Below are 55737 nucleotides of genomic sequence, written 5' to 3'. Positions count from 1 at the left end.
CGGCCGTGGTGCGAATGCCTTGTGCCTTGAGTTTGGTCTGGGCATGCGCGCCCAATCCGTCGATTTTGGAGAGGGGATACGCTGCAAGCGGATTGGACATGGGACTCGAACTTGAAAAATGAATTTTAAGCGAATTTGGAAAGGCCCGGGGTCTCGGCAATGATCGTGCTCATCCCGTCCGCGCCTATTTTGTCGCGGCCAAATCTGAATAGTTCACGTCCGAGGCCTTGAATCTCGTTCATGCCAAGACCGAAACCCATCAGCTTGGCGCCGAGGGCCATCACACCACCGCCCAGCATGCTCGCAAGACCGCCGGTGGAACCGGCGGCCTCGATCGCAGATTCAGCGCCCGGGATATTTTCGATCAACGCACGCACCTGATCGGCTGGCCCCTCCTTGCGAAGGAACCCGAGGATCGCGCCGATGGCTTTTTCGGCCACAGCTTTATCGATGCCGGCTTTTGCGGCCAGTGCGTCAATCAACTCGTCCATTAAATGCCCCGTGCCGTCCGGTTGCTTGCCGGATATTTTGTTGTGATTTTATCTTGAGCGCGTGCGTTGTGAATTACAAGCGATGCCGCTTTTGGAAACCGCTGTTTGGCCGCAATCGATCGTGAAGTGTTGCAGCCATGCAAGACTATCACCCATTTTACGAACATTTGCCGCGCTGAAAGTACCAATCCGGCTTATCGCGGCTTCAAATCGCGCAGTGAGTCTGACGTGATTTTAATGCGCTGTGCGATTTTGGTGCGGCCCGCATTGTCAGGATGGCGCGACACGCAAGCTGCGAATTGACTGAGTGTGGTAAGTATTCACTCATTCGTAGCGGCTGGACGCCATATATATTATGCGGCGCGGCATCGGCTTGTGCGATGAAGCGGGTTCTGCGGGTTGACCGGGAGGTTCCGTCCTGCAAGATCACGCACGACGCGCCGCGTTGAGCAGGCGCACGGAATTGGAAGCCTGCGAGAGGCGAAACATGGCCAAAAAGACGTCCAAGACTGTTTCCAGCAAGACTGTTTCCAGCAAGACTGTTTCCAGCAAGGGCGCTCCCGCTCCAAAAGCTGCTCCGGCGAGTACCGCAGGCATTGCGTCAGCCGATACTGACAAGGCCATCTTCATTGGAAAGGGTGACCAGACGGCGTTTCTGACGCTCGGGCTGGCGAACCGCCATGGTCTTGCCACCGGCGCGACCGGCACCGGTAAGACGGTGTCGTTGCAGGTCATGGCCGAAGGGTTTGCGCGCGCGGGTGTTCCAGTCTTTGCCGCGGACATCAAAGGCGACCTGTCGGGCATCTCCGAGACGGGTGAGGCCAAAGACTTCATTCTCAGTCGCGCCAAGGCGATGGGACTGGATTTCAAGCCGGACCAGTTCTCGACGATATTCTGGGACGTATTCGGCGAGCAGGGGCATCCCGTGCGCGCAACGGTCTCCGAAATGGGGCCGCTGCTGCTGTCGCGGATGATGGATCTCAACGAGGTACAGGAAGGCGTCCTTAATATCGCTTTTCGCGTGGCGGACGAGCAGGGATTGCTGCTGCTCGACATGAAGGACCTGCGGTCGATCCTGTCGTTCATCGCCGAACACGCCGACGAACTGACGACCCAGTACGGCAATGTCTCCAAGCAGACCGTGGGCACCATCCAGCGCCAGCTTCTGGTGCTGGAGAACCAGGGCGCGGACAAGTTTTTCGGCGAGCCGGCGCTTCAGTTGAAGGACTTCATGCGCACCGATGCCAACGGCCGGGGCATGGTCAATATTCTGGTCGCCGACAAGCTGATGCAGAGCCCGAAGCTCTACGCGACCTTCCTGTTGTGGATGCTGTCGGAACTGTTCGAGGAGCTTCCCGAAGTCGGCGATCCGCCCCAGCCCAAACTGGTGTTCTTTTTTGACGAGGCGCACCTGCTGTTCAACGATGCGCCGAAGCCGTTGATGGACAAGATCGAACAGGTCGTCCGCCTGATTCGATCCAAAGGCGTCGGGGTTTACTTCGTCACCCAGAATCCCATCGACGTGCCCGACAAGGTACTCGCCCAGCTCGGCAACCGCGTTCAGCACGCGCTGCGGGCGTTCACGCCCCGCGATCAGAAGGCTGTTCAGGCGGCCGCGCAGACGTTCCGGCCCAATCCGTCGCTCGATACGGCACAGGTCATCACGGAACTGGGCAAGGGCGAGGCGCTGGTGTCGTTCCTCGAAGGCAACGGCACGCCGGCCATGGTTGAGCGGGTCATGATCCGTCCACCGACCGCGCGGATCGGGCCGATCACGCCGGAGGAACGCAAGGCGATCATGGCGGCGAGCCCGGTGAAGGGTAAATACGATACGGCCATCGATTCAGACTCCGCCTACGAGGTGCTGCAAAAGCGGGTGGCGAGCACGGCAGCGCCGGCGAATGGAGAGTCCGGCGGCGGTGTTCTCGGCCAGATCGGCTCGATCGTCGGAACGGTGTTCGGCACCAACACACCGCGCGGGAAGATGTCGACCGGCCAGGTGATCGCGCGCAGTGTGACGCGTTCGGTGACCAACAAGGTGGCGGGTGACGTTGCCGCCAGCATCGGCAAATCGGTCGGCGGTTCGCTTGGCGGATCGATTGGCCGTTCCATCGTGCGCAATGTGCTGGGCAGCCTGCTGCGGCGCTAGTTGCCGCTGCGTCGCATCGCGAACTGCCCGGATCAGAGGAACAATCGAATATGTCAGCCACACCGCAACTCGCAGCCGTTCTCGACCATATCGACAAGGATTTCGACAAGAGCCTGGAGCGGCTGTTCACGCTGCTGCGGATCAAATCGATTTCGGCCGATCCGGCATTCGCGGACGATTGCAAAAAGGCGGCTGATCATCTCGCCGCGGACATCGCCTCCATCGGTTTTGCGACCGATGTGCGTCCGACCGCTGGGCATCCGGCGATTGTCGGCAAGAGCAACGGTCAGAGCGGTGCGCATGTGCTGTTCTACGGCCACTACGACGTGCAGCCGGTCGATCCTCTCGATCTCTGGCACCGGCCGCCGTTCGAGCCCATCGTCACCGATCACGCTGACGGCCGGAAGATCATCGTCGCGCGCGGCGCCGAAGACGACAAGGGCCAGTTGATGACTTTCGTCGAAGCCTGCCGCGCCTGGAAGAATGTCACCGGATCGTTGCCGCTCAACGTGACAATCCTGATCGAAGGCGAGGAAGAGATCGGCTCGAAGAATTTCGGACCCTTCCTCGACAAGAACAAGAAAGACCTCGCCGCCGACTTCGTGCTGGTGTGCGACACCGGCATGTGGGACCAGAACACGCCGGCGATCACGACCTCGCTGCGTGGCCTTGTCTATGACGAAGTCAGGATCAAGGCCGCGAATCGCGACCTGCACTCCGGCATCTTCGGCGGCGGTGCGCAGAATCCCATTCGTGTGCTGACCCGCATTCTCGGCAGCCTCCACGACGATAACGGCCACATCACCATTCCGGGTTTTTACGATGGCGTGAAAGACCTTCCGCCGGACATTCTCGCGCAATGGAAAAATCTCAATCTGTCGCCGGAGACATTTCTCAAGCCGATCGGGCTGTCGGTTCCCGCCGGTGAGAAGGACCGGCTGCTGATCGAGCAGGTCTCGTCGCGTCCCACTTGCGACATCAACGGCATCTTCGGCGGTTACACCGGGGAGGGCTCCAAGACCGTTATTCCCGCGCACGCATCGGCGAAGGTATCGTTCCGTCTGGTGGAGGGGCAGGATCCGGAGAAAATCCGCAAAGCCTTCCGGGATTTCGTCACCGCGCGGTTGCCTGCGGATTGCTCGGCGGAATTCATCGATCATGCCGGTGCGCCGGCCATCGCGCTCGACTGGGGCATGAAGCCGCTGGCGGCGGCGAAGCATGCGCTGACCGATGAATGGGGCAGGGATGCGCTGCTGATCGGGTCCGGTGCATCGATTCCGATCGTCGCGGACTTCAAGAAGACGCTTGGGCTCGACACGGTGCTGATCGGGTTCGGTCTGGAGGACGACAACATCCACTCGCCGAATGAGAAGTACGATCTCAAGAGCTTCCACAAGGGCATCCGCTCGTGGGCGCGGATTCTCGCGGCGTTCGCGGACACGCCGCGTTGAGCGACCAGGCGGAAGGCGCTCTCGCGCTGCCCCTAGATGTCAGCGGATCGTCTCTGTAATCTCACCGCGTCGCGAGGACGACATCGGGTGTGTGGCGCAGTCCCGCTCCATCCGGGCGACGCTTGACCACGCGCGCTCGATATTATTCGCCGTCATGGATTCCGGCCCTGCGCCAGGCGGCGCATCCCGGAATGACGGAGCGCTTAACGCAAAAACGCCGCCCGGAATTGGGCGGCGTTTTTATTCCGGGTCAGTGTAGAGGCTGACAGATCGATATCTAGAGTGAGGATCGATCCTGTCAAGTCCGGTAGCTGGGGTCGATCCGGTCAAGCTTGCGCAGCAGCGGCGGCCAGACCAGCTTGGTCGAGCGCAGATCCGCACGATCCGGATCGCTCACCAGCCTTTCGTTTTTCTCGATGACAAGCTTTTCGACCGGATAGGCGGTCGGGCCCAGCATGCGGGTGCGGACCTGCATCGTGCAGGCGCGCTCAAGATGAAACATGCGCTCGAAAGCCGATGCGACCGAACGGCCGACTGTGAGCGTACCGTGATTGCGCAACAGGAGATGGTTCTTGGTACCGAGATCCTTCTGGATGCGCGGACGCTCGTCATGATCGAGCGCGATGCCTTCGTAATCGTGATAGGCGAGGTCGCCGGTGACGAGCTGCGCGGTCTGGTTCAGTGGGAGCAGGCCTTCCATGCAGCTCGCGACGGCGGTGCCGTCCGGCGTGTGAAGGTGCAGCACGCAGCCGGCGTCTTCGCGGACTTCATGGATTGCCGAATGAATGGTGAAGCCAGCCGGATTGATGCTGTATTCGCTCTCGGTCAACTGATTGCCGTCGAGATCGACCTTCACGAGGCTCGACGCGGTGATCTCGTCGAACATCAATCCATAGGGATTGATCAGGAAGTGATGCTCGCCGCCGGGAACGCGGGCCGAGATGTGGGTATCCACCAGGTCATCCCAGCCGTAGTGAGCGATGAGACGGTAGCAGGCTGCGAGATTGACCCGCTGCTCCCACTCTCCGGGAACCATGGTGGACTGAACTTCCTTAAGGCGTGGTTCGGCTGGCGACATGACGATTTTCCTCCCGCGATTTATTTTGATCTTGCCCGGGAGGAGCCTAGTCCCGCGATACCGCTATCGCAACATGCGAGCCCCGCAGGGGCGCCATGCCGCGAACCCGAAACGGAGAGGGATCAGGGCGCCGGAATGGTGAGCAGGCTGGCGATGCTCTTGCCACGGATGTCGTAGACCCGCGCGAACACCACGTCGTCCCGCTTGATCTCGACCACCACCGGCGCGTTCAATCCCTTGCAGTAGAACTCGCCGAGCGTCATGGCGAAGTCTGCGGCCTGGCTGTCCCAGCCGATGGTGAAACCGGGGCCGAGTGCGACCTGCGCCGGACGCTGCGGACCGCACACCGCGACACGCCACTTGCGGTTCCGGGGCGCGGGCTCCTGACGCTCCTCGATCTCCTGCCGCAGCCCTTCGGAGGCCTGCTTGAGCGCAAGCCCCCAGTAGTCGAGCATGTAGCGGTCGTCGGCGGCGCGGACTGTTCCGGCGATGTGGTTGAAGTGGGTGTACTGATAGGGATGCAGCCGGATCATTTCGTTGAGCGGCAGCATCAGCCCCAGCAGAAACATCGCGGCAAACACCGCCTGCGCGGGGCGGCTGCGTTCCTTGAGCCATCCGATGATCGCTGCGAAGGCAACGCCGGCGAGAACGGCCATCGGCGGGATCACGAAGATGAAATGCCGAATGCCGTTGTAAAGCGCGGGGCGCTTCACCATCGCAATGACGAGCGGTAGCGTCGCCGCCATTGTCAGCATCAGCAGAATGCTCTTGCGCCGGGTGTCGACGTCCGAGCGCATCAGCGCAACCAATGTTCCGGCGATGCCCGCGCCGAGCAGGCCGAGCATGACTTCCGGAAGCTGGAGTGCGAACAGCGTCGGCAGATACGACCACGGCATGTCCGGCACGGAGACGATCGCGCCGTTGAACAGTTCCTTCCATGGCTTCTCGAAGAAATGCGAGAAATACGTCAGCGCGTGGAACGGATTGGCGGGATTGATGATCGACCACGGCCACACGAGGCCCATCATCAGATAGCCCAGCAGCACGCCGGGCAGCAGGACATAAACGACATGACCGAACCGATGCGCGGCCTCGCGCAGGCCATGGGCGCGGATGTCGGAAATCCAGATCGGCAGAAATCCGATCGCGGCGTAGATCAGCGCCAGCCCGCCAAGGATACGGCAACCGATCGACAGCCCTGCGCCGAGGCCGATGATCAGAACCGTGTGTGGTTTTGGCGAGGGATATTCCTGCGCCAGCCTCACCAGCCCGAGCATCAGGATCACCATTGCCACCGCGAAAGGCGCATCCTTCGGATTCATGAACATGTGTCCGTAGAACGTCGGACACAGTGCAAGCAGGACGATTGCCGCAAGACCGGCCACCGGCCCGCCGACGCGCCGCGCCAGCCGCCATGTCACGCCGATGCCGATCAGGCCGACGATGGCGCCGAGCAGCCGCCGCGTTTCGAACAGTTCGAGCGGGACGATCTTGTGCAGCAGCGCGGCCGCCATGTCGAAGCCGCCGCCATACATGTAGAGATTGGCGAACGACAGCGCGCTGGTGTCGGTGAAGCCGCTGCCGAACATCTTCAGCAGCAGATCGGCGTATTCGGCGTGGGTGTAGTCGTCCCAGCCGAGGCCGTAGTCGCGGAAGGTCAGGCCCGCGACGACCGTGACGACAGCCAGCACGGCCAGCGCGAGATCGTCACATGTCTGCTCGATCGAGCGCCCGGCCGGCGTATCGAGGGCCGATGTTGTAATGGATGACATCTCAGCTAATGAACCCAGCCGTTCCCGTGCCCGCGTGCCTTCCGGGCAGGCTTTTCCGGGAACCTTGTATCCCAGTTCGGTGTTTAGGTAATTGCCAAATGTGGCGCATTTTCTCTAATTGCAATGCAACATTGCGGTCAGGGTAAAATTACAATCGCGCTCCGAGCGCCTTTTTGCATGCTGGCAGATTGGGCTTCTGAATCTGAACGGCGCCTGACCAGGGACACCTTTCGGCAAAAGCACTCAATTACCAATTGGTAATGCGGTTACTTGAAACTATTATGGAACTCACCCTGTTGAGTCCGCTGGCGCGGGTTTGGAGCTTGTAATGATTGCGCTATTGATCGGCGGAACGGTCGTCCTCTGCATCGGCCTTCTGACGGTCGTTTTCGGGATTCCGATCAAGGAATTCAGTTTCGGCAACACGATGATCCTGGCGGGGGCCGTGGTGTCCTGCACCGGGCTGATCCTGATCGGGCTGTCTTTCGTCGGCCGGGAATTCAGGAGCCTCGCGCGCCGTCTGGAAACAGGTCTGCCTGCTCCGGCCGTATTGCCGCGCGAGCTTGTTGCCGAGGCCGAGGCTTCCGCTCCTCCAATCCGTCCCGCGCGAACCCTGCCTGAACCGCCGTTGGCGCCGCGTCCGATGCCTCCAAGGCCCGCCCGCGAAGACACGCTGTTTACCCGCGATCAGCCGCAAGATGTGGCGCAGGACCGGGACGATTTCGCCGCCGATACCCGGGACGATCATGGCCGCGAGCCGTTGAGCGAGCCGGCTCCATGGCCGGAGCATCCGGTCACCCGTGCGCGCAATCCGGCACCCGCCGCGGAGTCCTTCGAGCCCCCCGCGGAAGCGCCACCGCGCCAGCGGCGCAACATCATGTTTTCGTCGCACCGGCGCGACAAGGCCCGCGACCTGCCGCCGCGCGATCTACCACCGCTGCCGGACGACAGCGCTGAAGGGCCTGTGGCGGAGGATTTCGGGCACCGCGATCCCGAGCCGGAGGCGCGGGGTGCATTCGACAGCGCCTGGCCCAGCTCACGGCCTGAATCCGACAAGGGGCGGCAGGATTCGTCACTGCCTCGCATGAGCCGGAGCACACAATCGCCGGACTCCGATCATGACGCTCCCGAGCCTGTCCGCGAACGATTTCCGCCGCGGCGGGCGGATGCCTCGTCGGTCACCATCGTGAAGTCGGGAGTCGTCGATTCGATGGCGTATTCGCTGTATTCCGACGGATCGATCGAGGCGCAGATGCCTGAAGGCATGGTGCGGTTTGCGTCGATCGATGAACTGCGCGCGCATCTGGATCAGCGCGGCTGATCCGGCAACGGGCCTGTTTTTCAGCCGGACGGGCAGCTTCCAAGTGTAAATAAATACACGCCGGTATTTTTGTTGTGCTTGTCAGTCCGCCAGAAATTCTCACATACTTACAAGTATAGATGACGCCGAAACTGTCGCCCCGGCGGACGTTTGCTTGGGCCGCCGCCCTTTTCGGCGGCAATTTGATTGCGCCTTGAAAGACATCACGATGAGCGAAACCAACCCGAAGGGATTCGTCGACCTGACCGCGTCGATCGTTTCCGCCTATGTCAGCAACAACGCGACGACCGCGGCTGAAATTCCAGCCCTCATCAGTCAGATTCACGCGGCCCTTGTGCGGGTCTCAACCGGCGGCACGGAAGCCGCGGCGGAGTCGGCCAAGCCGGCCGTTTCCGTCAAGAAGTCGATGACGTCGGAGTACCTCGTGTGCCTGGAAGACGGAAAACGCTTCAAGTCCCTGAAGCGCCATTTGCGTTCGCAGTACAACATGAGCCCTGAACAGTACCGCGAGAAATGGGGCCTTCCGGCCGATTATCCGATGGTCGCCCCGAACTACGCAGTGGCGCGGTCCCAGCTTGCCAAGAAGATGGGTCTCGGCCAGCAGCGCCGCCGCCGGAAATAACAGTCCCGAAAATACGGCTTGCCCCAGTCTAGGAATAATTCCACATTGGAGGCGTCCGGTGTCAAGCCGGGACGGCCTCTATATTTTTTCGGGGATCGCCATCCCCGCCGGTTGCATCGCCTCTAGGATATAGGTATAAATTCCTAGTGAGGTTCCGATGCTTGAAGTCCAGCCGTCTGCTCCTGCTTTTTCCCCGCCGCAATCCATCACTGCCGAACCGCATCCCGACGAGGTCTGCCGTCTGGTTGCTCTCTGCGTCGCGTCCGATTTCGGCGTCGATGCTGCCGTTCTTGAAACCGGCCCGCGCGGCTCGCGGCGCATGGCCTTCGCGCGGCAAATCGCGATGTATCTCGCTCATGTCGGCTTTGGGCTCAGTTTCGAGATCATCGGACACGCCTTTGGGCGCGACCGGACCACAGTCGCCCATGCCTGTCGGGCCGTGGAAGATGGCCGCGACGACATCTGGTTCGATTGCCGTGTCGCGACACTTGAGCTGATTTGCCGCGCGGCCGCCGGTGGAGATGGACAATGAAGCGACAGGACCGACGCCCATCCGGCAAGATTCGGCAACCGGCCACGCAGATCGCCGGCGACGCGGTTGACGCATTCCGCGCGCAGCATCTCGATCTCGCAACGCGCGATCTCATGACAGAAGCCGGCCTGACAAAGGTCGTTGTGAACGACAGCGAAAGCCCGCTGGCATGGCTGGCGCGCCGCAAGGGACGCGATGGCCGCACCATGATCGGGCCGGATCAGTTCATCGCGGGCGAACGCCTGCGTGCGGACTTCACGCGCGGGCACATGACGCCGCGTGTGACGTCGAGCTGGACCGGCATCGGCCGGACGCCTGGCAGCGGCGGTGGCGGTAGCGACATGACGGATCTGATCGTTGCGTCGCGCCAGCGCGTGCGTCTGGCGCTGGAGGCCTGCGGTCCCGAATTCTCGGGGCTTCTGCTCGATGTCTGCTGTTTTCTGCGCGGTCTGGAAGACGTAGAGCGCGAGCGCGGCTGGCCGTCACGTTCGGCCAAAGTCGTGCTGCAACTGGCGCTCGACCGGCTGGCGCGTCATTACGGATTACGCAGCGATGCACGCGGCACCGGCGGATCGATCAGGACGTGGCTGGCGGATGATGCGGCCTTTACGCCGTAAAATTCAGGATGCCGACGCCAGCGTTTCGCGGGCGTCGTTCTTGATCCGCTCCACCATGGCCCGCAGGCCGTTGGAGCGCTGCGGCGTCAGGTGCTCGCGAAATCCGAACTCGTCGAAGATCGCGATCGGATCGGCGGCCAGGATTTCCTGCGGTGTTTTCCCGGACTGGATGGTCAGCAGGATCGCGATCAGCCCGCGCACAATATGCGCGTCGCTGTCGCCCTTGAAGTTCAGCACGGGCTCGGCGCCGCCGCGGTCGATATCGCGCGACAGCCAGACCTGACTGGCGCAGCCCTGCACCTTGTTTTCGGCGGAATGCTCGGCATCGGACATCGGGGCCAGCGTGCGGCCAAGCTCGATGACATAGCGGTAGCGGTCGTCCCACTCGTCGAGCAGTTCGAAATTGTCCCTGATTTCGTCGATGGTCATGGTGGTCCGCATATCCATATCAAGCTCTCATCCGAGCCATATATGAGATCGCGGGGCATCGATAGCCATAAGTTCCAGGCCTTTTTCGGCCCGGAATTGCTTGTTATCGGCGGCCTTATGGACCCGCCGTTCCCCCGGCCGGCGGCTGCCAGTCGATCGCAAGATCGTCCTGAGTCAACGTCTGATGAACGGCCGCCGCGATTTCCGGTTCGCTGACGTCACGGTCATCCGGCGTGCCGATGGAGCCGGTGTGATCCGGCGCCTTCTTGCCGGCCTTGTCGGCGGGGTCAGGCGCTTTCTTTTCGTTCTTCTCGGCCTTGTCGGTGATGAACTGATAAACCTTCTTGGCGCCGGACTGCGCACGTTCGCCGATCACCGTGGCGGCCTGTCCGCCCACGGTGCATGCCGCTGGCTGGCGATTGCAGAACTGGCTCATGTCGGACATGGCCGCGGTGGCTGCCGAAATAGCTTCCGACGCGCCGATCTGCGGACCCTTGTCCGAATCGGGCGTCTTGTCGGTCGGGAGCAGCACAAGCACCAGCCCCAGCCAGAACGCCATGCGAAGGAGGAAAAACATCTCACACCCCGTTAGTCGCTTTCACCGGAGTGGCTTCACGCGATGAAGTACTCCGCCCCGTTGCGATTGATCTCGCAATCATCCCGTGTCGTATCAGACGCGGATAAATCTCCGGTTCGTGCGCTGTCTAAAATTTGAATGGTTTGATTTGGCGTAAATTTTCGATTGATAAGAGCGGGATTTCGTTTCGAACGATGCGGCTGTGGCTTCCAGCCATGCACGATTTCGAAACCATAACGGCGCGGCATGGAAACTTCGCGTTCACCATTCGGGTTGATGAAATCACCGATTATCCGCGAAAACAGCGCAATCGACCGGCGTAACTTGCAATCCGATGCGCGCCTTAGCGTTCGCTTAAGTTCACTCTGACACCATCGGCCAAACGAAAAACGGGGGCGTCCCGGCAGTCGACACGACGACCGGCCGAACAGTGAGAACAACGTGAGATTGTCCGGCATCATACGCGATCATCTGGACTCGCTGCTGCATCCATCGGCGCGGCGCGATCTGATGACGAAAGCCCGTCACCGTGCCTTCATCGGGCCGCGGCTGCTTGGCGGCCTTGCGGCGCTTGCATCGCTTCCGCTTTATCTTGCGGTTCGCGGCGCTCCGCAGGAAGTCGAGGTCATGGTGTTCGCATGGCTGATCGCGCCCATTCTCATCTCCTATTATCTGTCGCGCACAGGTCATTACGAGCGCGCGCACATTCTGTCATCCACCGCGCTGGCGGCGGTGGTCATGGCGGTCTGCATCAATACCGGAGGAATTTCGTCGTTCGCGGCGATCTGGCTGGTGGCCGTTCCGCTCGATGCGGCGCTGTCCGCTTCGCGGCGTGCCGTTGTCATCGCCGTCGTGCTGGCGCTTGGCTGCGCGCTGGGTCTCGTCATGATCGAAGCTTTCGGTGCTCTCCCGGTTTCAAGAGTGCCCGCTTCATACGGTTCGCTGTTCGAGGCGCTCGGCATCGCCACAGCGACGATCTATGCATCGGCTCTCGCGTTCAGCGCGGAATCGCTGGCGCAGATGAGCAGAAAATTGCTGACGGTCGAGGAGGAGCGTTATCGGCTGCTCGCGCACAACATCAGCGACGTGATTTCCCGGCATAGCCGCAACGGCGCAATCCGGTTTATCTCGCCGGCGGCGGAAGCCCTGCTCGGCACGCCGGCGGCGCTGCTTCAGGAACACGGTCTGTTCGACCGGGTTCATGTGGCCGACCGGCCGGCCTATCTGACCGCTCTCTCGGAAGCCGCGCGCAGCGGCGACGAACGCAGCGTCGAGTTCCGCGTCAAGCGGGATGCCGCGCGCGGCTCCGATCATGACCGCACGTCGGCCGCCGAATTCATCTGGATCGAAATGCGCTGCCGGCCGATCGATGCGACGTCGCGGTCGCTGGCCGATCCCGGCGTCGAAGTGGTCGCGGTGATGCGCGATGTCACCGAGCGCAAGCTCCAGGAGCAGGCGCTGGAGAATGCTCATATGGAAGCCGAACGCGCGGGCGCATCCAAGTCGCGCTTCCTTGCCACCATGAGTCACGAACTGCGCACGCCGCTAAATGCCATTATCGGGTTCTCGGAGATGATCGTCCGCGAGAACGAGATGATGATCGATGCCGCGCGGCGGCAGGAATACGCCAGGCTCATCAATGAATCCGGCCTGCATCTTCTGTCGGTGGTCAACGGCATTCTCGACATGTCGAAGATGGAAAGCGGCAACTTCGAGATTCTTCCCGAACTGTTCTCGCCGCGTGAATCCTTGATCGGCTGCTGCAACCTGATGGTTCTGAAAGCGCGCGAAAACGGCATCGATGTCGTGACGCGCGCGCCTGTCGACTTGCCTGAAATTACCGGAGACCCGCGCGCATTCAAGCAGATGATCCTGAATCTGCTGTCCAATGCGATCAAGTTTTCCGAGCGCGGCGGCACCGTCACCGTCACCGCCGGGATCGAAGGCGCGCGCCTGCTGGTTCGGGTGATCGACAGCGGCGTCGGAATCGGCGCCGAGGATCTCAAGCGGATCGGCGATCCGTTCTTTCAGGCCGGGAAGACCTATCAGCGCCGCCACGAAGGCACCGGACTCGGGCTCTCCATCGTCAAGAGCCTGGTCGCGATGCATGGCGGCGAGATGACCGTGCAAAGCCAGATCGGCGAAGGCACCACCGTCACGGTGGCGTTGCCGATGGTGTTTACGCCGGCGGCCGAGAAATCCAGCAACATCGCAAAACTCGCGCCCGCGCGCGCGGAACCTCAAGACTATCAGGTGAAGAAAAGTGCCTAGACAGATCGCAGAAGATGACGAGAAGCCACGCCGCCGCCGCCGCGCCTCCGCAGTTGCGGCGGTCGAGGCGGAGCCTGAGCGAGGCCTGATCATGCGCGTCCTGCTGCACAGCCCGAAAGATACATTGGCGGCAACGGCAGCGCTCGCGGCCGTCGTCGCCATCGTCACCAATGCGATGTTCCTGCAGGCCGGGCGTCATCCATCGCCGATGTTCAGCACCGCCGCGGTTTCGTCATTGCCGGTCGCGGTTCCGGCTCCCGCGCCGTTGCCGCGTGTTCGTCCGCCCGAGGCCGAAGCGCGTGTTGTCGAAAAGCCCCTGGAAACGGCGATGCCCGCGCCAGCCAGACAGGCTGCAACAGCTGCCGCGCCGCGGCCTCCAGCCGCCGTTCATGCGGCAAAGAGCGATCCGGTTGGCGATCTGATCGTGTCGACACGGCGCATCGCCGCCGTTCAGCGTGCTCTGACCGAGTATGGCTATGGCCAGCTCAAGCCCACCGGCGTTGTCGGCACCGACACGCAGGCCGCGATCCAGAAGTTCGAGCGGGATCGCAAGATGCCGGTCACGGGCCAGTTGTCCGACCGCCTGATCCGCGACCTGACCGTTCTGACGGGGCGGCCGATCGAATAGGCGGCCTCTGTTAAATGGATGGACAGGCTGCGCTCCGGCTGTGATAGCACCTCTCTGTGTTTCATTCGCCCGATCGGTCCTGCCTCATGTCTCGCCTGAAATCATCCATCTGGGTCGCGGGTTATCTGCGGCGATGCCAGGGCGCCGGCATGTTCGGCGCGGTCCGGCGGCGTGGCGCGGAAGAGGCGGGCGCGGTGTTCGTCAAGATCGCCTTGATGGACGGCACGGCGATGCTGTTCGTTCCGGCGCCGCAAACCGTCTACGACGACAGCCATCCCATGGAACGCGCCTTCGTCCAGTCGCCGCCGCAAGCCGTTGACGAGCAGGTTGTCGAGGCGCGTCTTGCGAAGGAAATCAGTTTCGATCCGGATGTCTGGATTGTTGAAGTCGAAGACCGGGAAGGGCGCCACTTCCTCGATCTCGCGAAGGCTTGAAGTTTAGCCGCGCGAGGTGTTGCGCGCCGCGACGTGCGTGCCGGGCTGGGCCGCGGGGCGAGATGGCGTGGATGTTGAACGGACACGCTGGCGCTCGTCGTCGTAAAGGGCAGGGCGATATTTTGCCCGCGTCGCGGCGAGTGCCGAGCCGCGCCACGCCGCAAGCATGATCAGCGCGGTCCGCAATTCGATGACTTCGTAGAGACGCGCCAGCCGGTAGACATCCATCACCGACGCGCCGAGCGACGGATTCAGGAACAACAGCACGCGCTGATACGATTCGCCCGGCATGCCGAGCGCCTTGAGTGCGCAGGCGAGCGGTTCGCCGCCCGGTTCGTTGACGATCTGGGCCGCAACGCGCGACGTCAGGATCAGGGCGTCGGCAAGTTCGGCGGCGAAGCCAGCCGAATCGGCCGCCAGCGCGGCCTGCTCCAGCGCCGTCACCGCGCGCACGGCGCGGCGCGGATCGACCGGCGTGGATGGCTTCAGCGGCATATCGGTCAGGCCGTACAGCATCTGGGCACGGTGGCTTTTGTCGGCGGCCAGAAACATCTCGATCAGTTTCGCGGCATCGTCCGGCTGCATCGACATGGTCGGCGCGGGCATGACGGGAGCGAGAGGCGCTTCGGCTTCCGAGACGATCTCGAAATCCGCCGCGGGGTCGGCCTCAGGCGTGTCGTCGAGAATGTGCTCGTCGTCCCGCAAGACGGGCAGGCTGTCCGTTGTGTGCCTCAGTTGCAGCTTCCAGGCGATTTCGCGCGGCGTGTTCGGGTAGATCGCAAGGCGCGCGCGCACGGCGGCGCGGGTGGCATCATCGACCTCGTCGATCAGGCGCGTTGCCAGTTCGGCGAATTGGCGTTCTTCGTCGAGGGTGTGGTCGCTGGTCTGGACATAGAGATCTGTCAGCACGCGAAGCAGCGTCGGGCGTATGTCGACGCCCTCACGCCGGGACAGTGTCATCAGGCCATCGAAGCCGTGAAACATCGGAAGTGTCGTCATGCCGGATACGCGGGTTTAAATCTCGGCCCGACGTTATCGGGCGCCTGTTAACAACCCATTAACCATGACCACTCTTAATGGCCGTGTGCCGCCGGCGCAGGAAGCAGGGCGGTCAGGAGAGATCGAGATGGGCATCATTGTTGAATTTCCGGCGGATACAGCGGCGCGCCGCGCCGGGCCGGACATGAACATGGTCCCGCGCGAGGGAACGGCAACGATCCTGATTCTCCCCGCCATCCGGATCGAGCGCTACGCTGAAACCAGCGATGGAATCGGTCCGGGGGAGGGAACGGCTCCGGGACGCCGCCGCAGGCGCAGGGCACGTTCCTGACGAGTCAGGTTCTCCGGCGAAAGACACGCCGGATCGGCAACGCTTTCACACCGGGCCGCGATGTGTAATCCGCTCTATCTTTTGCCATTCGTTGCGAGCCTCGCTTGCCCGAGCGACGATTTCGGCCGCACCCGCTCGACATTTTATCACGAAGACATGCACAGCTGGGTCGGCACTGAAGCCACCACAAGTCTGGGCGGGCAGCCGTCGCAATTCCAGTTGACCGATCTGGAACGCTCGCTGCGCGATCTCGCCTATTACTTCATCGAGCCGCCGCATTCGCATCCGGCATGGAAAGCGGTGTTCGGCGACTACAAAAAGATTCCGGCGCCATGGAGCCAAAAGGCGGTCTTCGACCGGACGCTCTATGGACGGCGCATGATCGACGAGCCGCACCGGTCGCAGACCGCGGCCTACGCGGGATTGATCGAGGATGTGCGCAACGACGGCGTGATGCTTGATCAGTTCATTCCCGTCGCCGTGAAGGTCAACGATCTCGACATCAAGCGCAACAAGGCGCTCGGTATCGTCTCCGAGCTTTCGCCGCGCGAATACGACGACGCGCAGGCGCGCATGCGTGAGAACGTCCTGGTCGTGCAATGGGTGCAGCAATGCCTGCAACAGCGTGTGGCGTCGTATCGGTGGGCGCTCGACCGGCTGGTGATTCACGCACCTGACGCCATGGCGGCGGATGCCGATCGTGTGATCGTCCAGTTATCTCAGCGCGCATCCGAGATGTGGATCAAGGCAACGCCTGTTGTCGGACGTGCGCTGCGCGTCGGCGGATAAATCAGAATCGCAAATCTCTGCGACCTTCGGACACGCGGCGTTCCGACACGCGGCGGAACGCCGCGTTGAGTCCGTCTGCAATCGGTTGTTTGCTTTTTTTTGAAGGATCGGGATTTGCCGTGAGATGAGAATGGGGGATGGAATGACAGGTTCCCCAATGGCCAGGCTGTTTCTGTTCGGCAGAAACTTTGGAACTCTGATCGCGCTCAGTTTCGCCGTAGCAGTGCCAGCGTTTTTCATCGCCTATACGCTGGAACCGCGTCTGGTCCTTCCCGCGCTCAGCGTGTTGTTTTTCGCGGCGGCAGCGCTCGCCGCTATCGCAGCGCTCTCGGTCAAGACCGGAAAAAACACGGAGAATTTGAATCTCTGGGACATCGCCGGCGGCCTTGTCATCACCGGCTGCGCAGCATCAGTGCTGGGTGAGCCGGAGCAGGTCGCACAACTGTTCGAGCATCTGTTCGAACGCCGAACTGACACGCAATAGGAGACACGTAGACATAGACGACCAGGCCGGGCCCCTCTGGCAGCTGTGAGGCTGCGATGTCGGACTGGAATTCAACTGGAGTGGCCCTTTAGAATATGCGGCAGTTGTCCGGCAGCGTGTTTACCGATGACAAGTCGGTGCGCGATGCCTGTGGTGACGTGTCGTATTCGCCTGTGACAGGGGCCGCTCTTCCGCAAAATAGGGAAGCCCGGCTCATGTTTGAACTCCTCACTTCAGAAGCTCTCACTGCATTTGTCCAAGTTATTCTCATTGACCTCGTTCTGGCAGGGGACAATGCGATCGTTATCGGCCTTGCCGCCGCGGGCCTGCCGAAAGAGCAGCGCAACAAGGCGATTTTAATCGGCGTTGGCGCCGCCACACTTCTGCGAATTGTCTTCGCAACCCTCACAACCCAGCTCCTGGCGATTGTTGGTCTGCTGCTCGCGGGCGGCATCTTGCTGCTCTGGGTCTGCTGGAAGATGTGGCGTGAGCTGAAAGCCGGACATGAACAACATGCCGCGACGTCCGAAGACGCAGCCGAAGGTGCCCCGACCAAGACCCTGGCCCAGGCCACATGGCAGATCGTTGTCGCCGACGTATCGATGTCGCTCGACAATGTGCTCGCGGTGGCCGGTGCGGCGCGCGAGCACCCCATGGTGCTGATTTTCGGTCTGGCTCTGTCGATCGCGATGATGGGCGTTGCCGCGTCGTTCATTGCGAAGCTGCTTCAGAAGCATCGCTGGATCGCTTATGTCGGCCTCGCGGTCATTCTCTATGTCGCAGGCGAGATGGTTTATCGCGGTGCGCTGGAGATCTGGCCGCATCTGAAGTGAGTGGTGTCGGGAGCTTAAGGCAAAAGCGCTCTACCGCTTGGCCTGCGGTGGTTCGGTTTGCAGACCGCATTTCGCGGCCGCCAGCGACGCCTGCGCCTGTGGCATCAGGCCGGGCTCCGCCGCGAGCGCCTTTAGCACGATCAGGCCGGTTGCGGTCGGCGAGTCGATAATCAGCCGGTCCGCCGCGGTGACTTCCTCGTCTTCCGGCAATTCCGCATGCTGTGCCGCGGTCATCAGGTCGAGTTCGATCACGCGCCGCCCCGCGGAGCGGTCGTTGATCGCGTAGTAGGCGACGTCGTTACGCGTGTAGAACGACACCGACGTGTAGGCCTGACTTACCGGCACGGTCAGCTTGAGCGGCCCGCTGGAAAGATCATAGCGGCAGGCGGCGCTGGCGAAGGCCGGGTCCATGAAGGGCATCGGCGCGCTGTTCGGCGCGGCCGCCGGCAGCGCCGTGACAGCATTCAGTTTCGTGATCGGTGCGAGGCGCGAGTAAGCATCGAGCGTCGCGACGCGCGGAAGCACCAGCACGCTGACGAGATGAACCACGCCGCCCAATAGCGCGCCGCCGAGAATTGCGAACAGCCAGCGGATCATGGGCAGCCCACCGTGCTGATCGATGGCATCGGCGCGTCCTTTTGCGTGCGCGTTCCGACGCCGACCGGCGTATCGTAGAGCCGCAGCACCAGCATGTACCGGTCAAGGCCGCCGGTCGGCAGCCAGTTGCCGGCGCGCGAGCGCGATGTCGCCCGCACCTCGAAGCTGCCGTCCGAACCGCGCACGATTTCCTGGCTGGTGAAGCCGTAACGCTGGAGCGAATTGGCGACGAGCTGGCCCTTGGTGTCATAGATCGTCATGGTCCAGAAACGTGCCGCGGGTGTCACGCCTTTCACGACCACGTCGCATCGGCCATCGAGCGCGCGGCCTGAATCATCCCTGTTCGCGGTGAACATCACGCCGTCACCGGTGCCGACCGGCAGTTCGCCGCTGCGCGCGACGGAGGCGCGCGAGTAGGGGTCGATGCTGCTGGTCCCGGTCCGGGGCCGGGCGGTCCACGCACCGATCGTGATGGTGCCGACGTTGACGCCGCGCGTCGCCGTCACCCATGTGGCGCCGAGGCCGACAATGGTTGCGATAATCAGCGTAACAAGGGTGATAAGGATCAGCCGCACGATCGAAGCGCACTCATGACGCGGTTAGTTCTTGCGCGGCGGTGGAGCCGCCGCGGGCTGATCGGAAATTGCCGATGCGAAGCTGTCCGGGAAAGCCACGCTGGAGGCCGGCGCCGGCTTGCCGTTGTCATTCGAGGACGTCTTGCCAGGCACGGCGATGGTCTTTGCGGCGTCATCGAACAGCTTCTCGACGCGCACCAGGATATTCGCACCGCGCCGGGTCAGAATTGGAGGCGGGCCGGGATTGACCTCGGGAGCTTTTGCGTTCGCATTTGCCGAGGCAACTGCGTCGGGCCGCTTCTTGCCGGCGCCGAAGCCGGGGATGTCCTTGATCTCGACGCCCTGATGCGCGACGACCATGATGTCGTGCCATGTCTGCGCGGGCAACGAGCCGCCGGTCATGCGGTTGGTGGACGAATAGTCGTCGTTGCCGTACCAGACGGCCATCGTGAAGTTGCCGGTGTAGCCGACGAACCAGGCGTCCCTGAATGCATTGGTGGTGCCGGTTTTGCCCGCCGCGGGAATGCCGTCGAGCTGAGCGCGCCGCGCGGTGCCTTCATCGACCACATGGCTCATCATTTCCGCCATGTCGGCGGCCACCGAGACAGGGATGGCCTGCGTAGGCTTCTTGCCGTCACGGTCCCAGCGCCAGACCAGATCGCCTGCGCCGGTCCGGACTTCGAGCACGGCATGCGGCTTCACCGCGCGCCCCTTGTTCGGGAACGTGGCGTAAGCGACCGCGTGTTCGACGACGCTCACTTCGGTTGAACCGATCGGCAATGACGGCGTGTCCACCAGAGGAGCCGTGATGCCCATCTTGCGCGCGGTCTCGACGATCTTCACACGGCCCGCCTTGGCCGGATTGGGATTGCCTTTGCCCATCGCGATCGACAGCTTGACGGGCACGACGTTGATGGAGCGCGTGATCGCCTGCGTCAGCGTCACCGAACCCGAATACGAACGTCCGTAGTTCTGCGGGCACCAGTTGCCGATACAAACCGGGCCGTCCACCACGATGGATTTCGGCGTGAAGCCGTTCATCAGCGCGGTGGCGTAGACGTAAGGCTTGAACGAGGAGCCGGGCTGGCGCATCGCATCGACCGCGCGATTGAACTGACTTGCGCCGTAGTCGCGGCCGCCGACCATGGCGCGCACGCCGCCGTCGAGATCGGCGAGAACCACAGCGGCCTGGGTCGCGTGATAGTCGCGGCCGAACTGGCGCAGCTGGTTTTCCACGGTGGATTCCGCGGCGTGCTGCACGTTCATGTCGATGGCGGTGCGAACCACGAAGACGCGCTCGATATAAGACTTCGGGAACGTCAGGACGAGCTTGCGCATCTCGTCGAAGGCATAGTCGAGATAATAGTTGGGCGAGTTCTCGTCACGCCGGTCGACGGCGGTGGCGGGATTGCGGCGAGCACCGAACACCTGGCCCTCGGTCATGAAGCCCGCGTCCACCAGATTGTCGAGCACGACGTTGGCGCGGGCGCGCGCCGCGGGCAGGTTGATGTGCGGCGCGTATTTGGTCGGCGCCTTGAACAGGCCGGCGAGCATCGCGGCTTCCGCCAGGTTCACATCGCGCGCGGACTTGTTGAAATAGAAGTGCGCCGCGCCGTCGACGCCGAAGGTGCCGCCGCCCATATAGGCGCGGTCGAGATAGAGTTTCAGGATTTCGTTCTTGGTCAGCCGCGTTTCCAGCCAGATGGCGAGGAAGGCTTCCTTGACCTTGCGCTCGATGGTGCGCTCGTTGTTGAGGAACAGGTTCTTCGCAAGCTGCTGCGAGATCGATGAACCGCCTTGCCGGACGCCGCCCGCCTGCGCGTTGGTCATCAGCGCGCGCGCGGTGCCGGCAACGTCGATCCCGAAGTGATCGTAGAAGCGGCGGTCCTCGGTGGCCAGCGTCGCCTTGATGAGGTTGTCGGGAAATTCCTCGAGCGGAATCGAATCGTTGTGCTTGATGCCGCGGCTGCCGATCGGATTGCCGTAGCGATCGAGGAACGTCACGGCGAGATCGGATTTCTTCAGCCAGTCGTCGTCCGCGGTCTCGCGAAAGGCGGGAATGGCCAGCGCCAGCATCAGAACAAGGCCGGCAAGACCGATGGTTGCACCCTCGGAAATCGGCTCGACGAAAACCCAGCGCTTCCAGCGGCCGACATAGAAGCGATCCATGAAGGTGGAATAGCGCTCCCACAGCTCGCGCAAGCCCACGGCCGACGAGAACAGCGTCGAATCGATCCGCGCGTCGAGGTCCAGCAGGAAATGCCGGAACCGCTTTTTCCACTCGCTGGGTACGATCTGGCGCACCGGAACCCTTGAAAATTACACGGCGAAAGATTCGCCTTGAGAAAGCGCTGGTTAAACGATGCTGATCAATTTGCGGCATCCCCAAGGCGACCGGAGAGCCGATTTTGCCAGCGGGAATCCGCAATCTTCTAGCCGACAGTGAACCATAAACCAATGGCCGCGTTGGATTTTTGATGATGAGGGTGATCGCTGCCCACGCTTTTCAGAGCGGGGAACACGGCCCTTCACCTTGCCGCTTGCGCAGCCGCCGCCAAGGCTCATAGAAGCATCATATAGCGTAAGGACGTTTTAAGATCCGAACAGGTTCAAAGCCATGACAGCCCGGCCTCGGCCGCCCTCGACCCAAAGCGAATTTTTCTGGAAAACCAAGACGTTGGAGGAGATGTCCGGCAGCGAATGGGAAAGCCTGTGCGATGGCTGCGCGCGCTGCTGCCTGGAAAAGCTGGAAGACGAGGATACGGGCAAGATCTACTTCACCCACATTTCCTGCGCGCTGCTGGATGCCGGGCTGTGTGCCTGCAAGGACTATCCGAACCGGTCAGCCAAGGTGTCCGATTGCGTGCGGCTGACACCGGAGAACGTCCGGACGTTGAACTGGCTGCCGCCGAGTTGCGCCTACAAGCTCGTGGCCGAGGGCCGCGATCTGTACTGGTGGCACCCGCTGATTTCCGGCGATCCCAACACCGTCCACGAAGCGGGCGTCTCGGTGCAGGGCAGGGTCTGGGGCACCGAGGACGAGGTCGAGGAAGCCGACCTTGAGGATCACATCGTGCAGTGGCCCGGCGTGATTCCGAAGCGCGCGCGGCTGAAGCAGCGGCCGCCGTCCAAGTAATCTATCCAGGGTATATCAGGCGACGGATAACGCCCGCGTGATGGTCCTTTCGCGCGATGCACCCATGCGCCCTTGCCGGTTATGAAGACCTGCGAAACAGGATAAAGCTGGCATCATCCCGTACATTTCGAGTTCAGGTCATTCGCGGCTTGATCCTTCTCCAGAACAATTTCCCGGACCACGTCCAGACTCATGACCGAGACACATCGACAGCGCGGCGGCATGGCCGGTAACCCGGCCGATGAGGCGCAGGCGCTGGACACGCCGGACGACGTTGCCAACATCGCCACCGAAGTGATCGATCTCTCCGAGGCGCCGCCGATCGTGCCGGCGCCGCCGCTCTCAAAGAGCGAAGTACGGACCATCCTGCTGAGCCTGATGCTCACGATGTTCCTCACCGCACTCGACCAAACCATCGTCGCGACCGCATTGCCGACCATCGGCCGGCAGTTTCACAACGTCAGCAATCTGTCCTGGGTCATCACCGCGTATCTGTTGTCGGGGACCGCGGTCGCGCCGGTCTACGGCACGCTGAGCGATATCTATGGCCGCCGCGCGATGATTATCGTCTCGCTGGCGCTGTTCCTGCTCGGCTCGGTGCTGTGCGCGATCGCGCCGAACATCCTGACGCTGATTCTCGCGCGCGCCCTTCAGGGCGTCGGCGGCGGCGGCATCCTGCCATTGGTGCAGACCGTGATCTCCGACGTGGTGACACCGCGCGAACGCGGCCAGTATCAGGCCTATTTCTCGTCGGTGTGGGTCGCAGCCGGCATCGGCGGTCCGGTCCTTGGCGGATTGTTCGCCGAACATCTGCACTGGTCGGTGATCTTCTGGATCAACCTGCCGCTCGGCGCGCTGTCGCTGGCGCTGCTGCTGCCGAAGATGAAAAAGATTCCGGTGTTCCACCGCAGGCGTAAGGTCGACTGGCTCGGCGGCGTGCTGCTGATGGCGTCCGCGGTGATCGTGATGCTGGTGCTGACCTGGGGCGGCAACCGCTTCGCATGGGCGTCGCCCGCGATCCTAGCGATGATCGGCTCCGCGCTGTTTCTGGGCGTCGCTTTCGTCTGGCATGCGAAGCGCACCAGCGAACCGTTCCTGCCGATTCCATTGCTGTCCGGATCGGTGGTGCCGTTCGCGATGGCCGCGGGCGGCTGCGCCATCGGCACCATGATCGGCCTCACGGTGCATATGCCGCTTTACTATGAAGTGGTTTACGGCCTTTCCGCGAGTGAAGCGGGGATCGCGCTGATCCCGCTGGTCGCAGTCTCCGTGCTTGGCGCATGGGCGGCGGGCCGCGCGATGATGTTCACCAAACACTACAAGCGCGCGGCGATCGGTGGTGTAACCGTCGCGGCCTGTGCCGCGGCCGCGCTCGCAGTGGCGACACCGCTGCCGCTGTGGCAACTGCTCGCGGCGCTGTCGTTCATGGCGGTCGGTCTCGGCACGGTGTTTCCGGTCAGCGTGGTCTCGATTCAAAATGCCGTGCCGCGCATGCAGGTCGGCACGGCGACCGGCGCTATGAATTTCTTCCGCTCGCTGATGGCGTCGTTCACCGTCGCCGTGTTCACCGCGATCCTGCTGATGGTGCTCGGCGGCAATCTCACCATCGGCGCCGAGCATCAGATCGGTTCGAAGCATGCGATCGCCGCGAGCGACATGATCGTCGCGTTCCGTTATGTGTTCGCCGCCGCCGCTGTTCTGCTGACGACCGCCGCGACGCTAGTGATGCTGATGGAAGAACGTCCGCTGGCCGGGCCGCAACAGGCCCCCGCCGAGATGGCGGAATAGGGCGGGATTCGGCCGTTCGCGCGGCGCGCCGCATTGCACGGGACGCCAGCTCGTGCTGCACTCCGCAGAACGGAGCAGTGCATGCTGAACGCCGCCTGGCTGATCGTTCATCTGATCGCAAGCGCAACATCGCTGCCGGGGATGGCGGCTGCCGCCCAGCCCGTGGGCGTGACCTGCACCTATCAGGCATGCATGGCAAAATGCACCCGGCTCAACGGGGCCATCTGCAACAGCTATTGCGACGCGCGAATCCGGCAACGGATTGCCGTGGGTATCTGCGCCGCTGCCGGGATGCCGCCGGTCTAGCGGACCTGAAGCTTCCGCTCGCCGACGGCCGCACGTGAAAATTTTTGAATACACAAGCATTGCGTGTGCCGCGGAAGATGCTTAGCCTGCCTTTATTTTAAACGGGGGCTTTTCATGAAGGCATTTGCAGTAGGTCTGCTTGGCGTTTTGGCTGTCAGTCACGTTTCGCAAGCTCGTGATATTACAACCTCTCCAGGGAGCAGAAGCTCGCAGCTCGACATCAAGATCGTCGAGCCGCCATCGGCGCGTGCGCCGCTGGACGCGCAAAAACTCTACAAGATTTCGGTGTCCTGCAAGGCGACAAACCAGCCGTTGCCGGAAGAGTCGTTCTGGGATCCTCTCATACACAAGGAAGAAACGACGGCACACTTTGTTGCATTCAGCAATGATGCCGCGGATCCCGACCCAAGCGCCGCCGGCAAGATCAAGATGCCGTCGGCGCTTCTTCGCATGGCTCACTTGTACTCGTTCAAGGGCGAGGAGCGTTACTACGGCATGCGGTCATGCCCTGAGCCTTTTGTGGTTGAGGGGTCGACGCCGGTCTACATGACGCCGGTCGCCGTGTACTCATCAACTCACACCCCCGGCTTTCTGAGCCAGATCGGATATCAGGTTGCCAAGCTGATCCCCATTCTGGCGTCGGTCTTTCAACCCACGCTTCTTACGCCCGACGTCGGCAAGCAGATAACGGCGTTTCCGCAGACCGAAGAGCCGATCAAATCGATCGTCAAGACATTCGACAAGACGCGAAGTTTTGGCGAGGGAATCAAGATGAGAACGGGGACTTACACCGTCGAGACAAAATACAGCAGGGCAACAATAACGGTCGAGAATATCGCATCGATCGTCTTGGCCAAACCGGCCTCGCTTCAGAAGGGATTTCGGGACCAGTTGAAGTCGGCGCCTGAGAAAATTCCCGCCGACAAGATCGCAACAACTTGCGGGCAAATCGCGGCTAGCTTGAAACCGCTCGGCTTCACGGAAACAGAGGATATTCCATTTGCGCTGACCTATCTGGCGAGCCAATCGGTGGTGACCAAAGGGAAGATCCTGGAATGTCTGGGTGACGACTATGCGGACAACGCCGTAAAACTCGGCCCGGTTCTCTGGAATTTGATCCGGGCAAGCGTCAGGCTCAAGCAAGAGGATGTCGACAACATTCAGCCGACGTTCGGCGCAATCGAATCGAGCATCTACAAGCTGGTGCTCAATCTGTCGCGCATTTCGAAGAACGGGGCCGTCAACGTGCCGGACGACGTTGCAAGCCTGAAGGGTCTGACTGCCGAGAAGATCAAGGTGGTCGATAATACGCCCGACAGGAATTTTGCCGGCATCGACAAGCAGGTGGAGTCATCGGCTTTGGCCGATCTGTTCACCGCCAACAAGGACGGCGAGGGCAAGGATCGGCAGTATCTGAGGTTCGGGTGCTATGCCGCGATCTCCGACAAGAGCGGGTCCGGCGTGGATTCCGCGCCCGTGGCATTCCTCGCCTTCAATATTTCGAGGACGGACGCGAAGGCTAAACCGGCAGACGCTGTTTTCGTCCGCGTCATCTACAAGCGAAAGCTCGTATCCGAGATGCGGATTCACAAGGAGGCCGCCTGGATCAAGGTGAACCTCGATGCAAAGGATTGGGATTGTAACGGCCTGGAAGTGACCAAGCCCCAGGTCGCATCAAACTGACTTTGCTCAATAGCGGAGGCGATCAGCCTCCGCTTCGCCGGTTGTGCTGAAGAAAGCGCGCTGCTGGCCGGTAGCCGGAGCGGTTCGCACCGGCAATCGAAACATAGGAAATAAATCCTTGACAGCGCGACGCTGCCGGGCTAGGGTTCAAGCACGCTCCAGAGTTATGTTTCCGGCCCGCTACAAGGCCCCGAAGGCCATTGACGCTTGCAGGCAAGGTTCCTATCTTATGCAATATTGCAGAGGATAGGCTAATGCCTGCAAAACCGCAGACAGCATCGGAACTTATTCCTTCAGGTCGCCATGGCCTCGCGCTGGCAGGTTTCTTCCGCATCATGGCCCGCTGGGGCGTCGGCAATGCCGACGCGCGGCGCATCCTCGGCAATCCCGCGGAGCGCACGTTTTTCCAATGGAAGAGCGGCAAGGCCGCGCGCCTGCCGGACGATACGCTGCGCCGGATCGGCTATGTCGCCGGCATCTGGAAGGCGTTGCAGATCGTCTATTCCGATGCCGTGCTGGCCGATGGCTGGGTGCTGCGCCCGAACCGCTCCTTCGCGGGGCAAACGCCGCTGGCGCGCATGACCGCCGGCGATGTGACGGATCTCGCCGCAGTGCGCGCCTATGTCGATGCCGCGCGCGCGCCGTGGTCGTGACTGTAAAGGCACCCGACACAACGCGTGTGCGCTGGCGGGAAGCGTGGCGCATCATCGCCTCGCGCTATCCGCCGATCGCGCTGTTCGAGCGCGTCTCGGATGATCCCGCCGTATGGGATGTGCTGATCGAACTCGAACAGGCGACGAATCCGCGCGTGCGCGATGAGACGGGCGAGATCGCGCTGGTGCCGCCGGAGCGGCGCGTGGCCGGGCCGAATGCATCGTGGGTGATGGCGCCGTTCACCCATGTGAACCGCAACGGCTCGCGGTTTTCGGACGGCAGCTACGGCGTCTATTACGCCGCGCGGACATTGCAGACCGCGGTGAAGGAAACCGGCTATCACTTCGCGCGCTTCGCGGCGGATTCGAACGATCCGCCGCGCCGCGAGGACATGCGCGTGCTGCTGGGCCATGTCAACGCAACGCTGCATGATGTGGCGAAGCTCGATGACAAGTTGAGGCGGCGGATCCTGGACAGCGGGAGCTACGCGCACAGCCGGCCATTCGCCTTGAAGCTGCGCGACGGCGGCAGCGACGGCATTGTCTATCCGAGCGTGCGGGACGAGGGCGGATCATGCATCGCCGCATTCTGGCCGGATGCCGCGGGCATCCCGGTGCAGGAACGGCACCTGCAATACGAATGGGACGGCAAGCGCTTCAGCCGCTGGTTTGATTACGCGGAGGAGGGGTGGGTAAGCGCATAGGCGTATCCACCGACGTCATCGCCGCGTGAACCGCTTCCAGATTCATGATGCTGACGGCGTTGGTCAGCTTGTCGTCAGCGAAGATCGCGAAAAGCCTGCTGAGCGTTTGGGCGCAGTCGCGTGGGCCCGGTTCGATATAGTCGGCCAGGATGCCCTGTGCCCGCAGGACCGCGTCGAGAACATGTTCTTGAGCTGTCATGATCGGGTCTCCACACTATGAGGTGGAAACGGTCGCCATCTGTTCCGGTTCCACCCGCGGGTTCCATCCGCCCATAAAAAAAGCCCGCCTCGGTGAGGCGGGTCATGCAATTTTGCCGGGCAGCTTCCGTCGAATGAAACTCAAATTCGCGGTTCTGTTCCGCGCAGCCGCGTATCGCCGTATCTCGTGAGCTGCGCCGCGCGCTTCTCCAGAAGTTCTGCCACGAAATCAGACACCTCGTCGCGAACCTTGCGCTCCTGCTCCGGCGTCATCGCCTTGTGCCTTTGCGCGAACGCCTTCATCACCCGCTCCACCGCTTCTTTCATGACGCACCTCGCTGCCCCACAAACGTGCCGCGGTGGATTTCGTTCCGTCCCGGTTTTTCGTGAACCTCATGGACGCCCGTGCATTGCCTTTCTTCATGGAATGGGAGGCAGCGATGGGACGCGCTCCAAAGCACACTGTTCTCGTGGTGGAAGACGATCGGCTGCAACGGGAACTCGTCAGCCTGATTTTCGAGGAAAGCGACATGAACGTCATTCAGTGCATGAGCGCTGAAGCCGCCGCAGTTGTACTTGAAAAGGCCGGCGGGGATCTGATGCTGATGTTCACCGACGCGGATATTCACGGCGAAATGTCGGGAATCGAGCTGGCCTGGATCGCGACGGAACGCTTTCCGCATATCGATGTCATTGTGACATCGGAGCAGGCCCTTGAGGACGTTCCCGACAATGCCCTGTTCATGCAGAAGCCGTGGCTGCCGCTTGAAATCCTGCGGCAAGCCGAGATTTCGCGCCAGAGGCACACGGTGCATTGAGGCCGGATTTTCGGATCACATATTTCTAGGAAAATAGTCCTTGACAGCGTAACGCTGCCGGGTTAGGGTTTCGGCATGCTCCAGAGTTGTGCCGCGAAGACATCTTTAATGAGATGTCTCCGCGGCGGCCGGCGGGACCAAGGAACCAGCTCTGTCATCAGGCGTTGCCCTTCAAATGTCGCGCGGACTGTTTGCGCATTCGAATGAATGAGGGCGCAATGGCGAAAGTCGAACACGCACAAGGCCGTCGGCGCATTGTCGAAACGCCAACCGAAGCGCGGCAGGCGGAGCCGGAGCCGGGGCCGTCCGTCCTGGCGCTGCTGACTGTCAGCACCATCGCCGCGATCTTCGTGCTGGCGATTATCTGGTTCGTCTTCTTCAGGACGTGATGTTGCGTTGACGCAAATCGTCCCGACTCGCTCCTGAGCGTCATGCGCGGGCTTGACCCACGCATCCATCCTCAAATGGATATTTCGAGATGATGGGTTACCGGGTCAAGCCCGGCAATGACGACACCGCAAATCCGAATAGCCGCCGCGCCTTGTGCGCGGCGGTTTCGTTTCAGTGAGAGTTCTTCACAATGCCGAAAAAGCCTTTCCCAGCTCCGGTCAAGCAGCCGGCGGTGAAGAAGGCTGCACGCAAGACGATTGTGAAGAAGACGGTCAGGAAGACCGTTGCCAAAAAGACCGTGAAGAAGCCCGCCGCGGCAAAGCCGCAGACGCAGAAACGATCCCGCACAGAAGTCATCAACGAACATCCCGGAAATCTTGCCGCGGATGAACACGATCATACCACGATCAGCAGCCGGCGATCCACGGTGGACCGCATCGGGGACCCTCCATCGGATCAGCTGCCGGTCGCCTCAATGGTCGCGCGCGTCAGCGACGCCATCGAGCGGGAGCTGTCGAAGATCGAGTGCATCGTGGGCAATCCGTCGCGGCGAGATCCGGCGCAGCGGATCGAGACCGAAAGCCGCGCCCGCGTGCTGGCCTCGCTTGCGCGCACCCTGAAGGAAGTGATGCGGCTGCGCGAGCAGGAGCACGGGGCAGGAGAAGATAAAGCGAAAGCCGCCGATGACGACGCCATTCCCCGAGACCTCGACGAATTCCGCCGCGAGCTTTCGCGACGCCTGGAAGGGCTGGTCGAAGGCGCAGCGCCATTTTCTGATCGAGGGGATGAGCCGGGCTGAGCTCGAGCTGCTGTTCGCGCGGTGGGACGTGTTCGCGCACGATCATCAGATACCGTCACCATTGGCGCCGAACGGCCAGCCGTGGCTGACATGGCTGCTGATCGGCGGGCGCGGCGCGGGCAAGACGCGCGCGGGCGCGGAATGGGTGAGGGCGCAGGCGCTCGGGCTTCCGCCATTGGCCGACATGCCCGTGACCAACATCGCGCTGGTGGGCGAGCTCACGTTTGAATGCGCTGCGCTCTGGGGCGTTCTGGTCCATGAGTTCTGGACCGGCGATATGACGGCGATCAACGCCATGATCGGCGCCACCGGCCTCCTGGTCAGCTATTGGGGGTTCCGATTCGGCGTGTTAGGCGTTTACGTCAGCGGCCGGACCCGGGAGAAACTCCGTCTTGCAACCGGCCAGGAGACCCCCAAAGCGGTGGCGAAGAAAAAGTGAGTATGGAGAAAAAGTAATCTCCGCGCGGATTCCGTTCATGGAGCATTCACCGCCGCACCGTTCATGTTAGGCTATCGCAAGCTTGCCACCTGGAGACGACGTTGCGCCTTCTCGTTGTTGAAGACGATCCCGATCTCAACCGCCAGCTCACGACAGCCTTGTCGGACGCAGGCTATGTCGTTGACCGCGCATTCGATGGCGAGGAGGGGCACTTCCTCGGCGACAGCGAGCCCTACGACGCGGTGGTGCTCGATATCGGCCTTCCCAAGATGGACGGCATTTCGGTACTCGAGGCATGGCGGCGCAACAAGCGCACCATGCCGGTGCTGATCCTGACCGCGCGGGACCGCTGGAGCGACAAGGTGCAGGGCTTCGATGCTGGCGCCGACGACTATGTCGCCAAGCCGTTTCATCTCGAAGAAGTTCTCGCCCGCATTCGCGCGCTGCTGCGCCGGACGGCGGGCCATGCCCAGTCCGAGCTGACCTGCGGGCCGGTGATGCTGGATACGCGCACCAACCGCGTCAGCGTCAACGGCAATCCGATCAAGATGACCTCGCATGAGTACCGGCTGCTGGCGTATCTGATGCATCATTCCGGCCGCGTGGTGTCGCGCACAGAACTGGTCGAGCATCTGTACGATCAGGACTTCGATCGCGACTCCAACACGATCGAGGTGTTCGTCGGGCGCATTCGCAAGAAGCTCGATGTCGACATCATCCAGACCGTGCGAGGCCTCGGCTATCTGCTGACGGCGCCGCCCGCGACCAATGCGTAGTGGTACCGTGCTCCGGCTGAATCAGAGGCGCGCGGTATGATCGACGCACTATTCAGTGCGATACTTGAAGTTTTTTTTGCAGGAACGGGACGCCGACTATTCAATCTCTTCGGCAGGAGGCCACCCGAAATAACTCTAATGTTCACCGGGATGGCGTTTTGGATCGTATTGGGAATTCTTTTGTATGCAGTTTTCCGTTAGCATTGGAGGACTTGGATACTCTGTGTGATTTTATGCCGCGAATGATGGACCAGCGCTTGTTCTCAGTGGTTAGGTCATTTCGCGATGCGCGCTAAATCCCTCGCAACACGCCTGTTTCTGTCGGCAACGGCCTGGGTGGTGCTGATCCTTGTCATCACCGGGATCGTGCTGTCGACGGTGTACAAACGCTCGACCGAGCGTGCGTTTGATCGCCGCCTGAATTTCTATCTCCGCACATTGATCGCCGAAGCGGCGCAGCCGGACGATCCGAACGACAAGAGCGACAAGTTCGAAAGATCCGTGCAGTCGCTCGGCGAGCCGCTGTTCGAACTGCCGCTGTCGGGCTGGTACTGGCGGATGGCGCGGACCGATGGCGACAAGCCGGAGGTGCGCGCGTCACGCTCGCTGTGGGACGCGTCGCTGCCGAAGCTCGAGGATCAGGGCATCGAACTCGATCAGTCCGGCGTGCGGCTCGGCTATGTCATCGGACCGGAAAACCAGCATTTGCGCATGGTGGAGCGGCCGGTCGATCTCGGCACCGAGGGAAAATATCTTGCGACGGTGGCGGGCGACGCCACCGAGATCGAGGAAGAGACCTGGGCGTTCAACACCTATCTGGCGGTGACGTTCGCGGCACTGACTGTCGGACTGTTGCTGACCACGATCTTTCAGGTGCGTTTCGGTCTCGCGCCGCTCAAGCGCATTTCCGGTTCGCTAGCCGCCATTCGCTCGGGCCAGGCCGAACGGCTGGAGGGCGAATTTCCCGTGGAGATCGCACCGCTCGCGCGCGAAACCAACGCGCTGCTCGATGCCAACCGAGCTATCGTCGAACGCTCGCGCACTCATGTCGGCAATCTTGCCCATGCGATCAAGACGCCGTTGTCGGTGATCGTCAATGAAGCGGGGGCCAATCGCGGCGATCCGCTCGCAGCAAAGGTTCTGGAACAGGCCGACATCATGCGCGATCAGGTCGCGCATCATCTGGAGCGTGCGCGCATCGCTGCCCGGGTCACCACCATCGGGACGGTGACCGAGGTTGCGCCGGTGATCGAGGCGCTGGCGCGAACGATGGAAAAGATCCACCGCGACCGGGACATTCTGATCGAAGCCGAAGTCAATGCCGGCGTGAAGTTCCGCGGCGAGAAGCAGGATCTCGAGGAGATGGTCGGCAATCTCGTCGATAATGCCTGCAAGTGGGCAGCGCAGAAAGTCTTCATCGAAGCGCTTCTTGAATTGACGCCCGGCGGCGCGCTTGATCCGACCCTGCGCATTATCGTCGACGACGACGGTCCGGGATTGTCACCGGCCGAGCGGACGCAGGTGGCGCGCCGCGGCCAGCGGCTGGATGAGACCAAGCCGGGCTCCGGCCTCGGCCTGTCCATCGTCACCGATCTGGCCGCGCTCTACGGCGGCAGCCTCACGCTCGGCGCGGCCCCGATCGGCGGCCTGCGGGCGGAGTTGGTGCTGCCGGGGATTTAAGGCCATCGTGCTTTGGCCTTAGCCTATTTTAGGCTTGGCGGCTCAAGCTAATTTTCGCAGCCTCTGAAAGAGGCGCTTGAAAAGGCTAGATTTAGCAATAGCTTATTTGAGCGATCCGGCGGTTACCGACCTGCGATGGTCCGCCGCAACCAATTCGGCAGAATCTGGTTTAAGATGTTGGCAAGCGCTGGAACTGTAGACTTCGCATAGCGGATTTGGAATAGTTCCCTGTGATTTGGGGATTGGGGCAAAGAGGCTAACCATGTCAGCCAAAGCCAGAGACTTCGGTGCATTTCTTATTTCTCGGGCCGGTATAACGGCTTTGCGAGACGTGGGCTATTATGCCATCGGCGCTGGGTTGTTGGTCGCTGGAATTGTTGGTTTGCGTGATTTTGCGCCGGGAGACGGCGTTGTCGCCACTCTCGTACAATCGTCCCCGCTAATTGCGACAGCGGTGGGCGCGATATGGGCAATGGCCAAAGCGTAGCCTTATCAGGTTTTTGGACCATTGCTTCCAATTCTGGAGTAATTGTCTCCATCTCTTTTATAGTAGCGGTGGCGTGGTTGATGACACATCGCCGCCGGGTGAGCCCGCCTTTGCCGTTTGCAGAATTTGCTAATGGGCATCGATCGGACTTTTTTCTCGTGTTTAGTCGAAGCGTTGTGGTCCTCGTTTCAACTGTTATTTCCTCAGCGTACGTCTTCGGCTCCGAAGGCATGATGAACGCCGTTTTTAATAAGATGCCGAATACTTACATTGTCTACATATTCCTATTCATGGCCTACGACGCCTTTTGGAAGGTGGTTGGCCAATTTGCCGGTGAACTCCATTAAGGAATAGCCGCCGCTCGGTTGCCTCTTTGACAACGCGAGCCTGCCCAAATTAGGTTGCCGCTCTCTCGCCCCATTCATCCGTTCCAAAGCGCCGCCGGACGATCTATGTCCGCAACGATTTGGGGACGACCACATGCATCATCCGAAAGCAGCCATTCTGCTTGCAGCCGCGCTGACGCTCGGCGGCTGTGCCGCCGACAGCGGGCCGAAGGAAAATTCCGGGACCGTCATCGGCGCGCTGAGCGGTGCGCTGATAGGCTCGGCCATCGGCGGCGGCACGGGTGAGCGGGTTGGAGCCGCGATGGCCGGTGCGGCCATCGGCGGTCTGATCGGTAACCGGATCGGCGCATCGATGGACGATCAGGATCGCCAGTATGCCTACGAGGCCGAGATGAATGCCCTCGACCGGGGTGCGCCTGGCGCGCCCGTGGATTGGCGAAATCCGGACACCGGCCGCTACGGCAACATCGTGCCGGGGCCGGCCTATACCAAGCGCGGGACCCGCTGCCGCGCCTTTACCCATACTGTCTATATCAACGGTCAGCCGACCGCCGAGCGCGGAACGGCCTGCCGCAACCCGGACGGCACCTGGACGGCGGTGGGCTGATCGCTCCGCCGATTTATTTCAAACGTATTAGTGTCATCGCCGCCCGGTCCGTCGTCTGACGGGCCGGGCGGCTTTTTTTTGATTCATGGGCCTACGCAGTTGCGCGGCTCATGAGCTGATCGATCGCTACGGCAACTTCGCCGGCATGTGTCTCCAGCGCGAAATGCCCGGTGTTGAGCAGTTGCACGACGGCGTCCGGATTGTCGCGGCGATAGGCTTCGGCGCCGGGAGGAATGAAGAACGGGTCGTTCTTGCCCCAGATCGCCAGCGTCGGCGGTTTGGCTGAGCGGAAGTAGGCTTGAAACGCCGGATAAAGTTTGACGTTCGAAGCGTAGTCCAGAAACAGATCGAGCTGAATGTCCGCGTTGCCCGGTCTGTCGAGCAGCGCCTGATCGAGCATGTAGGATTCCGGTGCGATGGTGTCGGGGTCACTGACGCCGGTCACGTACTGTCCGCGTGTGCCCTCGAGGGTGAGAAAGCCGCGAAGCGCATCGCGGTTCTCGGCTGTCGGATTCTTCCAGTAGAGCTGGATCGGATTCCACGCCTCGCTCAGACCTTCTTCATAAGCGTTGCCGTTCTGGGAGACGATCGCCGAGACACGCTCGGGATGGGCGAGGGCAAGACGGTAACCGACCGGGGCACCGTAATCGAACACATAGATGGCGTAACGCTTCAGGCTGAGCGCATCGACGAAAGCGGCGATCGTCTTCGCGAGTGAATCGAACGTGTAGCTATAGTTGCGCGCGGCGGGAACGGTAGTGAAGCCGAAGCCGGGAAGGTCGGGTGCGATAACGCGGTATTTGCCGGCCAGTTGCGGGATGAGATCCCTGAACATGTGGGACGAGGTGGGGAAACCGTGCAGCAGCAGGATGACGGGCGCATCCGGCTGGCCTGCTTCGCGGTAGAACACATTGACGCCATCAGCTTCTACGGTTCGGACGGCGGCGCGGGGGACGGAGGAATGAGTTCTGGTGGGCATGGGTTGATCCTTTTGTAACCTTTGAAGCAAGTATTAAGGGTTACAAACAGTTTCTGTAACTTGTCAAGTGACATTTTAAGGGTTACTTTCCTCCCAAAGGAGAGGCCAATGACAACCCACGTCCCGGATCAGAGCGCAGCCGCATGGCCCATTGTCGCGGCCGACCATCCGGCGCTGGATCTGCTGAACACGATTGTGCAAATCGACGGAAAACCTGCCGATTCATGGGCTTCGGATGCGGACGTCGTGCAATGGCTGGTGCGCGCGGGCTGGTACGAGCAAGGCGAGATCACGGCAACTCAGGCGCGAGGATTGCTGAAATCGGCGCGGTCCCTGCGCGAGGCGATCCGTGCGCTGGTCGGCGAACGCAAGAGCGGCGGCAGGATCGATCCCAAGCCGCTCAACGACTTCCTGGCGAAAGCTCCCAGCCATTCTGAATTGATATGCGAGGACGCGGGCCTGCGCCTTGAGCGGCGCCGGGTCGCCAAAACACCGGAGCAATTGCTTGCCCCGGTCGCGGAGTCTGCCGCGGAGCTTCTCGCCACGGGGGACTTCACCCTGATCCGCAAATGCGAGGATGAGACCTGCACCATGTGGTTCTACGACCGGACCAAATCCCACCGGCGCAGGTGGTGCAGCATGGCCCTGTGCGGCAACCGCCACAAAGTGGCAGCCTTTCGCCAGCGTCGGCAGGGCTAGGTCCGGGTCCGGCGAAGGCCTGCAAGTCACTCTCCCTCAACGCCAAATTAACGACGCCCCGGCTATGACACCCGGTGGACACCTGCGGGGTGTCGCCGAAGGTGAGCGTTTGGGCGCATGAGCCAATCGTCGATCGAGCGATTGAGAGAGTATCTCGGGCAGCTTCCGCCGAAGGCGCAGGCGCTGCTGATGCGCGAGTTCGAGCGGGCGATCGAGCGCGGCGAGGACGTTGCCGTCGCGAACTTCGTGCTTGAGCAATTGCGCATGATCGTGCGCGCGCCGAGTGAAGACCTGACTCCGCGCACCAGCGATCCGATGCGGCTGGTGTTCCGCCCACTCGAGCCGTTTCTGGTCGAGAACATGTCCCATATCCGGCCGGGCCAGATCAGGCGGTCGTCGCTGGCCCCGGTCTGGATATGGCTCGGCCGCGAGGGCGCGCCCGACGCCATTCGGGCCTTCGAGGCCGCGCTGGCGAAAGCTTCCACCACCCCCGACATCAACGCTGCCGTCCGTGGCGCCCAGACCGCTGCATCCGAAGCCATTGCCAGTGTCACCGGCGCGCTGTCCGGCGGCGAACGCCAGCGCACGCTCGGACGCCTCGGCGCGCAGAGCGTGGTCGAGGACATCGCATCGATCGGCGCCGTTCTCGCGGCGAGCGATGCAATGGAAAAACTCGCCAACAAGCTGGCCGGACAGATCCGGGTGTTCGCCGAATCCCACATCACCTCGACCATGGCCGCGCTCAATCTTCCGTCGCTGCAAACCCCGCAGGTGCTGCCGTTCGCGATCTCGCTGGTGATGCAGCGGCTTGCTGCGCCATGGCAGATCGTCCGCCTCGGCGTTACAGTGGCAGCCTCCGACGACGAGATCCGCGTTGCCGGTACGCCGTTCGGCGTCACCGTGACGATGGCGATCCACGATCTGTCGCGCGTCGCCGCCGAACTGCGCAACGACATCAAGCGCGGCCAGTTCCAGGACACCTCCAGCCATCTCAAGACGCTGCACGATGGCGTTCGCGGCCTGCGCACCGAACTCGACATTCGCTCGGACTCCGCATGGGGCAAGCAACTCGCCGCGATCCGCTCCGAAATTTCCAATTCGCTGCAATCGGAAATCGACAGCGTGCCGGGCCGCGTGCGCCGGTTGCTGCGGCAGGGGCCGGACAAGGACGTCACCACGGCGAACCGGATCGATCCGGTGGATGTCGAGGAGACCGCCGCGCTGATCGATTTTGTCGCGATATGCCGCAACTACGCCGGCGAGCTTGCGATCAACGAAGTGTCGCTGCGCGCCCACACCGAATTGCAGCACTATGTCGAGAAAGCCACCGAGACGCTGGTGGAATCCCTGCGCACCCACGATCAGAAGGTCCGCGCCTTCCGCCTGATGCAGATGAAGGCCGCGATCCGGTTCTGCGAGGTGATGTTCGGACCGGACTACGCCTCGCTGATGAGCAAGGCCGCCGAGATGGCGCGGCCGGTCGAGCGCAAGGCGGCCGAGCCCGCAAAGCCCGCCAAGCAACCGCGCGCCGGTTGATCTGGCGCAACATCGCGGCGAGCCCGCTGTGGCTTTATCCCGGCAGCATCCTCAATCGCGCCACAAATGCCGCGCTTGAAGCTCAAAACCCGTTGAATTTCTGTCGGAAATGTCAATTGCACCCACCTGCAAGCCATGGTGTAAACCGGCCAGAATGACCGCTTGTAACGGTTCTGGTTTCGCCGGGAACTTCTTGGAATGACGCTCTGGTTCGTATTCGCGCTGATGACTGCCGCAGCGGTATTTGCCGTGCTGTGGCCGCTCGGGCGCGGCAATACCTCCGCGCGCGAGGGCAGCGAGGCGGTGGTCTACAAGGATCAGCTCGCGGAGGTTCAGCGCGATGCTGCCGCCGGGATGATCGGTGCGAATGAGGCGGAAGCCGCGCGCATCGAGATCAGCCGCCGTCTGCTTGCGGCATCGGACGCCGCGGAGGGCGCAACATCGTCGTCAAGCGTTTCGCTTCGCCGCGCCGTCGCTGTGATTGCGCTTGCCGGCCTGCCGCTGGTGGCGGCGGGGCTCTACGCGCAATTCGGCTCGCCATCGCTCGGCGACTTTCCTCTCGCGGAGCGCAGCCGTACCGCGGTCGCGACCGCGTCCATGGACAAGCTGGTGGCGCAAGTCGAAAATCATCTTGAGAAGAATCCGACCGACGGGCGGGGGTGGGACGTGTTGGCGCCGGTGCTGGCGCGGATTGGCCGCTATGACGACGCGGCGCGCGCCTGGCGCAACTCCATCACCTACAACGGCGAGAGCGCATCGCGCCGCGCCGATCTCGGTGAAGCCCTTGCTGCGGCGAGCGGTGGGGTGGTGACCGCCGAAGCCAAAACTGAGTTCGACCGCGCCATCGTACTCGATCCGAACGAGGTGAAGGCCCGTTATTTCACCGGCCTCGCTGCCGAGCAGGATGGCCGCAAGGACGACGCGGTGAAAATCTGGCGCGGGATGCTGGCGTCGGCGCCGGCCGATGCGCCGTGGCGTCCGCTGGTGCAGGGTGTGCTGATGCGCATCGGCGTTGCCGCACCCAAACTGTCCGACGAGGACATGGCCGCCGCCAACGGCATGACCGAAGGTGATCGCAACACGATGATCCGTGGCATGGTGGACCGTCTCGCGACGCGGCTAAAGGATAACGGCAACGATGTCGAGGGCTGGTTGCGCCTGGTGCGTGCCTATATGGTCCTCGGCGAGCGCGACAAGGCGCAGGCCGCGCTGATCGATGCGCGGGGCGCTGTCGGCAACGATGCCGGACGATTGCAGCAGTTGAACGATGGGCTCAAGAGCCTTGGACTGGATGGGTAATCCATTATGACGCGAAAACAGCGGCGATTGACATTGATCGGGTGTTCGCTGGCGGTGCTGGCGGTTGCCGCTGCGCTCGTCCTCAATGCGTTGCGCGACTCCATCCTGTTCTTCTCGACACCGACCATGGCTGCCGAAAAGCATATCCAGCCCGGCCAGCGCTTCCGCCTCGGCGGTATGGTGCGTGAGGGGTCGCTGGTGCGCGGCGAGCAGCTTAAAGTGAAGTTTGACGTCACCGACGGAAACGCAACCTTGCCGGTGACTTATCAGGGCATCCTTCCAGACCTGTTCCGCGAGGGACAGGGCATCATTTCCGAGGGCGCGCTCGACGCGCAGGGCGTATTCAAGGCCGACACGGTACTCGCCAAGCACGATGAGACCTACATGCCCAAGGCCGTGGCGGATGAGTTGAAGAAGTCTGGCCACTGGAAGGACGACTACGACAAGAAGCCCGAAAAAGCTCCCGGGATACAGGGGAAAGCGAAGTGATCGCCGAGGCGGGACATTACGCGCTGGTTCTGGCGCTGGTGCTGGCGCTGATCCAGTTGGTTGTACCAGTGATCGGTGCGCGCCTGCGCGATCCCGCGCTGATGAATGTCGCACGCTCCACGGCGCTGACGCAGTTTGTGTTCGCCGCGCTGTCGTTCGCGGCGTTGACCTGGCTGCATGTCACGTCGGATTTCTCGGTCGCGAACGTCTATGAGAACTCCCATTCGCTGAAGCCGATGATCTACAAGATCACTGGCGTGTGGGGGAACCACGAAGGCTCGATGCTGCTGTGGGTGCTGATCCTGGCGCTGTTCGGCGCGCTGGTGGCGGCCTTTGGCAACAACCTGCCGCGCATGCTGCGCGCCCTTGTATTGGCGGCGCAGGCGTGGATCGGCGCGGCGTTCTATCTGTTTATTCTCGCGACCTCGAACCCGTTTGCGCGGATCGCCAATCCGCCGATCGAAGGCCGCGATCTCAACCCGATTTTGCAGGACATCGGCCTCGCGATCCATCCGCCGATGCTCTATCTCGGCTATGTCGGTTTCTCGATTTCATTTTCCTTCGCTGTCGCGGCGCTGATCGAAGGCCGCATCGATGCCGCATGGGCGCGGTGGGTGCGGCCATGGACGCTGATGGCGTGGATATTCCTGACGCTCGGCATCGCGATGGGCTCGTACTGGGCCTATTACGAACTGGGGTGGGGCGGCTGGTGGTTCTGGGACCCGGTGGAGAACGCTTCGCTGATGCCGTGGCTCGCGGGCACCGCGCTGCTGCATTCCGCGGTGGTGATGGAAAAGCGCGACGCGCTGAAGGTCTGGACCATCCTTCTCGCGATCCTGACATTCTCGCTGTCGCTGCTCGGCACGTTCCTGGTGCGCTCGGGCGTGCTGACGTCGGTGCATACCTTCGCCAGCGATCCCGCGCGCGGCGTGTTCATTCTGATGATCCTGTGCCTGTTCATCGGCGGCAGCCTCAGCCTCTATGCGTGGCGGGCTTCGGCGCTGAAGCAAGGCGGCTTGTTCGCGCCGATTTCGCGCGAGGGCGCCTTGGTGCTGAACAACCTGCTGCTCACCACGGCCTGTGCCACGGTATTCGTCGGCACGCTGTATCCGCTGGCGCTTGAGGTTCTCACCGGCGACAAGATTTCGGTCGGTGCGCCGTTCTTCAATCTGACATTCGCGCCGCTGTTCCTGCCGCTGCTGCTGGCGGTGCCGTTCGGTCCGCTGCTGGCGTGGAAGCGCGGCGACATCGTCGGCGCGTCGCAGCGCCTAACCGCGGCAGGCATCGCCGCGCTGGTGACCATGGCGGTGTTGTGGGCCTGGACCAAAGGCGGCGGCGCGTTCGCGCCATTGATGATCGGTGTCGCGGCGTTCGTGGTACTCGGCGCGCTCACCGACGTCGTGGAGCGCACGCAACTGTTCCGCGCTCCGTTTGCGACATCGTTGAGCCGTGCGCGAGGATTGCCGCGCTCGACCTGGGGCTCGGCCTTCGCCCATGCGGGGCTTGGCATCGCGCTGATCGGAATTGTCTGCGAGACGACATGGAACAGCGAGAGCATTGCCTCGATGCAGCCGAACGACGTCGTGACCGTTGGCGGTTATCAAGTGCGGCTCGATGACGTCACGCAGCAGCAGGGCCCGAATTACCGCGAGGCGATTTCGCATTTCACGGTCATGCAGAACGGCCAGACGGTCGGCATCCTGTCGCCGTCGAGACGCAATTTCTCCACGCGCGGCATGTCGACCACGGAGGCCGCGCTGCTGACGCGCGGTGTGAGTCAGGTCTATATCTCGCTGGGCGATAGCCATGCCGATGGCTCGGTCGCGGTGCGCATCTATCACAAGCCGCTGGTGCTGCTGATCTGGTTCGGGCCGGTGCTGATGGCGTTCGGCGGCCTGCTGTCGCTGACCGACCGGCGGTTGCGTGTCGGTGCGCCGAAGCCGGCCAAGAAGGCGTCCGGCGCATTGCAGGCGGCGGAGTAGGGTATGAAGCGCGCCACCCAACACGAGTCGTCCCCGCGAAGGCGGGGACCCATAACCACCGGGCGGCCTGTGGAATTACTTTGTCAGCCCCGTGTTAAACGCGAGGGCAGGGAGTATGGGTCCCCGCCTTCGCGGGGACGACATCGAGGATGGAGCGAGTTTCTGCGGATCGGTGTCGTGGTCCTCGGACTTGCGACGTCCATCCCATCGTCTGCCTTCGCCGTCCAGCCCGACGAGATCATGGCCGATCCGGCCCAGGAGGCGAGGGCGCGCAACCTGTCGCGCGAGTTGCGCTGCATGGTCTGCCAGAATCAATCGATCGACGATTCTGACGCGCCGTTGGCGCGCGATCTGCGCCTGCTGGTGCGTGAGCGTATCGCGGCTGGTAACACCGATCAGCAGGTGATGGACTTCCTCGTCGCGCGCTACGGCGAATTCGTGCTGCTCAAGCCGCGTGTCGAGAGTCGCACGCTGTTGCTGTGGCTGATTCCCCCGCTGGTTCTGGCCGGGGGCGGGCTGGTGCTCTGGTTCGGCAATCGCCGCCGCAACCGCGCCGCCGCGGCGGAGGAGGAGGGTGCGTCATTCCAACTCACCCCTGAGGAAGAGGCCCGGCTGGAAAAGCTCATTGCCGGAGAAGAATCGCCGAAAACACCCGTTTAGCGGGCGTTTTGAGGCCGGTTCCGAACGCTGTTTCACGCCGGTTTCGTGCGCCGTTTGCGCCCTGATTTTATTACAAAACATTAATTCCCCCGTCAGAGCGCGGTAAGGCCGCGTCCCCCATCTTCCAAGGCATGGGTGCATATCCGCACCACGAGATTCTCATCCCGTTTCCGCCCTCCTGGAGATTGTTCATGACCGACCGCCCCACCGATCTTTCCAAACTCCCATCCTACGTCGCTCCTCGCCGTTCCGTTTTCTCCGCGCGCAAGTTTGCGCTGATGGCTTCGGTGGTCGCGGGCCTTGGTGTCGCTGCCTACGGTCTCAGCCCGTCGAGTAATTTCGACCTGCTGACCACGACCGCGCATGCGCAGGTCAACAAGGACGTCCGTCAGGTTCAGCAGCCGATCGGTTTCGCCGACATTGTTGAGCGCGTGAAGCCGTCGGTGATTTCGGTACGCGTCAAGGTCGCCGAGAAAACATCGGATGCAACGAGCCCGGAAGATTCGCCGTTTCCCCCCGGTTCGCCGATGGAGCGTTTCTTCAAGCGCTTCGGTGGTCCGGATGGATTCCCGGGCGGTCGTGGTCCGCGTGGCCGTGGCGGCCAGATGATGACCGGGCAGGGCTCGGGCTTCTTCATCTCGGCTGACGGCTTCGCCGTGACCAACAATCACGTCGTCGACGGCGCCGACAAGGTCGAAGTGACGACCGATGACGGCAAGACCCATACCGCGAAGGTGATCGGCACCGATCCGCGCACCGACCTCGCACTCATCAAGGTCGATGGCGTGAGCAATCTTCCGTTCGCCAAGCTTTCCGACGGTCAGCCGCGAATTGGCGACTGGGTACTTGCGGTCGGCAATCCGTTCGGCCTCGGTGGCACCGTGACCGCCGGTATCGTCTCGGCCCGCGGCCGTGACATCGGCAATGGACCTTATGACGACTTCATCCAGATCGACGCGCCGGTGAACAAGGGCAATTCGGGTGGCCCGACCTTCAACACCGAAGGCGATGTGATGGGCGTCAACACCGCGATTTACTCGCCGTCAGGCGGCAGCGTCGGCATCGCGTTCGCGATCCCGGCGTCCACCGTGAAGAGCGTGGTCAAGCAGTTGCAGGACAAGGGCTCGGTCAGCCGCGGCTGGATCGGCGTTCAGATCCAGCAGGTGACGCCGGAGATCGCCGACAGCCTTGGCCTGAAGAAGCCTGAGGGTGCGCTGGTTGCGGAGCCGCAGGCCAATGGCCCGGCTGCGAAGGCTGGTGTCGAGTCTGGTGACGTGATCACGCGGGTCAACGACCAGCCGGTGAAGGATGCGCGCGAACTCGCCCGCACCATCGGCGGCATGGCTCCCGGCCAGACCGTGAAGCTGGTCGTGGTCCACAAGGGCCAGGACAAAATCCTCAACATGACGCTCGGCGAGTTGCCGAACGCCAAGGCGGCGAAGGCCGATACCGACAAGGGCAACAGCGGCAAGGCTGAGCGCGGCACCACCGTGCCGAACCTCGGCCTGACGCTCGCCCCGGCCAGCAGCGTTGCCGGCGCGGGCAAGGAAGGCGTGGTCGTGACCGACGTCGATCCGAACAGCCCGTCGGCGGAGCGTGGCTTCAAGGAAGGCGATGTTATCCTCGAAGTTGCCGGAAAACTGGTCGGGACGCCGGGTGAGGTGCGCGATGCGATCAACACCGCGCGCAACGAGAACAAGAACAGCGTTCTGGTTCGCGTGAAATCCGGAGACGCATCGCGCTTTGTCGCGATGCCGGTCGCCAAGGGCTGATCAAGGGCTAACCACTCGCCTTTGAGCGGGTGTGAAATGGGGAGTTGTCGCCGACAAAGTAGCCCCCGCCGACGGCTCCTTCCCGGGGGCGGGCCAAAAGCCCGTCCCTTGAATTCAGGAATGCTTTCGATGGAAAACGCCCCCCTCCGTCGAAAGCGGCGCGATCGCACTCCAGTCGGTCGTGCAGTGCGGGCGGCGAGGTCCCCCAGCTTCGCCGCCCGTTTTCATGTGAGGGGCTGGCGGTCGCGGCACGTCATTCGCTGCCTTGCATGAGGACGATCATCGCGCCATGGTGACACAAAGCTCCGCTGTTCAGGCCCATACCGAATCACAGATGCGACTGCTCATCGTAGAAGACGACCGCGAGTCGGCGGACTATCTCGTGAAGGCGTTTCGCGAGGTCGGCCATATCGCCGATCATGCGAGCGATGGCGAGGAAGGCCTCGCGCTGGCGGAGTCCGGCGATTACGACGTACTCGTGATCGACCGTATGCTGCCAAAGCGCGACGGGCTGTCGATCATCGGCACGTTGCGCGGCAAGGGCAATCACACCCCGGCGCTGATCCTCTCGGCGCTCGGTCAGGTCGACGACCGCATCAAGGGCCTGCGTGCCGGCGGCGACGACTATCTGCCGAAGCCTTATTCATTCGCCGAATTGCTGGCGCGCGTCGAGGTGCTGTCGCGCCGTCATGGCGGTCCGTCCGAGGAAACGACTTACCGCGTCGGCGATCTCGAGCTCGACCGGCTCTCGCATCAGGTCAAGCGCGGCACGACCGAAATTACATTGCAGCCGCGCGAATTCCGGCTGCTCGAATATTTGATGAAGCATGCCGGGCAGGTCGTCACCCGGACCATGCTGCTCGAAAACGTCTGGGATTATCATTTCGATCCGCAGACCAACGTGATCGACGTGCATATTTCGCGGTTGCGCTCCAAGATCGACAAGGGACACGACAAACCGCTGCTGCATACCATTCGTGGTGCCGGATACATGGTCCGTGACGGCATTCGGTAAACTGATACGAACGACAGCGTTCCGGCTGACGCTGGTCTATCTGTTTCTGTTTGCACTGTTCGCGGCGTCGCTGCTGGGCTATTTCGCCTGGAACACGCGGCGCATGATCACCGAGCAGATCGCCGAGACTGTCAATTCCGAACTGAGCGAACTGACCGATCAGTATACGCGCGGCGGATTGCGCGGTCTGGTGTCCGCGGTCGAAGGGCGCGCATTGCGCCCCGGCGCCAATCTCTATCTCGTGACAACGCCGCAAGGGCAGGGCGTCGCCGGCAATGTTGCCTCGCTTGCGCCAGGTGTGATGGACAAGCCCGGCTGGGCCGAGACCTTCTATAAACGGCTGGAAGAGACCGACACCAAGAATCATTTCGCGCTGGTGCGCGTGTCGCAGTTGTCTGGCGGTTTCCGGCTGCTGATCGGACGCGATCTTGAAGAGCGGCGGCGGCTGTTTGGTATCGTCGCGAAGGCTGCGCAGTGGTCGGTCCTGATCGTGGTCGTACTCGGTCTTGGCGGCGGCGTGTTCGTCGCACGCCGCGTGTTGCGCCGGATCGACGCCATGACCGGCACCACCCAGCGCATTATGGCGGGTGATCTCAGCGAGCGATTGCCGGTGGGGCGAAGCGGCGACGAGATCGACCGGCTTGCGGAAAATCTCAACGCGATGCTGGAGCGCATTGAGGCGCTGATGGCCGGACTCAAGGAAGTGTCCGACAATATCGCGCATGATCTGAAGACGCCGCTGACACGGCTGCGCAACCGCGCCGAAGAAGCTCTGGCGAGAGCCGGCAACGAGGGCGAGTACCGGGCGGCGCTGGAACGGACCATCGATGAATCCGATGGCTTGATCCGGACCTTCAACGCGCTGCTGATGATTGCGCGCGCCGAATCCGGCCAGGCGCGTGACAATATGACCGATTTTGACGCGGCCGAAGTCGCCCATGGCATCCATGAACTCTATGAGCCGCTGGCGGAGGACAAGGGCCTGACCCTTGAGGTCGCAGCCGACCCCGCCACGATTCACGGCAACCGCGAACTGATCAGCCAGGCGCTTGCCAATCTGGTCGAGAACGCCATCAAATATGGCCAGCCGGTTGCTGCGCCCTCATCCGCCGATGTCAAAGCCCCCGCAAAATCGCCCGATATCCTGATTGAGGCGCACCGGGACGGGGACAATGTTCTTCTCAGTGTCACAGACCACGGGCCTGGTATTCCAGAGGCCGACCGCCAGCGCGCGGTCGAGCGGTTTGTCCGGCTGGAAGCCAGTCGCACCCAGCCCGGATCCGGGCTCGGTTTGAGTCTGGCATCGGCTGTCGCGACGTTGCATGGTGGCGACCTGCGACTCGCCGACAGCCAGCCGGGGCTGCGCGTGACGCTTGTGATCCCGAACCGGGGCGTGGAACAGAAGGCCGTATGAGTTCACCTGAGATGGGCTGTGCCGACCAGCCCACCCTGGCAGCCCGTTTTGTGGCCGGGCCGAAACTGTTTGCACCGCAGGACGCCGAGCGGCGGCTTGCCGGTTGGCTGGGCGACGCACCGCCTGAGGCCGCGAGCGCGCTCAGGGAGGTGTCCGGTTCCCTCCCGCGCGCGAAAGCGATCTTTGAGGGCATCGCGGAAGCCTCGCCATACTTGTTCGATCTGATGCGCGCGGATGCGGGCCGTGTCGTGCGGCTGCTTCAATGCGATCCCGACGATCATCTCGCCGCACTGATCGGCAAGGCGGTGGCCGACGTCGCTGCCGCCGCGAGCGAAGCCGATGTCATGACGGTGCTGCGCCGGATGAGATCCGAAGCCGCATTGATGATCGCGCTGTGCGACATCGGCGGCGTCTGGCCGGTGATGCGCGTGACGCGGGCCCTGACCGACATCGCGGTGACCTCCGTTCGGTGCGCCATCCGCTTTCTGCTGAAGCAGGAAGCAGCGCGCGGACGCTTGCTGCCGCCCGATGCGGAGCATCCCGAATTCGGGAGCGGCCTCGTCGTACTCGCCATGGGCAAGATGGGGGCGGGTGAACTGAATTACTCCAGCGACATCGACCTGATCGTGTTCTACGAGTTGGAAGCGCCGACGCTGGCCGAGGGCATCGAGCCGTCGCCGTTCTTCGTCAAGATCGCACAGGGGCTGTCGCGCCTGCTGCAACAGCGCACCGCCGACGGTTACGTGTTCCGCGTCGATCTGCGGCTGCGGCCCGATCCGGCGTCCACGCCGGTGGCGATCTCGACGGCGGCGGCGCTGCATTACTATGAGCGCGAGGGCCGCACTTGGGAGCGCGCCGCGATGATCAAGGCACTGCCGTGCGCAGGCGATCAGAAAGCCGGCAACGCACTCCTCGCCGAGATCGCGCCCTTCGTCTGGCGCAAGCATCTGGATTTCGCGGCACTCGCCGATGTCCACGACATGAAGCGGCAGATGCAGACGTTTCGCGGCCAGAACGAAATTTCAGTCGAAGGCCACAACGTCAAGGTTGGCCGCGGAGGTATTCGCGAGATCGAGTTCTTTGCCCAAACCCAGCAACTGATCGCGGGCGGACGGCATCCCGAACTGCGTGTACGTCCGACGCTGGAAGCGCTGGACATTCTCGCTGCAAGCAACTGGATCACGATCGAGGCGCGCGACGAACTGACCTCGGCCTATGAATTCCTGCGAAGGGTCGAGCATCGCCTGCAAATGATCGCGGACGAGCAGACCCACGCCTTGCCGACCGAAGCCGAGGCCGTCGAGCGCTTCGCACGGTTCTTTGGATACAACGACCGCGCGGCTTTCGCGAAGGATCTGCTGGCGCATCTGAATTGCGTGCAGAACCATTACAGCCGGCTGTTCGAGGGTGATCCGACCGGCACTGAAAAACTGCCAGACATCGATTACAGCAAGGGCTCCGACGACAACCGGCTGCTCGAACATCTTCTGACGCTCGGTTTCAGAAAGCCCAAGATGGTGGCGGAAACCGTCCATCGCTGGATGAACGGCGAGTATCGCGTGTTCAAGGTGGAGGCGACGCGTCAGGCCTTCAACGAGTTCGTTCCCGATCTGATGCGCGGGCTGTCGCGCGCCGAGGAGCCGGATGACGCGGTGACTGCGTTCGACCGATTCCTCCAGGCCTTGCAGCGGGGCGGGCGGCTGATTTCGCTCTTGAGCCAGAACAAGGACATGGTCGCGCTGGTCGCGCTCGTACTGGGAGCAGCGCCGCGCCTGAGCGATATGCTGGCCCGCCAGCCGCAGATCATGGACGGCCTGATCGATCCGCGCTTCTTCGGCGCCATGCCGGATCAACGCGAACTGTCCTCGCGCCTCGCGGCGACATTGTCCGACGCGAATTCATATGAGGAGTTTCTGGATCGCCTGCGGTTGTTCGGGCAGGAAAGCCTGTTCTTGATCGGCACGCGTATCCTCTCCGGCACGGTGTCGGCGCAACACGCAAGCGTCGCGTTCGCCGATGTGGCCGAGGGCATTGCGCATACGGTGCATGGGCTGGTGATGGACCAGTTCGCGGAACAGCACGGGCGGATCAAGGACCAGGAAACTGCCATCGTGGCGATGGGCAAGCTCGGCAGCCGCGAGATGACGGCGTCGTCCGACCTCGACCTTATCCTGATTTATGATTTCGATCATGAGGCTCCGGAGTCCGACGGCAATCGTCCACTGGAGGGATCGCAGTATTTCGCGCGGCTGACCCAGCGCCTCATCAGTGCCTTCACCACGCGCACCAATTACGGCGTGTTGTATGAGGTTGATATGCGGTTGCGGCCGTCGGGCCGCGCGGGGCCGCTGGCCTCGCGCATCGACTCTTTCGCCGAGTATCAGGAACACGAAGCCTGGACCTGGGAGCACATGGCGCTGACGCGGGCCCGCGTCATTTCAGCGTCACCGGAGTTTCAGACCAAGATCGAAGCCGTCATTCGCGATGTGCTGACACGCAAGCGAGAGACCGGCATCATTGCCAACGACGTTCTCGAAATGCGCCGTGCCATTGCCGAGGAAAAAGGCGAGAGCGACATCTGGGATCTGAAGAATGCCGCCGGCGGCATGGTCGATATCGAGTTCATCGCCCAGTATCTTCAGCTCATTCATGCGGCGGACAAGCCCGGGATTCTCAATGTCAGCACGGTGCAGGTGCTGGACAATGCCGCGAGGCTTGGGGTGCTGCCGCAATCCGATGCCGATATCCTGCGGGCGGCATCACGGCTCTATCATGATCTCACGCAGATCATCCGCCTTTGCGTGATCGGGAAGTTCAAACCAGAGACAGCTGGGGAGGATCTTCTGCGGGTGCTGACGCGGGCTGGAGACGCGCCGGATTTTTCGGCGCTTGAGGCGCGGGTGCGCGAGACGCAGAACGAGGTGCGCGAGGTTTTCCTGAAGCTGCTTGAGGGATCGCCTCGGCAATAATGCTGGGAGCCGGTTGTTCGCTGTGTCCGCACGGCAGCGTCACGCAAACGATGGTTCCCGCGCCGAGCTTCGAGCGCAGTTTCATCGAGCCGCCGTGCAGGTTGGCAAGCGACTTTGCGATGGCAAGTCCAAGACCGGAGCCGTGATAGCTCTTGGTGAGCTGGCTTTCGACCTGCTCGAACGGCCGGCCGAGCTTCGCCAGCGACTGGCGCGCGATGCCGATGCCGCTGTCGGCGATAGTGAGTACGATCGAACCGTTGCGCATCCGGCTGCGCACCGTGATCTTGCCATTGTCCGGGGTGAACTTCACCGCGTTGGACAGAAGATTGACGGCGATCTGCTTCATGGCGCGGCGGTCGGCGACGATCGGGATCGCACCACGGATATCCGCCTCCACGGTAAGGTTCTTGTTCTCGGCCCGACCGGAGACGACGCGGAGGGACTCGGTGAGAGTCTGCGCGAGGTCGAGCGGCTCGTAATCGAGCTTCATGCGGCCTGCCTCGATCTTCGACATGTCGAGGATGTCGTTGATGACGTCCAGCAGGTAGTTTCCGCTGGTCATGATGTCATTGCAATATTCCTGATACTTCTCGGAGCCGAGCGCACCGAACATGCCGCTGCCCATCACCTCCGAGAATCCGATGATGGCGTTCAGCGGAGTCCGCAGTTCGTGGCTCATGTTGGCGAGGAATTTCGACTTGGTCTGGTTGGCTTCCTCGGCCCGCGTCTTTTCCTCGGCATATTTCTGTGCGAGTTCGGCGAGCAACTGGGCCTGACGCTCCAGTTCCGCCTGCGAGCGCTTCAGATCGATCACGTTGGCGGTAAGGCGAAGGTCGTTGTCGATCAGCTTCTGCTCATGCAGCTTGATCTGGGTGATGTCGGTGCCGACGGAGACGTAGCCGCCGTCCTTGGTGCGGCGTTCGCTGATGTTGAGCCAGCTTCCGTCTTCCAGTTGGGCTTCGAAGGTACGGGCACCTGGGGCGAGGGAGTTCGGCAACCGGGTGCGGATTTCCGGCATGCTGCCGACTTCGATCACGGTCTCGTAAGAGGTGCCTTGTTTGACGGCGGAGTCGGGAAGCTTGTGTAACCGCTTGAAATGCGAGTTGCAGAGTACGAGGCGGTTGTCGGCATCCCACAGCACGAAGGCTTCCGGGATTGTCTCGATGGCGTCGCGCAGCCGCAGGTCGGCTTCGACGGTCTTTTCGGCAAGGCTCTTCTGCTCGGTAATATCGACTGCGATGCCGATGAGGTGGCAGCCGTTGTCACTCTGGCCCTGACTGAGTTCGCAGCGTACACGCAGCCAGATCCAGTGGCCGTTCGCATGGCGCATGCGGAATGTCTGATCGATGTGATCGATATTGCCGGAGACAAGCTGATCGGCGATGTGGAAGAGGTCGATATCGTCGGTTTTGACCAGCGCATTGATTTCGCCGAACGTCAGCAGGTCGCTGCGGCTTTCCAGTCCGAGCAGTTCGAACATTGATTGCGACCAGAAGATACGCCCACGCGACAGGTCCCAGTCCCATAGTCCGCAGCGGCCGCGATTCAGCGCCGTGTCAATCCGTGCGCGCACGGCGTCGTTGATCAGGTCGCCTTCCCGGGCGCGGGTGGATTGCCAATGGAATGCGAAGCCGAGGATCAGCACGACAAACCCGGTGGTTGCAGACAGCGTGATTTGCAAGGCGGCATCCGAGCGCCACGGAGATTCGATCTGTTCCTGAACCACGACGACCTGGCCGGGCATCGATTTGACGGTGCGCTGGGTGGCAAGGGCGCGGGATGTGTTCGGAAGGTTGACTTCGACAACGCCGGTTTGCGTTCCCTGCAAGGTCAGCAGTTGCGTGGCGCTGAGAACATCGATCAGACGGCTGGCGTCATCGTTCGGCACATCGATGGAAACTCTTGCGATGATGCGCTGGTCGGGGCTGGTCACAATGATATGGCGGCCGGCGGCGGTGCCCCATGAGGGCACCAAGCCGGGCAACAGGCTCTGAAGCCGCTCGGCCGACGCCGCACGGTCCTGACGCGTCAGGACAATGCGGTCGAGACGTTCCGCCAGCACGTCTGCCAGCGCTGAGAGATCGCGTTTGACCGATGCGCGCTTTTGCCGGGTCTGGTCGAGGACCTGGACGAAGGCGCCGATGCAGATGGTGATGAGAAAGGCGATGATCAGGGTGGGAACGGCGCGCCGCAGCGTTGGCTCTGCGATCAGCAGCCGGTGATATGCCGGCTTCGCGATCGACTGTGCCAATCCCTTGATAGAATCGGATTGGACACACGTGGTCGCTGCGTGCGAACGCGCCATTCCTTGCCCCTCGAATTTTCTTGTCTGCACCCCGTTCGGGAGGCTTTCCCCAACCCTCCGAATCAATGTGATTTGAATCCAGTTTTCGGAGGCTGTCGAGAGTCAACGAATCGTTAATTCAAAATAAATCTTGTCCCAAGGAAAATCGGACTCGTTTCGATGCGCAAACGTGAGTCCGAAACGAGAACAGGGCGGCTGAGGGTCAGCGCGCGGGTTCAGCGTGGCTAATGACGCGCTTCACTGACGGAAACGCCCGGCGCAGGGCGCGTTCGATCTCGTCGACCTTCCGATGAACGTCGATGACGCTCATCGAAGGCACCGCGCGGCAGTGAAAGTTCACGATCTCGCCTGCATCGGTATCGCGCACCCGCACATTATGCACGTCATGGATCGCACCACTCTCGGATGCGTAGCGCGACAGCGCCAACTGGATCTCCTCGACGCGATCCGCGGCGGCATCGGTGCCGTGGGGAAGTTCCGGTTCGAGCGGCTCGATGTGGGTATCGACCTCGACATCGGCTCCGAACTCATCGCGGATCGCATGTTCAAGCCGGTGCGCGATGTCATGAGCCTCGTTCAGGGGCATGTCGCCATCGACTTCGAGGTCGATACTCACCGTCAGCTTCCCGCCGAGGTCATGGACCGTCACATGGTGGATCGCGAGGCCGGAATTGCGCGCGATCACCATGATCCGGTCGCGCACACTTTCATTGCTGCGCGCGACTGGCACCGCGGTGAAGGTCAGGTCGGCGTCGTGAAGCGCCGTGGTCACGGCATCCTGTGCCTTGCGCTTGATGTTGTCGATACGGTCGATGGGGTAGGTGCGGGGGACCTGCACGGTCGCATCGACGAAATGCCGGGCGCCGACCATCCGCACGCGCAGCCGCTCCACATCGACCACGCCGGGAATGGCGCGGATTGCGTCCTCGGCCTTCTCGGACGCGCCGTCCGGCGCGCGGTCCAACAGCGTCTCGATGGTGGATTTGCCGAGCCGCAATCCCAGGATTGAAATCAGCACGGCGACGGCGATGGCCGCGCCGGCGTCGCCCCAGGCATAGCCGACGGCAGAAAGCGCGAGGCCGATGATGACGGCGAACGAGCCCAACACATCAGAGGCGAAGTGCAGCGCGTCGGCCTCCAGCGCCTGACTCTTGGTGGCCATCGCGGTTTTGTGAAGGGCCCGCGCGCGCCAGAAGTTCACCACGATGTCCACGACCAGCACGACAAAAGGCAGGGCGGTCAATGTCGGCGGCGCCACGCCCTCGCGCAGGCGGCTATAGGCCTCGACCACGATGCCGCCGGCCAGAATATAGAGCAGGGCGATCACACCCAGCGCCGAGAGGCTTTCAAGCTTGCCATGGCCGTAATGATGCTCTGCATCGGCGGGCTTGTCGGACACCCGCACCACGATCCATGTCACGACGGTGGCGATCAGATCGACCGACGAATGCAGCGCCTCGGAAATCAGCGCGAGGCTGCCGATGGCTACGCCCACGACGAATTTGATCGCTGCCATGCTGGCGCTGGCGACGATCGATATCGCGGCTACTTGTTGCTTGACTGCGCTCATCGGCTCCTCAATGCGCGCGTCTTGTCACGGCCTCGCGGCGAACTCAATGCGAGAGTTCGCGATTCAAAATGCGTATCATTCGCAGGTGGGATATTAGGTCAGAGCTTGAGGACAATCTTGCCGAAATGCTTGTTCGCGGACATGTAGTCCACAGCCTGCGCAATGTCGCCGAACGGGAATACGCGGTCGATCGGCAGCTTGAGCTTGCCGGATTCCACGGCGGGCCAGATGTCCTGCTTCACGGCGGCGAAGATGTCGCGGATTTCCTCAATCGAGCGGGTGCGGAAGGTCACGCCGATGTACTGGATGCGGCGCGCGGCATGCAGGTCGAAATCGAAATCGCCGTGGGTGCCGCCAAGCCGCCCCACGTTGATGATGCGCCCGAGCACTTTCGTCGCGGCAAGATTCTGGTTCGCAAGCTTGCCGGACACCTGATCGACAATGACGTCGACGCCCGCACCGCCGGTGGCCTTCAACACCTGATCCACCCACGCCGGATCGTTCGAGTCGATCGCGAGATCCGCCCCCCAGTCGGTGAGCTGAGCGCGGCGCTTCGGATCGGTCGACGAGCCGATCACAAGCTTCGCGCCCTTGAGCCTGGCGATCTGCTGCGCCATCAGCCCGACGCCTGAACTCGCACCCTGCACGAGCAGATTCTGGCCGGGCTGAAGCGCGCCGTTGGTGACAACCGCGTTGTGCATCGTGGTCAGCGCCAGCGTCAGCGAGGCTGCCTGCTCGAAATCCATCGATGCGGGAATCGGAAACAGGCGGCCGTAGTCGGTAACTGCATATTCGGCATAGCCGCCGGGCCCGGAGCCCATCACGCGGTCTCCGACTTCTACACCCTTTGCGTCAGGTCCGAGTTCGACGATCTCGCCCGCCCATTCCATGCCAAGCACCGTGCCAACGCCGCCGGCCGCGCCGTGGACATGACCCTTGATCATGCCGAGATCAGCCCGGTTCATGCCACAGGCGTAAACCTTCACCAGAACCTGCGGGCCCTTCGGTGCGGGCTTCGGGGCATCGGTGATCGCGGCGCCGTTCGCGCCGTAGACATAGGCCTTCATGGGAGTGCTCTTTCGATCCTGCGGGCTTGGAATGAGATATTCAGGTATAGCAGTAGTCATGCGGGCTCACAAAGCAGCCGTGATAGCTGTATTTCGCGTTCAGAGTGGGCATTTTTTGGTAACGCCATGCTCATCAAATTCTGTCACTGCTTCGTCACCCGAATTTAGCGGTCTTGCGGAAGAGACGATGGTTCTTCGAATAGCCTGTCTGGTACTCATGTGGTTGTCCGTCCTGCCGTTGGCACAAGCGCAGGAGACATCGGCGATTCCGAAAACCGAGCTTGTGGTTGGCGTCAAGGATGCGCCGCCGTTCGCCCTGAAGGGATCCGACGGGGCGTGGTCGGGCCTCAGCATCGAGCTTTGGCGACAGGTCGCGAAGAATGCGAACCTGAAGTATCGTTTTGTCGAAGTCCGGGACATGCCCCAGCTGATCGAGGAAACCGCTACCGGGAATTTCGATGTCGCCGTCGGCGCGATCACGGTCACCGTGGATCGCGAAAAGATTCTGGATTTCACCCAGTCCTATTATTCGACCGGTACAGGCATCGCTGTCCCAATCGTCAGCGTGATGAACTGGGGCACCCTGCGCCGGGCGATGACCTCGTTCAATTTCCTGCAAGCCATCTTTGCGCTCATCGGACTGACGCTGGGCGCAGGCATTCTCGTCTGGCTATTGGAGCGGCGGCAGAACGAATATTTCGGCGGCAGCGTCACCAAGGGGATCAGCTCCAGCGTCTGGTGGTCGACGCTGGCGATGACGCAGCGATCGTCGGCGGAGAAGGGGCCGCAAACCATTCTGGGCCGAAGCGTCGCGACCATCTGGCTGGTCGTGTCTGTCATCACGATTGCGGTGTTTACTGCGGGGGTAACGTCGGTGCTCACCACCTCGCAGATCCAGGGAACGATTTATGGCGTCTCCGACCTAACGTCGGTGCGCGTCGGGACCGTTAAGGGGACGTCGTCCGAGGGCGATCTTCTCCGGCGCAAGATCAAGTTCCACCTCTATGATACGCCCGGCGAGGGACTGAAAGCCTTGCGGGCAGGCCGTCTCGATGCGTTCGTCTACGACAAGCCTCTTCTTGCGTGGGCCATTCGTCAGGGATACGCGTCGCGGCTCAAGCTGCTGGATATTTCGATCGAGACGCAGAATTACGCGTTCGCCTTGCCTGCGGACAGTCCGCTGCGAAAATCGCTGTCGATCGCAATTCTCGACACCATACAGAAGGAATCATGGACCGAGGCGCGGATTCGTTACCTCGGAGAGGACTCCCTGAGTTCCCCTTGAATATTGGCTGGATGCAGGCTCACAAGATCGTGTAGCTGCGACACCTCTATCGTGCTGTGCATATGCCGCATGCAGTACTGCCAGTGCAGGTCGGCAACCATTCCGGCTACATACGCACCTCACACAACGCGCAAACCGCCTCAGGACACTTCGCGAAATGGACGCTATTTCGGCGAAGTTGCCTCCCGTGACCGATGGTCTCCCACCGGAAACCAGGCGTTGGGCGGTGCTTGCGATCTTCACCGCGCTCGCGATGTCGGCGCTGGATACGGCCATTGCCAATATCGCGCTCCCCGCGATTGCCGCTGACCTCAACACAACGCCAGCCGACGTGATCTGGGTCGTGAACGTGTACCAGATCGCCATGGTTGCGACGCTGCTGCCGCTGGCGGCGCTTGGGGAAATCGTCGGTCATCAGCGGATTTATCTCGGCGGACTGCTGCTCTTTACGGTCGCTTCGCTGGCGTGTGCCTTGGCGTGGTCCTTGCCGACGCTGCTGATCGCGCGCGTGCTGCAAGGGCTCGGCGCGGCCGGCGTGATGAGTGTCAACACGGCTCTCGTCAGGTTCGTGTATCCGTCAAGGCTTCACGGGCGCGGCTTCGGTAACAATGCGCTGGTGGTCGCAACCGCGTTTACGCTTGGCCCGGCGCTCGCCTCGGGCATCCTTTCGGTCGCATCGTGGCCGTGGCTGTTCGCGATCAACATTCCGTTCGGCGTGGCTGCGATGCTGATCGGCATCAAGACGCTGCCGCGGACGCCGCGCGCGGCCCATGCTTTCGACTTTCCCGGCGCGCTGCTGACATCGATCAGTCTCTGTCTCTTTATTCTCGGAATCGGCAGCGCAGCCCACAAGGCGCCGGTCGGCGTTGTCGCTGTCGAACTCATCGGCGCGGTGATTTTCGGCG

The 55737-nt window shown here is 62.2% G+C and carries 55 protein-coding genes and 1 pseudogene (2 of these 56 running past the window's edge); 39 read left to right on the top strand and 17 right to left on the bottom strand.

The window, feature by feature from the left end; genetic code table 11:
• Together AC1Q6J_RS09775 and AC1Q6J_RS09770 are read right to left on the bottom strand one after the other, a co-directional pair.
• Positions 1–100, bottom strand: partial view of a DUF4332 domain-containing protein gene (locus AC1Q6J_RS09775; protein ID WP_492279121.1) — the 5' portion only. Its footprint begins 323 nt before the window's first position; 100 of the gene's 423 nt are visible here — the first part of the coding sequence; it begins with the start codon at positions 98–100; its stop codon lies off the left edge, out of view.
• Between the two features lie 25 nt (positions 101–125).
• The gene (locus AC1Q6J_RS09770) at positions 126–491 is read right to left on the bottom strand and encodes a DUF2267 domain-containing protein (protein WP_492279120.1); all 366 of its coding nucleotides are present in this window, start codon (positions 489–491) and stop codon (positions 126–128) included.
• 487 nt (positions 492–978) lie between these two features.
• Here AC1Q6J_RS09770 and AC1Q6J_RS09765 point away from each other — a divergent pair, with 487 nt between their 5' ends.
• Both AC1Q6J_RS09765 and AC1Q6J_RS09760 read left to right on the top strand, forming a co-directional pair.
• Positions 979–2640, top strand: a complete 1662-nt coding sequence (locus AC1Q6J_RS09765) for a helicase HerA-like C-terminal domain-containing protein (protein WP_492279119.1) — start codon at positions 979–981, stop codon at positions 2638–2640.
• Positions 2641–2690: 50 nt separating this feature from the next.
• Positions 2691–4091 carry a M20/M25/M40 family metallo-hydrolase gene (locus tag AC1Q6J_RS09760; protein ID WP_492279118.1) on the top strand — a complete coding sequence of 467 codons (1401 nt, stop codon included), beginning with the start codon at positions 2691–2693 and terminating at the stop codon, positions 4089–4091.
• A 298-nt stretch (positions 4092–4389) separates the two neighbouring features.
• On the opposite strand, the gene AC1Q6J_RS09755 is transcribed toward AC1Q6J_RS09760, so the two are convergent.
• Positions 4390–5169, bottom strand: a complete 780-nt coding sequence (locus AC1Q6J_RS09755; protein WP_492279117.1) for a class II aldolase/adducin family protein — start codon at positions 5167–5169, stop codon at positions 4390–4392.
• Between the two features lie 122 nt (positions 5170–5291).
• A complete protein-coding gene (locus AC1Q6J_RS09750; RefSeq protein WP_492279116.1) occupies positions 5292–6941 on the bottom strand; it encodes a glycosyltransferase family 39 protein in 1650 nt (549 codons plus the stop codon).
• A 328-nt stretch (positions 6942–7269) separates the two neighbouring features.
• On the opposite strand from AC1Q6J_RS09750, the gene AC1Q6J_RS09745 reads away from it, so the two are divergent.
• The 4 genes from AC1Q6J_RS09745 to AC1Q6J_RS09730 all read left to right on the top strand — a co-directional run bounded on the left by AC1Q6J_RS09745 (position 7270) and on the right by AC1Q6J_RS09730 (position 10033).
• The gene (locus AC1Q6J_RS09745) at positions 7270–8262 is read left to right on the top strand and encodes a hypothetical protein (protein WP_492279115.1); all 993 of its coding nucleotides are present in this window, start codon (positions 7270–7272) and stop codon (positions 8260–8262) included.
• Positions 8263–8470: 208 nt separating this feature from the next.
• Positions 8471–8884 (top strand): Ros/MucR family transcriptional regulator, encoded by a 414-nt coding sequence (locus AC1Q6J_RS09740; RefSeq protein ID WP_492279114.1) that lies wholly within the window; start codon positions 8471–8473, stop codon positions 8882–8884.
• 157 nt (positions 8885–9041) lie between these two features.
• Entirely contained in the window at positions 9042–9416 is a 375-nt protein-coding gene (locus AC1Q6J_RS09735) for a helix-turn-helix domain-containing protein (RefSeq protein ID WP_492279113.1), read from the top strand.
• Entirely contained in the window at positions 9413–10033 is a 621-nt protein-coding gene (locus AC1Q6J_RS09730; protein ID WP_492279112.1) for a DUF6456 domain-containing protein, read from the top strand. The genes AC1Q6J_RS09735 and AC1Q6J_RS09730 overlap by 4 nt, the downstream gene beginning before the upstream one ends.
• Positions 10034–10036: 3 nt before the next feature.
• Here the strand turns inward: AC1Q6J_RS09730 and AC1Q6J_RS09725 are convergent, their stop codons facing one another.
• The 3 genes from AC1Q6J_RS09725 to AC1Q6J_RS09715 all read right to left on the bottom strand — a co-directional run bounded on the left by AC1Q6J_RS09725 (position 10037) and on the right by AC1Q6J_RS09715 (position 11287).
• Positions 10037–10462 (bottom strand): SufE family protein, encoded by a 426-nt coding sequence (locus AC1Q6J_RS09725; RefSeq protein ID WP_492279217.1) that lies wholly within the window; start codon positions 10460–10462, stop codon positions 10037–10039.
• A 115-nt stretch (positions 10463–10577) separates the two neighbouring features.
• Positions 10578–11039 (bottom strand): DUF5330 domain-containing protein, encoded by a 462-nt coding sequence (locus AC1Q6J_RS09720; RefSeq protein WP_492279111.1) that lies wholly within the window; start codon positions 11037–11039, stop codon positions 10578–10580.
• 35 nt (positions 11040–11074) lie between these two features.
• Positions 11075–11287 (bottom strand): hypothetical protein, encoded by a 213-nt coding sequence (locus tag AC1Q6J_RS09715; protein WP_492279110.1) that lies wholly within the window; start codon positions 11285–11287, stop codon positions 11075–11077.
• 193 nt (positions 11288–11480) lie between these two features.
• Between AC1Q6J_RS09715 and AC1Q6J_RS09710 the strand changes: the two genes are divergently transcribed.
• From AC1Q6J_RS09710 to AC1Q6J_RS09700, 3 genes are all read left to right on the top strand, one after another.
• Positions 11481–13310 (top strand): PAS domain-containing sensor histidine kinase, encoded by a 1830-nt coding sequence (locus AC1Q6J_RS09710; RefSeq protein ID WP_492279109.1) that lies wholly within the window; start codon positions 11481–11483, stop codon positions 13308–13310.
• Positions 13303–13938, top strand: coding sequence for a peptidoglycan-binding domain-containing protein (locus tag AC1Q6J_RS09705; protein WP_492279108.1), 636 nt, complete (start codon positions 13303–13305; stop codon positions 13936–13938). Before AC1Q6J_RS09710 ends, AC1Q6J_RS09705 begins: the two co-directional genes overlap by 8 nt.
• An 86-nt stretch (positions 13939–14024) precedes the next feature.
• Positions 14025–14372: a DUF1491 family protein gene (locus tag AC1Q6J_RS09700; RefSeq protein WP_492279107.1), complete on the top strand. Its 348-nt coding sequence runs from the start codon at positions 14025–14027 to the stop codon at positions 14370–14372.
• 3 nt (positions 14373–14375) lie between these two features.
• Here AC1Q6J_RS09700 and AC1Q6J_RS09695 read toward each other — a convergent pair whose 3' ends face one another.
• Entirely contained in the window at positions 14376–15371 is a 996-nt protein-coding gene (locus AC1Q6J_RS09695) for a DUF2336 domain-containing protein (RefSeq protein ID WP_492279106.1), read from the bottom strand.
• Between the two features lie 127 nt (positions 15372–15498).
• Here AC1Q6J_RS09695 and AC1Q6J_RS09690 point away from each other — a divergent pair, with 127 nt between their 5' ends.
• From AC1Q6J_RS09690 to AC1Q6J_RS09675, 4 genes are all read left to right on the top strand, one after another.
• Positions 15499–15702 (top strand): hypothetical protein, encoded by a 204-nt coding sequence (locus AC1Q6J_RS09690; RefSeq protein ID WP_492279216.1) that lies wholly within the window; start codon positions 15499–15501, stop codon positions 15700–15702.
• 60 nt (positions 15703–15762) lie between these two features.
• Positions 15763–16491, top strand: coding sequence for a hypothetical protein (locus AC1Q6J_RS09685; RefSeq protein WP_492279105.1), 729 nt, complete (start codon positions 15763–15765; stop codon positions 16489–16491).
• Positions 16492–16633: 142 nt separating this feature from the next.
• Complete coding sequence (locus AC1Q6J_RS09680; RefSeq protein WP_492279104.1) at positions 16634–16975, top strand: hypothetical protein; 342 nt, start codon at positions 16634–16636, stop codon at positions 16973–16975.
• 215 nt (positions 16976–17190) lie between these two features.
• Positions 17191–17808, top strand: a complete 618-nt coding sequence (locus AC1Q6J_RS09675; protein ID WP_492279103.1) for a TerC family protein — start codon at positions 17191–17193, stop codon at positions 17806–17808.
• Between the two features lie 30 nt (positions 17809–17838).
• On the opposite strand, the gene AC1Q6J_RS09670 is transcribed toward AC1Q6J_RS09675, so the two are convergent.
• Genes AC1Q6J_RS09670 through AC1Q6J_RS09660 form a run of 3 tightly spaced genes read right to left on the bottom strand, consistent with a single transcriptional unit; the run spans position 17839 to position 21284 of the window.
• Positions 17839–18405, bottom strand: coding sequence for a DUF1254 domain-containing protein (locus tag AC1Q6J_RS09670; protein WP_492279102.1), 567 nt, complete (start codon positions 18403–18405; stop codon positions 17839–17841).
• A complete protein-coding gene (locus AC1Q6J_RS09665) occupies positions 18402–18980 on the bottom strand; it encodes a DUF1214 domain-containing protein (protein WP_492279101.1) in 579 nt (192 codons plus the stop codon). The genes AC1Q6J_RS09670 and AC1Q6J_RS09665 overlap by 4 nt, the downstream gene beginning before the upstream one ends.
• A gap of 24 nt (positions 18981–19004) precedes the next feature.
• Positions 19005–21284 carry a transglycosylase domain-containing protein gene (locus tag AC1Q6J_RS09660; RefSeq protein ID WP_492279100.1) on the bottom strand — a complete coding sequence of 760 codons (2280 nt, stop codon included), beginning with the start codon at positions 21282–21284 and terminating at the stop codon, positions 19005–19007.
• 313 nt (positions 21285–21597) lie between these two features.
• Here AC1Q6J_RS09660 and AC1Q6J_RS09655 point away from each other — a divergent pair, with 313 nt between their 5' ends.
• The 6 genes from AC1Q6J_RS09655 (at position 21598) to AC1Q6J_RS09630 (ending at position 27250) form a co-directional block, all read left to right on the top strand.
• Positions 21598–22116, top strand: coding sequence for a YcgN family cysteine cluster protein (locus AC1Q6J_RS09655; protein WP_492279099.1), 519 nt, complete (start codon positions 21598–21600; stop codon positions 22114–22116).
• 192 nt (positions 22117–22308) lie between these two features.
• On the top strand, positions 22309–23904 hold the full coding sequence (locus AC1Q6J_RS09650; RefSeq protein WP_492279098.1) for an MDR family MFS transporter: 1596 nt from the start codon (positions 22309–22311) through the stop codon (positions 23902–23904).
• Between the two features lie 81 nt (positions 23905–23985).
• Positions 23986–24210, top strand: coding sequence for a hypothetical protein (locus AC1Q6J_RS09645; RefSeq protein WP_492279097.1), 225 nt, complete (start codon positions 23986–23988; stop codon positions 24208–24210).
• 114 nt (positions 24211–24324) lie between these two features.
• On the top strand, positions 24325–25893 hold the full coding sequence (locus tag AC1Q6J_RS09640) for a hypothetical protein (RefSeq protein WP_492279096.1): 1569 nt from the start codon (positions 24325–24327) through the stop codon (positions 25891–25893).
• A 254-nt stretch (positions 25894–26147) separates the two neighbouring features.
• On the top strand, positions 26148–26546 hold the full coding sequence (locus AC1Q6J_RS09635; RefSeq protein ID WP_492279095.1) for an antitoxin Xre/MbcA/ParS toxin-binding domain-containing protein: 399 nt from the start codon (positions 26148–26150) through the stop codon (positions 26544–26546).
• A complete protein-coding gene (locus tag AC1Q6J_RS09630; protein ID WP_492279094.1) occupies positions 26537–27250 on the top strand; it encodes an RES family NAD+ phosphorylase in 714 nt (237 codons plus the stop codon). The genes AC1Q6J_RS09635 and AC1Q6J_RS09630 overlap by 10 nt, the downstream gene beginning before the upstream one ends.
• On the opposite strand, the gene AC1Q6J_RS09625 is transcribed toward AC1Q6J_RS09630, so the two are convergent.
• Complete coding sequence (locus AC1Q6J_RS09625; protein WP_492279093.1) at positions 27204–27449, bottom strand: hypothetical protein; 246 nt, start codon at positions 27447–27449, stop codon at positions 27204–27206. The genes AC1Q6J_RS09630 and AC1Q6J_RS09625 overlap by 47 nt on opposite strands.
• A 140-nt stretch (positions 27450–27589) precedes the next feature.
• Entirely contained in the window at positions 27590–27775 is a 186-nt protein-coding gene (locus AC1Q6J_RS09620) for a hypothetical protein (protein ID WP_492279092.1), read from the bottom strand.
• Positions 27776–27888: 113 nt separating this feature from the next.
• Here AC1Q6J_RS09620 and AC1Q6J_RS09615 point away from each other — a divergent pair, with 113 nt between their 5' ends.
• The 8 genes from AC1Q6J_RS09615 (at position 27889) to AC1Q6J_RS09580 (ending at position 33791) form a co-directional block, all read left to right on the top strand.
• Positions 27889–28266, top strand: a complete 378-nt coding sequence (locus AC1Q6J_RS09615) for a response regulator (protein WP_492279091.1) — start codon at positions 27889–27891, stop codon at positions 28264–28266.
• A 218-nt stretch (positions 28267–28484) separates the two neighbouring features.
• Positions 28485–28655: a hypothetical protein gene (locus AC1Q6J_RS09610; RefSeq protein ID WP_492279090.1), complete on the top strand. Its 171-nt coding sequence runs from the start codon at positions 28485–28487 to the stop codon at positions 28653–28655.
• A gap of 191 nt (positions 28656–28846) precedes the next feature.
• Complete coding sequence (locus tag AC1Q6J_RS09605; RefSeq protein WP_492279089.1) at positions 28847–29455, top strand: hypothetical protein; 609 nt, start codon at positions 28847–28849, stop codon at positions 29453–29455.
• Positions 29442–29894 (top strand): hypothetical protein, encoded by a 453-nt coding sequence (locus AC1Q6J_RS09600; protein WP_492279088.1) that lies wholly within the window; start codon positions 29442–29444, stop codon positions 29892–29894. The genes AC1Q6J_RS09605 and AC1Q6J_RS09600 overlap by 14 nt, the downstream gene beginning before the upstream one ends.
• Before the next feature lie 101 nt (positions 29895–29995).
• Positions 29996–30670: a response regulator transcription factor gene (locus AC1Q6J_RS09595; RefSeq protein WP_492279087.1), complete on the top strand. Its 675-nt coding sequence runs from the start codon at positions 29996–29998 to the stop codon at positions 30668–30670.
• Positions 30671–30955: 285 nt separating this feature from the next.
• Complete coding sequence (locus AC1Q6J_RS09590; protein WP_492279086.1) at positions 30956–32350, top strand: sensor histidine kinase; 1395 nt, start codon at positions 30956–30958, stop codon at positions 32348–32350.
• A 465-nt stretch (positions 32351–32815) separates the two neighbouring features.
• On the top strand, positions 32816–33184 hold the full coding sequence (locus AC1Q6J_RS09585; protein WP_492279085.1) for a hypothetical protein: 369 nt from the start codon (positions 32816–32818) through the stop codon (positions 33182–33184).
• A gap of 133 nt (positions 33185–33317) precedes the next feature.
• Entirely contained in the window at positions 33318–33791 is a 474-nt protein-coding gene (locus AC1Q6J_RS09580) for an RT0821/Lpp0805 family surface protein (RefSeq protein WP_492279084.1), read from the top strand.
• A gap of 91 nt (positions 33792–33882) precedes the next feature.
• Here the strand turns inward: AC1Q6J_RS09580 and AC1Q6J_RS09575 are convergent, their stop codons facing one another.
• Entirely contained in the window at positions 33883–34770 is an 888-nt protein-coding gene (locus AC1Q6J_RS09575; protein WP_492279083.1) for an alpha/beta fold hydrolase, read from the bottom strand.
• A 108-nt stretch (positions 34771–34878) separates the two neighbouring features.
• On the opposite strand from AC1Q6J_RS09575, the gene AC1Q6J_RS09570 reads away from it, so the two are divergent.
• From AC1Q6J_RS09570 to AC1Q6J_RS09525, 10 genes and pseudogenes are all read left to right on the top strand, one after another.
• Positions 34879–35469, top strand: a complete 591-nt coding sequence (locus AC1Q6J_RS09570) for a CGNR zinc finger domain-containing protein (RefSeq protein WP_492279082.1) — start codon at positions 34879–34881, stop codon at positions 35467–35469.
• Between the two features lie 117 nt (positions 35470–35586).
• Complete coding sequence (locus AC1Q6J_RS09565) at positions 35587–37005, top strand: hypothetical protein (RefSeq protein ID WP_492279081.1); 1419 nt, start codon at positions 35587–35589, stop codon at positions 37003–37005.
• A gap of 198 nt (positions 37006–37203) precedes the next feature.
• The gene (gene ccmI / locus AC1Q6J_RS09560) at positions 37204–38304 is read left to right on the top strand and encodes a c-type cytochrome biogenesis protein CcmI (RefSeq protein ID WP_492279080.1); all 1101 of its coding nucleotides are present in this window, start codon (positions 37204–37206) and stop codon (positions 38302–38304) included.
• A 6-nt stretch (positions 38305–38310) separates the two neighbouring features.
• Positions 38311–38793, top strand: coding sequence for a cytochrome c maturation protein CcmE (ccmE, locus tag AC1Q6J_RS09555; RefSeq protein WP_492279079.1), 483 nt, complete (start codon positions 38311–38313; stop codon positions 38791–38793).
• On the top strand, positions 38790–40775 hold the full coding sequence (locus AC1Q6J_RS09550) for a heme lyase CcmF/NrfE family subunit (RefSeq protein WP_492279078.1): 1986 nt from the start codon (positions 38790–38792) through the stop codon (positions 40773–40775). The genes ccmE and AC1Q6J_RS09550 overlap by 4 nt, the downstream gene beginning before the upstream one ends.
• Before the next feature lie 162 nt (positions 40776–40937).
• On the top strand, positions 40938–41435 hold the full coding sequence (locus AC1Q6J_RS09545; RefSeq protein ID WP_492279215.1) for a cytochrome c-type biogenesis protein: 498 nt from the start codon (positions 40938–40940) through the stop codon (positions 41433–41435).
• Between the two features lie 191 nt (positions 41436–41626).
• Complete coding sequence (locus tag AC1Q6J_RS09540; protein WP_492279077.1) at positions 41627–43207, top strand: Do family serine endopeptidase; 1581 nt, start codon at positions 41627–41629, stop codon at positions 43205–43207.
• A gap of 289 nt (positions 43208–43496) precedes the next feature.
• Positions 43497–44222, top strand: a complete 726-nt coding sequence (locus AC1Q6J_RS09535; RefSeq protein ID WP_492279076.1) for a response regulator transcription factor — start codon at positions 43497–43499, stop codon at positions 44220–44222.
• Positions 44206–45636, top strand: a complete 1431-nt coding sequence (locus AC1Q6J_RS09530) for a sensor histidine kinase (protein ID WP_492279075.1) — start codon at positions 44206–44208, stop codon at positions 45634–45636. Before AC1Q6J_RS09535 ends, AC1Q6J_RS09530 begins: the two co-directional genes overlap by 17 nt.
• Positions 45633–48530, top strand: a pseudogene (locus AC1Q6J_RS09525) (bifunctional [glutamine synthetase] adenylyltransferase/[glutamine synthetase]-adenylyl-L-tyrosine phosphorylase); the annotation flags it as partial. The gene AC1Q6J_RS09530 and the pseudogene AC1Q6J_RS09525, both read left to right, overlap by 4 nt.
• On the opposite strand, the gene AC1Q6J_RS09520 reads toward AC1Q6J_RS09525, so the two are convergent.
• From AC1Q6J_RS09520 to AC1Q6J_RS09510, 3 genes are all read right to left on the bottom strand, one after another.
• The gene (locus tag AC1Q6J_RS09520) at positions 48451–50910 is read right to left on the bottom strand and encodes a PAS domain-containing sensor histidine kinase (protein WP_492279074.1); all 2460 of its coding nucleotides are present in this window, start codon (positions 50908–50910) and stop codon (positions 48451–48453) included. The pseudogene AC1Q6J_RS09525 and the gene AC1Q6J_RS09520 sit on opposite strands and share 80 nt — an antisense overlap.
• A 202-nt stretch (positions 50911–51112) precedes the next feature.
• Complete coding sequence (locus AC1Q6J_RS09515; protein WP_492279073.1) at positions 51113–52480, bottom strand: cation diffusion facilitator family transporter; 1368 nt, start codon at positions 52478–52480, stop codon at positions 51113–51115.
• Between the two features lie 98 nt (positions 52481–52578).
• On the bottom strand, positions 52579–53547 hold the full coding sequence (locus AC1Q6J_RS09510; RefSeq protein ID WP_492279072.1) for a zinc-binding dehydrogenase: 969 nt from the start codon (positions 53545–53547) through the stop codon (positions 52579–52581).
• A gap of 187 nt (positions 53548–53734) precedes the next feature.
• Between AC1Q6J_RS09510 and AC1Q6J_RS09505 the strand changes: the two genes are divergently transcribed.
• Both AC1Q6J_RS09505 and AC1Q6J_RS09500 read left to right on the top strand, forming a co-directional pair.
• Positions 53735–54832, top strand: a complete 1098-nt coding sequence (locus tag AC1Q6J_RS09505) for a transporter substrate-binding domain-containing protein (protein WP_492279071.1) — start codon at positions 53735–53737, stop codon at positions 54830–54832.
• 157 nt (positions 54833–54989) lie between these two features.
• On the top strand, positions 54990–55737 hold the 5' portion of the coding sequence (locus tag AC1Q6J_RS09500) for an MFS transporter (RefSeq protein ID WP_492279070.1). 626 nt of this gene lie beyond the right edge of the window; the window shows 748 of its 1374 coding nt (coding positions 1–748); the start codon lies at positions 54990–54992; the stop codon falls past the right edge of the window.

Source organism: Afipia sp. MLSD5-FHT05B12, from assembly GCF_058793355.1.
Note: the sequence above shows the minus strand (reverse complement) of the source record. Positions and strands in the feature narration are given on the sequence as shown.

Bases quoted from the DNA above. Each gene is read 5' to 3' on its own strand.
- AC1Q6J_RS09585 (WP_492279085.1), top strand. From the start codon at position 32,816: ATGGGCAATGGCCAAAGCGTAGCCTTATCAGGTTTTTGGACCATTGCT.
- AC1Q6J_RS09740 (WP_492279114.1), top strand. From the start codon at position 8,471: ATGAGCGAAACCAACCCGAAGGGATTCGTCGACCTGACCGCGTCGATC.
- AC1Q6J_RS09645 (WP_492279097.1), top strand. From the start codon at position 23,986: ATGCTGAACGCCGCCTGGCTGATCGTTCATCTGATCGCAAGCGCAACA.
- AC1Q6J_RS09720 (WP_492279111.1), bottom strand. From the start codon at position 11,039: ATGTTTTTCCTCCTTCGCATGGCGTTCTGGCTGGGGCTGGTGCTTGTG.
- AC1Q6J_RS09580 (WP_492279084.1), top strand. From the start codon at position 33,318: ATGCATCATCCGAAAGCAGCCATTCTGCTTGCAGCCGCGCTGACGCTC.
- AC1Q6J_RS09750 (WP_492279116.1), bottom strand. From the start codon at position 6,941: ATGTCATCCATTACAACATCGGCCCTCGATACGCCGGCCGGGCGCTCG.
- AC1Q6J_RS09680 (WP_492279104.1), top strand. From the start codon at position 16,634: ATGACAGGTTCCCCAATGGCCAGGCTGTTTCTGTTCGGCAGAAACTTT.
- AC1Q6J_RS09570 (WP_492279082.1), top strand. From the start codon at position 34,879: ATGACAACCCACGTCCCGGATCAGAGCGCAGCCGCATGGCCCATTGTC.
- AC1Q6J_RS09610 (WP_492279090.1), top strand. From the start codon at position 28,485: ATGGCGAAAGTCGAACACGCACAAGGCCGTCGGCGCATTGTCGAAACG.
- AC1Q6J_RS09575 (WP_492279083.1), bottom strand. From the start codon at position 34,770: ATGCCCACCAGAACTCATTCCTCCGTCCCCCGCGCCGCCGTCCGAACC.
- AC1Q6J_RS09755 (WP_492279117.1), bottom strand. From the start codon at position 5,169: ATGTCGCCAGCCGAACCACGCCTTAAGGAAGTTCAGTCCACCATGGTT.
- AC1Q6J_RS09600 (WP_492279088.1), top strand. From the start codon at position 29,442: ATGAGCCGGGCTGAGCTCGAGCTGCTGTTCGCGCGGTGGGACGTGTTC.
- AC1Q6J_RS09670 (WP_492279102.1), bottom strand. From the start codon at position 18,405: ATGATCCGCTGGCTGTTCGCAATTCTCGGCGGCGCGCTATTGGGCGGC.
- AC1Q6J_RS09625 (WP_492279093.1), bottom strand. From the start codon at position 27,449: ATGACAGCTCAAGAACATGTTCTCGACGCGGTCCTGCGGGCACAGGGC.
- AC1Q6J_RS09745 (WP_492279115.1), top strand. From the start codon at position 7,270: ATGATTGCGCTATTGATCGGCGGAACGGTCGTCCTCTGCATCGGCCTT.
- ccmE (WP_492279079.1), top strand. From the start codon at position 38,311: ATGACGCGAAAACAGCGGCGATTGACATTGATCGGGTGTTCGCTGGCG.
- AC1Q6J_RS09615 (WP_492279091.1), top strand. From the start codon at position 27,889: ATGGGACGCGCTCCAAAGCACACTGTTCTCGTGGTGGAAGACGATCGG.
- AC1Q6J_RS09695 (WP_492279106.1), bottom strand. From the start codon at position 15,371: ATGACGACACTTCCGATGTTTCACGGCTTCGATGGCCTGATGACACTG.
- AC1Q6J_RS09735 (WP_492279113.1), top strand. From the start codon at position 9,042: ATGCTTGAAGTCCAGCCGTCTGCTCCTGCTTTTTCCCCGCCGCAATCC.
- AC1Q6J_RS09650 (WP_492279098.1), top strand. From the start codon at position 22,309: ATGACCGAGACACATCGACAGCGCGGCGGCATGGCCGGTAACCCGGCC.
- AC1Q6J_RS09635 (WP_492279095.1), top strand. From the start codon at position 26,148: ATGCCTGCAAAACCGCAGACAGCATCGGAACTTATTCCTTCAGGTCGC.
- AC1Q6J_RS09760 (WP_492279118.1), top strand. From the start codon at position 2,691: ATGTCAGCCACACCGCAACTCGCAGCCGTTCTCGACCATATCGACAAG.
- AC1Q6J_RS09505 (WP_492279071.1), top strand. From the start codon at position 53,735: ATGGTTCTTCGAATAGCCTGTCTGGTACTCATGTGGTTGTCCGTCCTG.
- AC1Q6J_RS09605 (WP_492279089.1), top strand. From the start codon at position 28,847: ATGCCGAAAAAGCCTTTCCCAGCTCCGGTCAAGCAGCCGGCGGTGAAG.
- AC1Q6J_RS09675 (WP_492279103.1), top strand. From the start codon at position 17,191: ATGTTTGAACTCCTCACTTCAGAAGCTCTCACTGCATTTGTCCAAGTT.
- AC1Q6J_RS09690 (WP_492279216.1), top strand. From the start codon at position 15,499: ATGGGCATCATTGTTGAATTTCCGGCGGATACAGCGGCGCGCCGCGCC.
- ccmI (WP_492279080.1), top strand. From the start codon at position 37,204: ATGACGCTCTGGTTCGTATTCGCGCTGATGACTGCCGCAGCGGTATTT.
- AC1Q6J_RS09565 (WP_492279081.1), top strand. From the start codon at position 35,587: ATGAGCCAATCGTCGATCGAGCGATTGAGAGAGTATCTCGGGCAGCTT.
- AC1Q6J_RS09685 (WP_492279105.1), top strand. From the start codon at position 15,763: ATGTGTAATCCGCTCTATCTTTTGCCATTCGTTGCGAGCCTCGCTTGC.
- AC1Q6J_RS09725 (WP_492279217.1), bottom strand. From the start codon at position 10,462: ATGACCATCGACGAAATCAGGGACAATTTCGAACTGCTCGACGAGTGG.
- AC1Q6J_RS09510 (WP_492279072.1), bottom strand. From the start codon at position 53,547: ATGAAGGCCTATGTCTACGGCGCGAACGGCGCCGCGATCACCGATGCC.
- AC1Q6J_RS09700 (WP_492279107.1), top strand. From the start codon at position 14,025: ATGTCTCGCCTGAAATCATCCATCTGGGTCGCGGGTTATCTGCGGCGA.
- AC1Q6J_RS09540 (WP_492279077.1), top strand. From the start codon at position 41,627: ATGACCGACCGCCCCACCGATCTTTCCAAACTCCCATCCTACGTCGCT.
- AC1Q6J_RS09590 (WP_492279086.1), top strand. From the start codon at position 30,956: ATGCGCGCTAAATCCCTCGCAACACGCCTGTTTCTGTCGGCAACGGCC.
- AC1Q6J_RS09515 (WP_492279073.1), bottom strand. From the start codon at position 52,480: ATGAGCGCAGTCAAGCAACAAGTAGCCGCGATATCGATCGTCGCCAGC.
- AC1Q6J_RS09770 (WP_492279120.1), bottom strand. From the start codon at position 491: ATGGACGAGTTGATTGACGCACTGGCCGCAAAAGCCGGCATCGATAAA.
- AC1Q6J_RS09715 (WP_492279110.1), bottom strand. From the start codon at position 11,287: ATGCCGCGCCGTTATGGTTTCGAAATCGTGCATGGCTGGAAGCCACAG.
- AC1Q6J_RS09640 (WP_492279096.1), top strand. From the start codon at position 24,325: ATGAAGGCATTTGCAGTAGGTCTGCTTGGCGTTTTGGCTGTCAGTCAC.
- AC1Q6J_RS09730 (WP_492279112.1), top strand. From the start codon at position 9,413: ATGAAGCGACAGGACCGACGCCCATCCGGCAAGATTCGGCAACCGGCC.
- AC1Q6J_RS09765 (WP_492279119.1), top strand. From the start codon at position 979: ATGGCCAAAAAGACGTCCAAGACTGTTTCCAGCAAGACTGTTTCCAGC.
- AC1Q6J_RS09520 (WP_492279074.1), bottom strand. From the start codon at position 50,910: ATGGCGCGTTCGCACGCAGCGACCACGTGTGTCCAATCCGATTCTATC.
- AC1Q6J_RS09655 (WP_492279099.1), top strand. From the start codon at position 21,598: ATGACAGCCCGGCCTCGGCCGCCCTCGACCCAAAGCGAATTTTTCTGG.
- AC1Q6J_RS09535 (WP_492279076.1), top strand. From the start codon at position 43,497: ATGGTGACACAAAGCTCCGCTGTTCAGGCCCATACCGAATCACAGATG.
- AC1Q6J_RS09620 (WP_492279092.1), bottom strand. From the start codon at position 27,775: ATGAAAGAAGCGGTGGAGCGGGTGATGAAGGCGTTCGCGCAAAGGCAC.